Origin of the sequence: Arhodomonas sp. SL1 (assembly GCF_052060015.1) — a bacterium.
In the GTDB taxonomy this organism is placed as follows: domain Bacteria; phylum Pseudomonadota; class Gammaproteobacteria; order Nitrococcales; family Nitrococcaceae; genus Arhodomonas.
The window spans coordinates 1-54,645 of sequence record NZ_JBPODZ010000009.1; the positions used below are offsets into that span (position 1 = coordinate 1).

The following is a 54,645-nucleotide window of genomic DNA, read 5'->3' on the forward strand; positions in this document are numbered from 1 at the left end:
TGAAGCGGCGTTGTAGTGCAAATTCGGCTTCCCGGCAATCGCCCAATCAACTACTTATAGGCCTAACTGTCGAACTCCGGTGACCCCCAACGAGGTCGCCCGCCTCGATTTCCCCGGCGAAACGCCGGGGCCTCATTGAAGCCGCCATCCTTCTCAACTCTGTTCCAACCGAAGTCAAGATTTCCCCGGCGAAACGCCGGGGCCTCATTGAAGCCCAAGGCTGCCGCGTTGAACTCGATGCCGAGCTCCGCGATTTCCCCGGCGAAACGCCGGGGCCTCATTGAAGCCGGCCACCCCGAGACCCGCTCGCTGATCAGCGGGGGCGATTTCCCCGGCGAAACGCCGGGGCCTCATTGAAGCGCGCCGTGCAGCGCGAGCACGGCCGCGCCTACGTTCTGAGATTTCCCCGGCGAAACGTCGGGGCCTCATTGAGGTACGGTCATGGCGCGGCGGCCATTCTTGCGGCGATAGCAATTTCCCCACGAAAAGGAGGGTTCCCACAGCCTCGCCGCCGGGGGCGCGGATTTGAACGCCACAGCGCCGGTGGCGGGCGCATGCCGCTGGATGCCCCCTCATAGTTCATACGTCTGCCGCGGCCGGGATGACGAAGGGGTAGACAATGTCGTCCTCAGGGTGGAAGGCGCGTCAGGCCGTACCGCCCGCCCCCACAACGAGCACTGTGCGATGACCGTCCACGTCGACGGCCTTTTGGGGTGGAGCGCAAGACCACGAAACACAGGGGCAACGAATCCATGGGTGACCATCTGCAGCGAGTAAATGTGCCATACGAGGCTTGCCACGGACGCTACCGACTATTCACCCGCTCCAGGCACTCCGTCGGACCTAGGACCTCCAGCCCCGGCGTCTGCGGAAAGTGCCGGCGGTTTCCGGTAACGATCGGACACGCCGCCGCCAGGGCCACGGCGATGAATAGGGCGTCGTCGGGATCGGGCAGGTCGCGGGTGTCGATAGGAGCCGGGCGCAGGACCAGGGAGAGCGCAGTCATCTCCTCGATCAAGCTATTTACCGAGGAATGAGGAAAACCGAAACGGGGTCGGCTGAGCACCTCACGGTACTCGGCGAGGATCGCGTGCTCAACGACCGGCTCCAAGGTTTGGGTACGGATCTCATCCAGCAGCCGCGTTGGGGTCCCGGCGGGATTGATGAGGGCGGCAACCAGCACGTTCGTGTCAACGACCACCCGCATCGCCGTCCCGCCGTTCCCTGCGCGCCTGAGTGATTTCCGCGTCGACCTCTTCCATGGTCATCGCGTCCAAGCCCTGCTCCGCGGTGTGCTTCTGCATCTTGCGGACCGTCGCGGCGAAGCGCTCGGCCCGGACGGCACGAAGGGTCGCCTCCAATTCCTCCGGGGGCGTATTGATGAGCAGGGCGAAAGGATTGCCGTTTCGGGTGACGACGATCTCCTCGCCCTCCGCCAGCCTTTTCCAGATCTTGGCCGATTCGGCCCGCAGCTCTCGGGCGGTGACGAAGTCCATGAGCTCTCTCCGGTACACGTTTATGTACACATAGTAGTGCGAAGTATGGTGCCTCACAATCTGTCTGAAACGTTGACGACACAAACCGATATGGAGGGCCCAAGGATGATCGACCCGACCGGACACAATGCGTGCTGCCACGCCCGTTCCCCGAGCTCAACGCCGATCAGCGGCTCGTGCCCTCTCGCGCCTCGTCAACCTCGGCAAGCCCCCTTGTGGCAGGGATTGTCGCCCCCCACCCATCTCGTGCTATGAGAGACTGCAGGCACGGATCCCTCGAACTGTGGAGGCGGATATGCCGAAGCTCACCCTTCGCCTGACGCTGGCTGCCTTCCTTGTCACCTTCACCGTTACCGCGCCAGCGGCGGACTTCCGGGTAGAGACCGTCGCCGACGGGCTGGAACACCCCTGGGCCCTGACGTTCCTCCCGGATGGCGAAATGCTGGTCACCGAGCGGCCCGGCCGGCTCCTGCGCCTCGATCCGCAAACGGGGGAGCGGGAGCGGATCGGCGGTACGCCCGCGGTGGACGCCCGTGGCCAGGGGGGGTTACTGGACGTGGCACTGGACCCGGAGTTCACCGACAACCGCCTAGTCTACCTGAGCTGGGCCGGACGCTGTGGCTCGGGCAACGCCACCCACTTCGGGCGTGGCCGGCTGGAGGGCGACCGCCTGGACGGTTTCGAGACCCTGTTCGTTGCCACCCCCTGCGTTGCCAGCACCAAGCATTTCGGCTCCCGCATCGTCTTCGATGGCGACGGCCACGTGTTCATTACGGTCGGCGAACGCGGCGAGCGGGACCGCGCCCAGGACCTCATGGACCACAACGGCTCGGTGCTGCGACTGCATCCGGACGGCAGCATCCCGGAGGACAATCCCTTTGTGGGTCGGGAGGACGCGGAACCCGCGATCTACAGTTACGGCCACCGCAATCCCCAGGGCGCGGTGCTGCATCCGGAAACGGGGCGGCTGTGGATCCACGAGCACGGCCCCCGCGGGGGCGACGAGATCAACCTCCCGGAGCCCGGGGAGAACTTCGGCTGGCCGAAGACCACCTACGGCCGCGAGTACTGGGGGCCGGAGATCGGCCCCGACGAGCTACCCGGTACGGTGCAACCCATTCACCAATGGACGCCGTCGATCGCGCCATCGGGCATGGATTTCTACACCGCCGACCGCTCCCCGGACTGGGAGGGGAACCTCTTCGTCGGGGCCCTGGCGCTAACCCACCTGGCCCGCCTGGAGCTCGATGGTACGGAAGTGCTCAGCGAGCAGCGACTACTACAGGGGCAGGACTGGCGCATTCGCGCCGTCCGGCAGGGCCCGGACGGGCTGCTCTACGTGCTGACCGACCACGCCAACGGGCGGCTGATCCGGCTGGTGCCGGAAGGGTAACCCCCGGCGGGCTCACTCCTCGCCGGCAAGCCGGCCGATTCGGTAGTCCTCCAGCAACCCCCAGGCGTAGTCGCTGTGCTCACGGCCGACGCCCTTGGTCTCCATGCCCTCGGTGGCCTCGGTGCCGCACCAGGGGGCGAGGACCTCGCGATCGGTGGGATGGCGGGGGATGTATTCGGTGAGGTCATAGACTGCCCCGCGGATGACCATCCAGCAGCCCTCGATGCTGTCGTGCTCCGCTACCTCGGCGAGGGTATAGACGCCCGCGCCCTCGTCTTCGCCCTCGGCGGGGGCAGCGACCAGCGCCTGGACGATGAGCAGGGTCGCGATGCTGCTCCAGAAGGCGACGAAGGCGGTATAGATCACCCGGTTCATAGCAGATCGAACTCCTCGGTACGCCAGTGCCGAACCCCTTCACGTCGAAGCAGGCGCCAGCAGTGATCGTGCATACCCGCAGGGCCGCAGAAGATCACCTCCCGTTCCCGCCAGTCCGGGCAGACGCCGTCGAGAAAGACGGCGGTCAGCGGGCCTTCCTCCTCGAAGAGGTGGCCGCGGACATCGAAGCCCTTCACCGTCGCGGCGACGGCCGCGAGCTCCTCGAGATAGTAGGCACGTGCCGTATTCTCGGCACAGTAGACCAGCATCACCGGGGCCGCCACCACACCTGCCACGCGCAGGGATCGGGCCCGGGCCACGAACGGGGTGATCCCGATGCCGCCGGCGAGCCACAGCTGCGACCGGCCTTCCAGCGCCTCCGGGAAGAGATCGCCGTAGGGGCCCTCCACGGTCATGGGCGTACCGGGCGGGGTGTGGAGCAGCGCCGTGCTGAGATCCCCCAGGGCTTTGACGCCGATGCGCAGCACGTCCTCCTCCGGGGCGGAGCTCAGGGTGTACGGGTGTTGCTGGTTGTACCCTGCACCCAGTGTCGGGCTCTGGTGGGCGAGGTAGACGAATTGCCCGGCGCGGTAGCGCATGGGCCGGCCCTCCGGGGCCAAGGTCAGCTCCGCCACGTCCTCGGTGAGGGCGGTGACCTCCGTGACTCGATAGGGACGCCGGGCCACCCAGCGGGAGAGCACAGCCCGATAGAGAAACCCCGCCATCGCCAGCACGCCGAGGACACCCCAAATGGCAATCGCGGCCGGCTTCGGCAGGGCCCCCGCCAGACCAATGGCATGGGGCAGCGAACACACCACGGCCACCCCTGCGAGCAGGTGTAACGCCTTCCAGCGCTGGTAGTCCGGCCGGCCGAAGAAGGCGAAGGACGGCGCCAGGAACACCATCATGGCCAGCAACGCCGCCCAGCCGGCCCACAGCGCCCCGTTCGACCAGGCCGGAAAGAGCCGGTCCACCGCGGCGTCCACCGACACCGGCAGCGCCGCCCAGGCGAGCAGCAGCGGGTGGGCCAGCAGCAGGAGGAAGCTCGCCGCCCCCAGATAATGATGCCGCCGCCACATCCGCGTCAGGCCGCCGAACCAGCGATCCAGCCCCGGGATGCGGGCGCTCAGCGCGGTGTTCACCAGCAGCCCCGAGAGGCCGAGGATGCCGGCAAGCCGCCCACTCACTCGCAACCAGTCAGCGGCGCCCTCCGGCAGCCGAGACTCCAGTAGCACCGCTGCCACCCCCGGGGTCAGCCATACCGCCACCACCAGCGCCACCGCCACGGGGTATGCCTGCATTCCCGCCTCCTTCGCTATCAGAGCAATCCCTCGATGGGGAGCAAGGACAGCAGCCGGATCCCGAACCGCCTGCCGAGCCCCACGCGGGGTTCGGTTTCGTGGTAACGGGGCTCACCACGCACCCGCTCCAGCCAGACCACACGCCCCTTGCGGGAGAGCTGCACCTCGTAGGCGCTGCGTGGCACGACGTTAGTAAACGCCCGGTCAATCTGTCGCGCCAGCGCCGCACTGTCGATGACAAACCCCAACTCGGTGTTGTAGTTCGCCGAGCGGGCATCGAAGTTGAAGGAGCCGACGAACACACGCTCACCGTCCTGGGTAAAGGTCTTGGCGTGAAGGCTGGAGCCCGAGGTGCCTAAGGGGCCGGCCATCTCCTTCCAATCGCCCTTCGGCGAGAGCCGGCGCATCTCGTAGAGGCGCACGCCGGCACGCAACAGCTCCTTGCGTCGCTTCATGTAGCCGGCGTGGACCACGGCCACATCGGTGGCCTCCAGGGCATTGGTGAGCACGCGGGTGTCGACGCCCCCCTCCACCAATGACGAGAGGAGATCCGCGCCGTGGCGCGTGGGAACGAAGTAGGGGGAAACCAGCCGAAACGTGCGCCGGCTATCGGCGATGATCGCCTCCAGGCGCCGCGTGAGGAACTGCTCCGGGTCCGCGTCCCCCGCCCCCTTGGCCGGATCATCGCTGAGCATGCGGGTCTTCGCCCAGTGCATGTCCAACTCCCCGGTCTCGAGCTCCCGGATCAGTCCGCTCGCCTGCACCGCCTCCAGGTAGGTGCGCGCCACGGGGTTGGCCGCGACCATGGTCTCCGCGGCCTCCAGGTCCGCATCGGCCGAAGTGGGCCAGCCCACCAGGGCCTCCAGCGGACACGCGGACGCACTGGCCCAGTAGCGGTCGAAGTCCTCGGAGACATCCTGGGCCACCGGGCCGGCGGCAAGCACGTCGAGGTCCGCGAACATCTGCCCCTCGCCGGCGCCGAAGTATTCGTCGCCGATGTTGCGGCCGCCGATAATGGTGGCCTGGTTGTCCGCAGTGAAGGACTTGTTGTGCATGCGCCGATTCGCGCGCACGAAGTCGGTGAGATAGCCCACGGACTTCGGCCAGCGCAGGGTGAAGGGGTTGAACAACCGCACCTCGAGGTTCGGGTGGGCATTGGCGGCGGCGAGGATGCGATCCAGGCCGTCGATGCCGTTGTCGTCGAGGAGCAACCGCACGCGAACGCCCCGCTCCGCAGCGCGGAAGAGCGAGATCAGCATCAGCGTACCGGTGAGATCGCCCTGCCAGATGTAGTACTGCACATCCAGGGTCCGCTCGGCGGCCTCGCAGAGCAGTACCCGGGCCGCGAAGGCATTAAAGGGGTCCGGCAAGGGATGAATGCCGCTCTCGTCGGGGTGCTGGACCGAGCGCTCGGCGACGGCCCGACCCAGTCGGGTGAGCATCGCCTCATCTACGGGCAGGGAGGCGGAATCGGTCCGGTCCTCCACCGCCCGCCGGCGCCGACGCGGCAGCAGCAGCGGCGTGCGCAACCGGGTGCCACTCCCCCGGCGTCGGCTCCCTAGCGCCATGCGCGATGCTCCACGTGCCCTCCTTAACCGGCGCCCAGGCCATGGCCACAGGAAGAAGGGTAGCGCAGCCCCGACGCCGGCCGCGATGGGCGGCTTGCCTAGCCGTGCAAGCGCAACGCAACGGCACTGCTTGTCCACACCGCCGTGGAGGCCACGAGCTCCTCGCGGAGCCCCCGGAGTGGGTGGGCCAGCGGGCCTGGATCGCCTCCATCTGCTACAACACTGCCAAGGGCGAGCGCCTGATATGCCTCAACCGGCCTGACACCGGCATCGCTGGGGGGTTCGGCCGCTCCACGGCCTGCGCCATCGCCGAGGACCCCCTGGACGGACTCTTTTCGACCCCAACCCATGCTACGGAGGCAACATGAGTCAGATCGAAGCCGTGATACTGGACTGGGCGGGCACCGTGGTGGATCACGGTTGCCAGGCCCCCACCGAGGCCTTCACGGAGGTCCTCTCCCACTTCGGCGTGGACATCACCGCCACCGAGGCCCGCGCGCCCATGGGCCTACCCAAGTGGGATCACATCGAGGCTCTTCTGACCATGCCCCGGGTGGCGGAGGCCTGGCGTCATGCCCAGGGGAGCACGCCCGACGCGGCGGCCGTCCAGCAGGTCTACGAGGTCTTCGTCCCGGCCAACACGGAAGTGGCGGAACGCCATGCGGCGCTCATCCCCGGTGCCCTGGAGACGATCTCGGCACTGCGCTCCCGCGGCATCGCCATCGGCTCCACCACCGGCTACACCCGCGAGATCATGGAGCGGGTCACCGCCGCGGCGGCCCGCCAGGGCTATCAGCCCGACAGTGTCGTCTGCGCCGGCGAGGTGCCCCAGGGGCGTCCGACGCCGCTGATGGTCTACAAATCGCTGCTCGATCTGCAGCGCTGGCCGCTTTGGCGCTGCGTAAAGGTCGACGACACCGCCCCCGGCATCGCCGAAGGCCGGAATGCGGGTTGCTGGACCGTGGGCGTGAGCATGACCGGAAACGGCATGGCCCTGTCCCAGGAGGCCCTCGCGGCCCTTCCCGCCGCAGAGCGGGACCGCCGCAACGAGGCCGTGCGCGACGAGCTCCGGGAGGCGGGCGCGCACTTCGTCATCGACAGCGTCGCCGACCTGCTCCCCTGTCTCGACACCATCGAGGAGCGTATCGCCGATGGCATCCGGCCGGAGTGAGCCGCGAGCCGGGGAGGGCGACACCAATACCGGCCGGCGCCGCGCCCGCTACGCCTGCGAGCCCGCGGTCGACCTGGCCGAGGCATTGTCGGCGCGCCGATGGAGGATGCCCGGGCGTTGTTGACCCCCGGGCCGCTTCCGTCGGTTAGCACCGGGGAGCGGTCTACTTGGGGGTTTGGAAATCGGCAAGGGTCACGATATGGCACAACCCCTCGGCCATGGCGGTGATGCGGCCATCGGTGAGCTCCAAGCGGTCCAGCCCGGACGACAGGTAGAAAACAACGCTTACGCGTTGCCGAGAAGCCACGTAACGGAGACGGTCCGGAACTGCCCACGCATGCCCGAAGCTGCCCCTCTGGATCGGGCCTGCGGCAGGGTATCCTCACTTTCAGCGAGCAAGGTGGCCGCTCCACCGGTACATTCGACGGACCACCGGTCACCCACCGTCATCGTGGCCGTCGCATCTCCGTAGAGCACGACACCGCGCAGCCGTGCCCTGAGTAACCCTCGCACCACACTGTCATCTCCTCCGCCCGCGATAGACATGGGGCCAGGCGCCGGAAGACGCGCTGGCCAGAATAGCCACTGTGGCTCGACGGTGAGGACTGCAAGCATCAGCGCCTCGGGAGTCGGCTCCGCCACCAGATGATGGGTCGCAGGCCAGACGTCGAGGCGGCACCATGCCGCACTCCATGGCCGATAGGTCTGCGGACCGAGAGGACCGCTGCGCGCGCCGACCTCACCGACGATGGCGTAGTGTCGGGGATAATCGAAGAAACCGGGCTGTTTCGCTACTTCTCGGCGATAGAACCAGTGGGTCAGCAGTAGAATGGCACTGCCGGTCCCCGCGATGCCCGTGGCGCTATCCGGGCAAACGAATGCCACCCGGTCCTCGGCTCGCCATTGGCTGGTCAGCGCAGCGATGTCCGGGGCCCCGGCACCGCCGCCAGCGGCCACCGTGAAGTCGTCTGCATGCAGACGAAACCGACTGTGCATTGTTACCCCCAATGACCGCCCCGCTGGGCGCGGTCACTGCTCCTGAAGAATCAGCGCAGAATCGCTATCCCACTGGACACGCACTCGACTCCCGTCCACCAAGGTTCCCACCTCAGTGTCCGCGTACGCTCGCTGGAGCTGCAATTCAAGGCCGGTTTCTGTCTCCAGATAGAACGTGATCATCGAGCCGACGAATTCTTCCCCGATAACCCTGCACTCGAGTGTGTTAGCACAGTCGGCAGAGTCATCGCTGAAACGAATATGATCGGCGCCGATACAAATCGTCACCGGCTCTCCCACCGCGACGGACCGCGCCGATGAGCTCCGTGCCCGGAACCGACCGTGCTCCGACTCTGCGATGACCGCTCCTTCCGGCTCCACTGCAGTGACATGCCCGGGGACGATGTTCTTGCCACCGATGAACTCGGCGACGAACCGGTTCCGCGGGTTGCGATAGATCTCCTGGGGCGTGCCGATCTGCTCCACGTTGCCCCGGCTCATGATCACCACCCGGTCCGCCATCGCAAACGCCTCGGAGTGGCTGTGAGTGACATACACGAAGGTGATCCCGATCTCCTTCTGCAGATGGGTCAACACACTTTGCATACGGACCTTGAGGTTGGCATCCAGTGCGCTCAGGGGTTCGTCGAGCAACAGCATCGGCGGCTCAATGACCAGCGAACGGGCCAGCGCCACACGCTGACGTTGGCCGCCGGAGAGCTGACTGATGTTTCGCTCGGCGAACTCCTCGATGCCGAGGCGCTCCAACCACTTGTTTGCCCGGGCGCGCCGTTCCGCCGACGCGATGCCACGCATGCGCAGCCCGAACTCGACGTTTTCCCGGACGTTGAGAAACGGGAACAGCGCGAGGTTTTGCCAGACGAGGGGGGTATCCCGATCCCACGTACGTAGCTCATTGATGCGTTCACCGTTTAGACGGATTTCGCCTTCCGACGGGGCATCGAGCCCGGCGAGCATTCGCAACGTTGTGGTCTTGCCGCAGCCGCTGGAGCCCATGATCGCAAGGAACTCGCCCTCGCTGATGTCCAGGTCCATGCGCTCCACGGCCACGAAGTCGCCGAAGCGCTTGCTCACCCCGTCAATCTCGACCAATGGCTGAGTCACTGTACTACTCTCCCTCATCCGCAGTGTCCGCTGCGCGCTGCTTCCTCGACGAGCCCCGCCCGAGCAGAAGGACCTGCGCGACGATCACCAGGGTCATGGTGGTGGTAAACGCTATAGAACCGATGGCATTGATCTCCGGGCTCACCTGGCCCTGCAGCGTGTTGAGGATGCGCACCGGCACCGTCGGTTCGAGGCCCGTGACGAACCACGCCACGGCGAACTCGTCGAAGGAGACGGCCATGGTCACGAAAAGTGCCGCAACGATACTCGGCGCGGTAAACGGCAGGATGATGTAGCGCATCCCCCGCCACTGGCCGGCACCCAGATTCCACGCCGCCGCCTCCAGATCCGGGGGCATCTGGGCCAAGCGCATGCGGATCACGGCCATGGCGAATGGCGCGCACATGACGATGTGGCTGATCATCACTGAGTGGATCTGCCCGGACAGACCCACCCGGGAGAGGAACGCCAGCATCATCACCCCCATGATCACCACCGGTATGGTGGGCGGGAGCAACGCCATCGCCATGTACACCGGTTTGCCGAAGAACCGGTAGCGGTAATCGGTGTAGGCGGCGGTAAAGCCCAGCACCGTGGCTGCCGTGGAGGCGGTCAGGGCGACCTTGAGGCTGTTCTGGAATGCCTCCCAGACGTCAGGGTCGGTGACGATGGCCTGGTACCACCGCAGGCTGAAGCCGCCCAGCGGTAGCGATGGGAAGCGATCCGCGTTCAGGGAGAACACGAAGCTCGCCGCAATGGGCGCGAAGATGAAGGCGAACACCGCCACGATATACACGCGCAGCGCGGCGTTCACCCAGCGACTCTCGTTCATCGCGGCCTCCGGTAGGCGAACGCCACGGCGGCGAACGCGATCGCCAGCAGTGTCGCGATCATGGTCACGGCGACCACGGCGGCACGCGGCCATTGCTGGCCGGATTTGGTGGTGTCAATGATCAGCGTGCTGAGCATCGTCTGCTGGCCACCGCCCAGGTAGAGCGGGCTGACGAAGTCGCCGAAGGTCAGGATAAAACAGAACAGGGCGGCGACCACGATGCCGATGCGCGCCGAGGGGATCACCACCTTGAAGACGGTGCGTATACGTCCCGATCCCAGATTATGGGCGGCCTCCACGAGGTCGCGATCCACGTACATCAGGCTCAGCAACTGCAGCAGCGTCACCAGCGGCAGGCACAGCGTGGCGTAGCCGACCACCGTCCCGAACGACGTGTTGAGCATGTTCACCGGGCCGAGCCCGGTCATCCCCAGCACCGAATTGATGATGCCGGCGTCGGCCAGGAATACCTGCCAGGAATACACCCGCACCAGGTAGCTGGTGAAGAACGGCGTCACCAGCAGGAGAATGGCGAGGCGTTTCGCCGCGGGGCGCAGCTTGAAGGCGATGGCGTAGGCACAGGGAAAGGCCACCGCGCTGATGATCGCGGTGGCCGCAAGGGCAAGGCCGAATGTCCGGAGGTAGGCGTCATAGAAGTAGACGCGGGTATACATGTGCGCCCAGTTGGCGAACTCGAAATCCGGCATCAACCGGAAATTGCGCACCGTCCAGAAGGTGATGACCACCAGGAAGATCAGCGGCACGACGAAGAACGCGAGCTGCCAGACCACGATCGGCAGAGACACCGTAGCCGCATAAACGCGCTCCCAGAAGGCGCGCTGCGTAGCGCCCGCGCTCCCGGCCTGGCCTCCGCCCTGGTGGATGCCCACTGAGCGGTCGACGCGAGAATCCGTTCCATTCATAACGGGATGCCTCAGTGCTTTCGGGCCAATGCCCGGGATGCCGCCAGCACACGGCGGTGGCACCCCGGCGACCTCAGGGCCGAGGGGGCGGCCCCAGGATCCGGCGCGAGCCGCCGCAACCCCGGGGCCCGCCCCCAGCCGGACTCATCGCGGGTCACGCATTCTTGTACTCGGACCAGAAACCGTTCCAGTCCTCCAGGCTCTGCTGGACCGGGAGCTGGCGATACTGGATGAGCCCTTCCCGAATGAGGTCCATGGAGTTGCGCTCGCCGAACACCATGCCCTGGCGCTTCGCCTCCTGCGGGGCGACCTCATTGAGACGCTCCCAGCCCTTGCGGCTGGGGATCATGGCGGGGTAAGCCTGCATCTGCGCGGACTTCGCCTGGCCCTTCGGGGAGGTGATGTACTGGATGAACTTCTTCGCAAGCTCCGGGTTGCGCGCGCCCTTGCCGATACAGAACGCCTCGCTCCACATCAGCCCTCCTTCTTCGGGGATCACCGTGCGCACCGGTGTACCTTCTCGTTCCAGCACTCCGGTGATCCAGTCCCCGATCCCGCACATGGCCTGCACCTCGCCGGTCTTCAGCGACGAGAAGGTCCCGCCGTAGCCGAAGAAGCCGGCGACCTGCGAGCGCAGCGAGAGGGTGGTCTCCTGGACGGCGCGCCACTGCTCCTCGGTCAGGTCGTAGGCGGACTCGTTGCCGTTGAGCAGACTCATCTGGCCAAGGTTCGGGAGATGCCAGTCGAAGTGCGCCATCTTGCCCTTCAACTGTTCATCCCAAAACAGCCGGTAGGTCCGCGCCTGTTCCTCGGAGATGTGATCGGTGCGGTAGGACACCCCCAGGAAACCGAACCGGGCGAGCACCGAGTACAGCTCCCCGTTCTCCCAGTGGAACGGAAACTCCTGGAACTCGGGGAAATAGTCGTCGAAATTGTAGTCCCCCGGATCCAGACTCTGGATGTGACCGGCCGCACGGAGCTGCTGCACGTACTCGGAGTCCGAGAGGATCAGGTCATAGGTGCCGGGCGGCGACTGCGCGATTAGCGCCATCATATTGTCGCCGCCGGTGTAGTACTTGGCGCGGATGCGCACCCCGTGCTCGCGCTCGAACTCCCCGACGATGTCGGGCTCGGCATGGCCGTTCCAGGCCAACATGGTCAGCTCATCACGTCCCCGAGCCAGGGAAAACGGTGCCATGCTGGCGACGCCCGCAGCGCCCAGCACGCTGCCAGTGCCCTTGAGGAAACGACGCCGCGAAAGGCTCTCGATCTTGGACTGCTCACTCATTGCTCTCTCCTCCCCGTTAAATAGTCTGCCGGCGACGCCGGCCCGCCCTGGATGTTCATCATTGCCCGTCATTCGCCGCTGCACGCTCCTCCCGGGCGCCGCGCTCCCCGGGTGGCTCCCCACGACTCCCCCTTCAGCCGCCGAACTCCTCACCGAGCGCCTCGGAGATCCCCTTCACGCAGACGTCGAGGATGAGCTCCCCCTTGTCCTTGCTGGCGGTCTTCGCCGACGACAGCGTCCCCGGCGCGGGCGTCCGCTCCGGCACCACGGGGAACATGTCGTAGGGGGGAAAGGTGGCGGGCGGGTGGTCCACCACCGCATCCATGTCCACCAGCTCGGGATACAGCGCCAGCATCAGCGAGGTCTCGAACACCCCGCCATGCTCGATGTCCCAGCCGAGGAAGCCATCGGGGTAGAGCTGCTCGATGACTTGGGGGTCGTTGACGAAGTCCCAGTAGGACAAGGTCATGACACGGAAATCATCGATTCCCGCGTATCGCAATTCGCGAAGGGCCAGATCGATTCCCTCGACGAGGAACATGGAGTTCTCGAAGTGGCCGTTCAGGATCGCGAGCTTGCGCACCCCGTGGCGCGCGAGCTCCCGAATGATGTCCAGCACCGTATGGGTCAGCGTTGCCCCATCGAGGCTGGTGGTGCCGGGATAGTGGTTGCCGCCGCCCGATTTCTGTTGGGACTTGTAGCCATACTGGATGCCCGGGGCCACGAGCGCCCCGGTGCGCTCGGCGACCCGCTCGCATACCGCGGTGGGCAGCAGGACATCGACGTTCATGCTCATGTGGTGGCCGTGTTGTTCCAGCGCGCCCACCGGCAGCATGACCACCGCATTCTCCTCGCGGACGCGGCGCTCGTAATCCTTCCAAGTCAGATCACCAATGTGCACGCTTGCCTTCATCGTCCTTCCCCTCGCGAAATTGGCTTATCGCACCGGCCGATGCGGACGCTCCGCATCGGCCCCGTCGAGCTACCACCCGGATGTGGCCTCCGCGGCCTCGAGCCGAGTCTGGCTCTGATACTCCATTGCGGCACTGCGGACGATGGCGACGCACATCAGCACCAGGACCACCGAGAACGGCAGCGCGGCAATGATCGCCGCGGTCTGCAGCGTGGTCAGCGCGGCACTGCCGCCGACGGTGAGCAACACGGCCGCGATCACCCCCTCCAACACGCCCCAGGTGGTGCGGTGGCGATGCATCGGGTTCTGGTCGCCCTCGCTGAGGATCGTGGTCAGCACCAGCGTCCCGGAGTCGGAGGAGGTCACGAAGTAGGTGGTAACGAGAATGGTCCCGATGACACTCGCGGTGGTGCCGATCAGGCCCAGCTGCATGGAATCGAAGGTGGCATACAGCGCCATGGCCGTGTTCTCGCCCACCGCCTCGACGATGCCGCCGGCGCCGAAGAGCTCCGAGTGCAGGGCCGTGCCACCATACGCCGCGATCCACACGAAGGACAGCAGCGAGGACACGCCCACGACCCCAAAGACGAACTCCCGGATGGTCCGGCCACGGGAGACCCGTGCCACGAACACACCGACGAAGGGCGACCAGGAGATCCACCAGCCCCAGTAGAATACGGTCCACCAGCCCTGCCACATGTCACGCCAGCTCCCCTGCGCCGGGGCCGACTCGACGTAGAGATTGAGCGGCACCAGGCTCATCACGTAGCCGGCGGTAACGTCCACCAGCGAGCCAAGGAGGAACTGCGTCGGCCCCCAAATGAAGAAGAAGGCGAGCAACACGAAAGTCAGCCACATGTTGATCTGCGACAGGTACTTGATACCCCGGCCCAGCCCGGAGATCACGGACATAAGGGCGATGACGGTAATCGCGGCGATCAGCCCCAGCTGCACCGGTGCGGTCATGGGCACGCCCCAGATGGAATTGAGCCCGGAGTTGATCTGCTGCACACCGAGCCCCAGCGAGGTGGCGATACCGAACAGGGTTGCGAATACTGCGACAATATCGATCGTCGCGCCGATCCAACCCTCGACGCGCTTACCGAGGAGCGGATAAAGGGTATAGCGGATGCTGAGCGGCAGCTTCAGGCGGTAGGCAACGAACGCTAGGGACAGCGCCACCACCGAGTAGATCGCCCAGGCATTGAGCCCCCAGTGGAAAAAGGCGAGCTCCAGCGCGGTATGCGCCGCGGCGGGACTGAGCTTGTCGTCCCCGAACGGTGTGCCCCCCGAGTAGTGAAACGCCGGCTCCGCGATGGACCAGAAGATGATCCCGATCCCCTGGCCGGCGGCATAGACCATGGCGAACCAGGTGAAGTAGCTGAACTCCGGCTTCTCGTCCGGGTCCCCCAGGCGCAGGGACCCATAGCGGCTGACGGCGATCCCGACCAGGAAAACCAGGAACAGGCCCGCGAGGCCGATGTACCACCAGTTGGCATGGAAGGTGACGAAGGTCCTCGCCTGGTCGATCAGAGCCGCGGACTGCTCCGGAAACGCGAGGGTGGCCGAGACAAACGCAAAGACGATGGCACTGGATATAAGATACGTATAGGGATTGATGCCTCGAAAGAGGCCGGATTTTATAACCATGACTCCCCTCCCAGGGTAGTCGAGGGGTGCGACCACACCCCCCCCTACATTTCATCGGTCATTTCATTGTTTTTTAGGACTTGATGATGTTGTGCTCGGGGCCGTACGGGAATCCGGTGATGTTCTCCGCGCCGTCTTCGGTGACCACTAGGATGTCGTGTTCGCGATAGCCGCCGGCGCCCGGCTGGCCCTCGGGGATCATGATCATCGGCTCCATGGACACCACCATGCCCGGCTCGAGCACGGTCTTGATGTCCTCGCGCAGCTCCAAGCCCGCCTCGCGGCCGTAGTAATGGGAGAGCACGCCGAAGGAGTGGCCGTAGCCAAAGGTGCGGTACTTCAGCAGGTCGTGCTCGGCGTAGATCTCGTTGAGCGCTTGGGCGATGTCGCAGCAGCGCGCACCGGGACGGATCAGTTTCTGGCCCGCCTCGTGGACCTGGACGTTGACCTCCCACAGCCGCAGGTGCTCGTCCGAGCACTCCTCGGCGAACAGCGTGCGCTCCAGCGCCGTGTAGTAGCCCGCGGGCATGGGGAAGCAGTTGAGGCTGAGGATGTCGCCACGCTGGATCTTCCGGCTGGTGACGGGGTTGTGCGCGCCGTCGGTGTTGATCCCGGACTGGAACCAGGTCCAGGTGTCCATGAGCTCGGCGTGGGGGAAGGTGCGGGCGATCTCCCGGACCATCGCCTGGGTGGAGTGCAGCGCCACTTCGTGCTCCGGTACACCGACCCCGATCGCCTCCACGCAGGCGTGGCCGCCCACATCGGCGATCCGCGCGCTCTCCTTGATCTGGGCGATCTCCTCGTCGGATTTGATCATACGCAGCCGCATCGCCGGCTTACTGATGTCAACGATCTCGGCGGTGGGCAGCGCCCCCTGGAGCTTGCGCAGGTTCTCCAGGTTGATGTGGTCGAACTCGACGCCGACCCGCACCCCGTCGGGGATGAGATCCTTGACCGCGACGAAGAAGTTGTCCCGGTGCCAGTCGGTGTAGACGATGTTCTCGCCGAAGGTCCGCCGCCAGGGCTGGCCGCCGTCGATGTTGGCGGAGATGGAGGTGGAGCGCTCCGGGGTCACCACCAGCCCGTAGTTCCGGCCGAAGGCGCAGTAGAGGAAGTCGCTGTAGTAATTGATGTTGTGATAGGAGGTGAACAGCACGGCGTCGATGCCGCGCTCGCCCATCACCCGGCGCAGCCGGTCCAGGCGCGACTGCATCTCCGCATCGGAGAAGGTGCCAGTGACCTTCTCACCGTTGTCGATATGCAGGGTCTGCGGTAGATCCATGATCCCTCCTCTCATGGGTTTGTACTGATAGGCACAGCTTATGGGTTCACGGCGGAGGGCTTTCGATTGGGCACGAAGGGGAATAGCCTGTATCCGACATTGGCGTGGCGCCTCCCACCAAATCGCGCTACCTCCAGGACAGTGGAGGGCGCCAGGGGGAGGCCATGGACTCGTTCGCGGAGCAGATCATGCAGACCGGCCACATCCCGGAACACCTGGCCGGGAGCCCCCGGCCACTCAACGCCCTCGACAACGGCCACAATGCCGAACGTTTCGGCTTCCTGCTGGTACCGGGGTTCACCTACGTGGGCTTCGCCTGCGCCGTCGAGCCCCTGCGCCTGGCCAACATGGTGGCCGGCGAGGCGCGTTTCGAGGCGGTTACGGCGACACCGGACGGTGCCCCCGTCCGCGCCAGCAATGGTGTGCTCACCGCGCCGGACTTCTCGATCCGTGAGCTGCCCCCGCTGGACGCGCTGTTCGTCTGCGGCCCCAACCCCATCGCCTATCCCGACGAGCGCCGGCTGGTAGGGTGGTTGCGCATGCTCGCCGGCCGCCGCGTGGCCCTCGGCGGCATCGACACCGGCAGTTATCTGTTGGCCCGTGCCGGGCTACTGGACGGCTATCGCTGCACCATCCACTGGCAGGATCGCGAGGAGATGCTCTCGCGCTTCCCGGACATCGTGGTCTCCAACCACCTCTTCGAGCTCGACGGCGACCGTTACACCAGCAGTGGCGGTACCGCGGCCATGGATATGATGCTCCAGCTCATCGCCCGCCGGGATGACAGCGGCAGGCTGGCTGCGGCGGTGGCGGACCTACTGGTCCATGATCGCGTCCGCGACGACCGCGAGCCCCAGCGCGTACCGCTGCGCCAGCGCCTGGGCACCAGCCAGCCGCGGCTCCGCGAGGCGATCATGATCATGGAGGCGAACATCGAGGAGCCCCTGCGCCTCAATGAGCTTGCCGGGCATGTGGGGCTGTCGGAGCGACAGCTCGAGCGATTGTTCCGCCGCCACCTCGACTGCCCGCCCAGCCAGTACTATATGGAGCTGCGCCTGAACACCGCCCGCCAGCGGCTGCTATTCAGCGAGGAGTCCGTCACCGAGGTCGCCCGCAGCTGCGGCTTCCTGTCGGGCTCGCACTTCACCCGGCGCTACACCGCGCTGTTCGGCATCAGCCCCTCGGAGGAGCGCCGGCGCCACCCGTGAGCGGCGTCAGCGGAACACCACGGTCCGATCGCCGTTGAGGAAGACCCGGCGCTGGATGTGCAGCTTCACGGCCCGCGCCAACGCCAGGCACTCGCAGTCCCGGCCGGTGGCGGTCAACTCCGGGACCCGGTGGGTATGGTCCACCCGCTCCACCACCTGCTCGATGATCGGCCCCTCGTCCAGGTCCGGGGTGACGTAGTGGGCCGTGGCACCGATCAGCTTGACTCCGCGCTGGTAGGCCTGGCGGTACGGGCTCGCCCCCTTGAAGCCGGGCAGGAACGAATGGTGGATATTGATCGCGCGGCCGGCAAGCCGGCGGCAGAGGCCGTCGGAGAGGACCTGCATGTAGCGCGCGAGCACCACCAGCTCGGTGTCGGTCTCCTCGATGCGCGCCCAGAGCGCCGCCTCCTGCTCCGCCCGGTTCTCCGGGCCCACAGGCAGGTGGACGAAGGGCAGGTCGTGCGCCTCGGCGATGCCGCCGAGGTCCGGGTGATTGGAGACCACCGCGGTGACCTCCATCGCCAGTTCCCCGCGGGCCTGGCGGTGGAGCAGATCGCGCAGGCAGTGATCCAGCTTCGAGGCCATGATCAGCACCCGTGGACGCCGGGTGGTGTCGTGCACGGACCACTGCATGTCGAAGCGCCCCGCGACCTCGCCGAAGCCATGGGTCAGGGTCTCGATACCCGGCGAACGCCCGCGCTCGACACGAAACACCGTGCGGGCAAAGAAGCATCTCCGGTCCAGATCGTCGAACTGATCGAATTCCTCGACATAGCCCCCGTACCAATCCACATAGGCACTGATGCCGGCCACCTGCCCCCGGGCGCTGGGCCCGGAGGCGGTGAGCACGTAGCGCTCAAAGGCGTCGTCGTCCACGGTGGCGGTCATGACCGGCCCCCGCCGGCATGGCGACGCCACTCCTCCTCCATGGCACCGGCGTTGGTCTCCAGCGCCGGCTGGGGCGCGAGCACGGCCGGTTCATACTCGCCCGCGGCGTCCCGCAGCCACTGCCAGAGGTAATCGGCGAAGCTCCGGCGCACCACGACCTCGAAGGCCTCCCCGGGCCGGATCACCCGCAGGAACACCGAGGCCTTGGCGAGGACGGTCTGGGCGCAGGCGCCGGCGCCGAAGGCGCGGGGATGCACGTCCAGGGGCGTGCCCTTGGCCAGCACCTCCCGCGCATGGTCGCCATCCACGGCGATGACGGTCTGGCCGCTGGTGACGTCGGTGACCGCGTAATGCTCCCCCGCCAGGGCCTCGCGCAGGGCATCGCCCACTGGCCCCTGACGGTCCGGCGGCGTCATCACCAGCCATTCGTCGGGGCCGAGCCAGGCGACGACCACGTCCTCGCCCTCGCTGACCGTGTTCGCGACGGTGGGCGGGGCCACCCCCAGCACCTGCCGGCAGGCGTTGATAAAGGCCGGCGAGCCCGGGTCTCCGCGCAGGTTCAGATGGCCCAAGAAGGGGCGCTCGAACAGGGTCACCCCGGCATCTGCGGCACCGGCGCGATTGCCGGCGACCGCGTCCGTCTGGCCCACCAGCGGGCTCTCACGCTTGATCTCAGACATTCTGACGGGCTCCTTCCGGGTCGTAGAACACGGTGTCGGTGATCTCGGCGGCGACCACCCGGCCGTCGGGCTGGGGCGAATGCACCAGCTCGCCCTTGCGCTGATGGCCGCCCTTGACCACCGCCAGGGCGATGGAGCGACCGAGGTTGGCGCTGTAGTAGCTCGAGGTCACATGACCGACCATGGGCATCGGGATGGGCGCCTCCGGGTCATCCACCAGCTGAGCCCCCTCGGGCAGCACCGTGACCGGGTCCTGAGTGAGCAGGCCCACCAGCTGCTTGCGATCCGGCAGGACGATGTCGCTGCGATCCAGCGAGCGCTTGCCGAGGAAGTCCTTCTTCTTCTTGCCGATCGCCCAGTGCATGCCCAGATCCAGCGGCGTCACCGAGCCGTCGGTGTCCTGGCCGGCGATGATGAAGCCCTTCTCGGCACGGAGGATGTGCATGGTCTCGGTGCCGTAGGGGGTGATGCCGTAGGGCTCGCCGGCCGCCATCACCGCCTCCCAGACGTGGCGGCCATAGTGGGCGGGCACGTTGATCTCGAAGGCGAGCTCACCGGTGAAGCTGATCCGAAACACCCGCGCCGGCACCCCCGCCACCGTCCCTTCGCGGAAGGTCATGAAAGGGAACGCCTCCTGGGAGAGGTCGATGTCGTCGCACAGCGCCGCCACCACCTTGCGGCTGTCCGGCCCGTTGACCGCGACGGTGGCCCATTGGTCGGTCACCGAGGTCAGGTAGACCTGCATCTGCGGCCACTCGGTCTGCAGCCACTGCTCCATCCAGTGCAGCACGCCGGCGGCACCGCCGGTGGTGGTGGTCAGCAGGTAGTGGTTCTCGTCGAGCTTGGCGGTGACGCCGTCGTCGAAGACCATGCCGTCCTCATGGAGCATCAGCCCATAGCGGCACTGCCCGGTGGCCATCTTGCGGCGGCCGTTGGTGTAGATCAGGTCCAGGAAGACGTTGGCATCAAGGCCGCGGACGTCGATCTTGCCGAGCGTCGAGGCGTCCAGCACGCCCACGTGGCTGCGCACCGCCAGGCACTCCCGATCCAGGGCCTGCTGCATGCCCTCCCCGGCGCCCGGGTAGTACCAAGGGCGCTTCCACTGGCCGACGTTCTCGAACAGCGCGCCGTGGGCCACGTGCCACTCGTGCATGGCGGTCTTGCGCACCGGGTCCAGCAACTCGTCGCTCTCCCGCCCGGCGGCGGCGCCAAAGGTCACCGGTGTGTAGGCGGGGCGGAAGGTGGTGGTGCCGGTGCTGGGGATGTCCTGGCCCAGGGTCTCGGCCAGTATCCCCATGCCGTTGATGTTGCCGAGCCGGCCCTGGTCGGTTCCGAAACCGAGCGCCGTGTAGCGCTTGACATGCTCCACCGACTCATAGCCCTCCCGGGCGGCCAGGACGATGTCCGCGGCGCAGGTGTCGTTCTGGAAGTCGACGAACTGCTTGGATGCACGGCTCACCGGCTTGTCGGTGGGCACTCGCCACAGCGGCCGCAGCGGGGTTTCAGTCACCGCCTCGGCGTCGGGCAGGGACAAAAGATCACCGGTGGCGAAGCCCGCCCCGATCGCCGCCTCCCGTCCGGCCTCAGCCCCTGCGGCCAGACAGGCAGCGGTCTCCGCGGCGCCGGTGATTGCGCCGGCGAAGTGCTCGCCCTCCCGGGGGGCACCCGGCACGAAGGCGCTGAGATGGTCATCCCAGGCCGGGCGACCGCCGGCATGGCAGTGCAGGTGCACCACCGGCGACCAGCCACCGGAGACCGCCAGCAGGTCACAGTCGAGCCGCTGCGCGCCCCCGGCGAGCCGATCGCCGTCCAGGCCCCGGATGGTGACGCCGCGCAGGCGTTTGCCGCCGCGAGTATCGGTGATGACCGTGCCTTCGTGGATGGTGACGCCGCGGGCCCGCGCCCGCCCCGGCCAGGTGCCGTCAGCATCCCGGCGGGCGTCCACCACCGTCACCTCGGCACCGGCATCCCGGAGGTCCAGCGCGGTGCGGTAGGCGCTGTCGTTGTTGGTGAACACCACGGCCCGCTGGCCGGGGCGCACCGCGTAGCGGTGGATATAGGTGGACACCGCCGAGGCCAGCATCACCCCGGGGCGGTCGTTGTTGCCGAACACCAGGGGCCGCTCGATGGCACCCGTGGCGAGCACCACCTGTCCGGCACGCACGTGCCAGACCCGCTCGCGGACCTCGCCGGCCACATGGGCGCCCAGGTGATCGGTGCGCCGCTCGAGCAGCGCCAGGAAGTTGTGGTCGTAGTAGCCGAAGGCGGTGGTCCGGCGCATCACCCGCACCTCGGGCAACGCCTCCAGCTCGGCGACAGCGGCGCCCGCCCAGTCACTGCCGGGCGCACCATCCAGGCACTCGCGGCTGCCGAGCAGCGAACCGCCGAGCTCGGGGTTCTCGTCCACCAGCATCACCCGGGCGCCGCTGCGCCCCGCCTCCAGGGCGGCAGCCAGCCCGGCCGGGCCGGCACCGACCACCAGCACGTCGCAGTGGGCGTGCATATGGTCGTAGCGTGCGGGATCCGGTTCGGTGGGCGAGAGCCCCAACCCCGCCGCCTTGCGGATCTTCGCCTCGTAGCGCGGCCACATCCGCTCCGGCCACATGAAGGTCTTGTAGTAGAAGCCCGCGGGCATCAGCCGGGAGAGGAGGTTGTTCACCCCCATCAGGTCGTGCTCCAGGCTCGGGCTACCGTTGACCGTCCAGGCCTCCAGGCCGTCGTAGAGCTCCACCTGGGTGGCGCGCTGATCCGGCAGGGTGGTGGCGCCGCGGCCCACCTGAAGGATGGCATTGGGCTCCTCGGCGCCGGCACCCACGATGCCCCGGGGCCGGTGGTACTTGAAGCTCCGCCCCACCAGGGACACGCCATTGGCCAACAGCGCGGACGCCAGGGTATCGCCCTGGTAGGCACTGTAGTCCCGGCCATTGAAGCGGAAGGTCAGCGGGCGGTCGCGCTCCAGGCGGCCGCCCTCCGGGAGTCGGTTCGCCTGCGTCATGCCTGGCCTCCAGTGTCCGGGCCATCCATCGGGTAGACCGCCTCGATGCGATAGGTGGCGGTGTCACGGATGGCGTTGAAGAAGCGCCGGCAACCATGGGCGTGCATCCACTGCTCGTGGTGACGGCCCCGGGGGTTGCGGCGCATGAACAGGTACTCGGCCCACTGCTCGTCGCTGAGCACATCCGGGTCCGGCGGGCGGGTGACATGCGCCTCGCCGGCGTAGGAGAACTCCCGCTGATCCCGCGGGCCGCACCAGGGGCATTCAATCAGGAACATCTCGGTGACCTCCGCGTTAGTGGGCGACGCCGGCGGCGCCGTGCTCGTCGATGAGATAGCCGGTGGTGTAGCGCTCCAGCGAGAACGGCGCGTTCAGCGGGTGGGGCTCACCACGGGCCAGGGTGTGGGCGAACACCCAGCCCGAGCCCGGTGTGGCCTTGAATCCGCCGGTGCCCCAGCCGCAGTTGATGAAGAGGTTGTCCACCGGGGTCTTGCCGATGATCGGCGTGGCGTCCGGGCAGGTATCGACGGTGCCGCCCCAGTGCCGGAGCATGCGCATGCGGCTGAACACGGGGAAGAGCTCCTTCACCGCGGCGAGCGTCCCCTCGATGATGTTGAGGCTGCCCCGTTGGCCGTAGCCAATGTAGGAGTCGATGCCCGCGCCGATCACCAGCTCGCCCTTGTCGGACTGACTGACGTAGCCATGCACGGCGTTGGACATGATCACCGTGTCCAGGATGGGCTTGACCGGCTCGGAGACCAGCGCCTGCAGGGGGTGGCTCTCCACCGGCAGTCGGAAGCCCGCCATCTCGGCGAGCACGCCGGAGTTGCCGGCGACCACGATCCCCACCTTGCCGGCGCCGATCCGGCCACGGTTGGTCTCGACGCCGACCACCCGGCCGTTGTCCTGGTGGAAACCGGTGACCTCGCAGTTCTGGATGATGTCCACGCCGGCGGCGTCAGCGGCCCGGGCGAAGCCCCAGGCCACCGCGTCGTGGCGGGCCACGCCGGCGCGCTGCTGGAACGAGGCCCCGAGGATGGGATAGCGGGCGGCCGGCGAGGTGTTGAGGTAGGGCACGCGGCGGGCAAGCTCGTCGGCGTAGACCACCTCGCTGTCGATGCCGTTCAGGCGGTTGGCATTGACCCGGCGGTGGATGTCGCGCATGTCCTGGAGGTTGTGGCCCAGGTTATAGACCCCGCGCTGGCTGAACATGAGGTTGTAGTTCAGCTCCTGGCTGAGCCCCTCCCAGAGCTTCATGGACTTCTCGAAGAGGTGCGCCGCCTCGTCCCAGAGGTAGTTGGAGCGCACGATGGTGGTGTTGCGCGCGGTGTTGCCGCCGCCGAGCCAACCCTTCTCCAGCACCGCCACGTTGGTGATGCCGTGCTCCTTGGCTAGATAATAGGCCGTGGCCAGGCCGTGGCCGCCGGCACCGATGATCACCACGTCATAGGCGGGCTTGGGATCGGGGCTGCGCCAGGCGCGCTGCCAGTTCTCGTGATAGCTCAGTGCGTTGCGCACCAGGCTGAAGATGGAATAGCGACTCATGGTCTACTCCTGACTCAACATTCGATGACGTTCACGGCGAGCCCCCCGCGGGAGGTCTCCTTGTACTTGGTCTTCATGTCCGCCCCGGTCTGGCGCATGGTGCGGATCACCCGGTCCAGGGAGACGAAGTGCTGGCCGTCGCCGCGCAGCGCCATCCGCGCCGCGTGGATGGCCTTCACCGCACCCATGGCGTTGCGCTCGATGCACGGCACCTGCACCAGCCCCCCCACGGGGTCACAGGTCAGCCCCAGGTTGTGCTCCATGCCGATCTCCGCGGCGTTCTCCACCTGGGCGGGCGTGCCACCGAGGACCTCGGCCAGCGCCCCGGCGGCCATGGAGCAGGCCACCCCCACCTCCCCCTGGCAACCCACCTCGGCGCCGGAGATGGAGGCGTTCTCCTTGTAGAGCAGGCCGATGGCGGCGGCGGTGAGCAGGAAGCGCACCACCCCGTCCTCGTCGCCACCGCGGAAGCGGGTGAAGTAGTGCAGCACCGCCGGGATGATCCCGGCGGCACCGTTGGTGGGGGCGGTGACCACGCGGCCGCCGGAGGCGTTCTCCTCATTCACCGCCAGGGCGTAGAGGCTCACCCAGTCCATGACGTCCAGGGGATCGCCACGATCGGCCTGCTCGCGGAGCTTGCCGTACAGCGAAGCGGCGCGCCGGCGTACGTGCATGCCGCCCGGGAGCTCGCCCTCCCGGGCACAGCCATCGCGCACGCAGGCCTCCATCACCGACCAAATGCGCAGCAACCCCTCGCGAATGGCGGCCTCCTCGTGCCAGGCGCCCTCGTTGGCGAGCATCACCTCGCTGACCGCCAGGCCCTCCGCCTCGCAGTGGCCGAGAAGATCGGTGGCGGTGTGGAAGGGATAGGGCTGCGCCGTGGTGTCTTCCACGATGCGGGCCCGGCCCTCCTCATCGGGCTCCACCACGAAGCCGCCGCCCACGGAGTAGAAGGTGCGCTCGCTGAGCACGCCGCCCGCGGCGTCGTAGGCGAGGAAACGCATGCCGTTGGGATGGGCCGGCAGGCTCTTGCGCTTGTTCATCACCAACTGCCGGCGATGGTGAAAGGCCACCGGCTGGCGCCCGGCCAAGCTCAGCCGGCCCTGCTCGCGGATCGCGGCCACACGGGCGTCCACCCCTTCCACGTCCACGGTCTCCGGGTCCTCGCCCTCGAGGCCGAGCATCACCGCCGTATCCGAGCCGTGGCCCCGGCCGGTGGCCGCCAGCGAGCCATAGAGCTCGACGCGCACCCCCGCGACGCCGCTCAGGCCACCGTCGGCATCCAGCTCGCTGGCGAACCGCCGCGCGGCGCGCATCGGCCCCACGGTGTGCGAGCTCGACGGCCCGATGCCGATCTTGAAAAGCTCAAAGACGCTTACCGCCATGACGGCCTCCGCTATTGCCGGTACACCGGATGACGGGCGCACAGACCCAGGACCCGGCTGCGCACGGATTCGATCACCCCGTCGTCGTCCGGACGTTCCAGGACGTCGCACATCCAGCCCGCCAGCTGCCGGCACTCGTCCACGCCGAAGCCCCGGGTGGTCGCCGCGGCCGTGCCCACGCGGATGCCGGAGGTGACGAAGGGCGACTCCGGGTCATTGGGCACGGCGTTCTTGTTGACGGTGATATGGGCCCGGCCCAGGGCGGCCTCCGCCTGCTTGCCGTTGACGCCACGCCCCACCAGGCTGACCAGAAACAGGTGATCATCGGTGCCGCCGGAGACCACATCGAAGTCACGCTCCAAAAACACCTCGGCCATGGCCCGGGCGTTGTCGACAGTCTGGCGCTGAGCGGAACGGAACTCCGCGCTCATGGCCTCACGGAAGGCCACCGCCTTCCCGGCGATGACGTGCATCAACGGCCCGCCCTGGATACCGGGGAAGATCATGGCGTTGAGCTTCTTCTCCAGCTCCGGGTTCGAGCGGGCGAGGATCAGCCCGCCGCGGGGACCGCGCAGGGTCTTATGGGTGGTGGTGGTCACCACATGGGCGTGGGGCACCGGGTTCGGATAGGCCCCGGCGGCCACCAGGCCGGCCACGTGGGCCATGTCCACGAACAGCCACGCTCCCACCTCATCGGCGATGGCGCGGAAGCGCGCCCAGTCGAGCACGCGGGAATAGGCGGAGAAGCCCGCCACGATCATCCGCGGGCGGTGCTCGCGAGCCAGCCGGGCGACCGCCTCGTAGTCCACCTCCCCGGTGGTCTCGTCGATGCCGTATTGCACGGCGTTGAAGAGCTTGCCGGAGAAGTTCGGCTTGGCCCCGTGGGTGAGGTGACCGCCGTCCGCCAGGCTCATCCCGAGGATGGTGTCGCCGGGCTTCAACAGGGCGAAGTAGACGGCGGCGTTGGCCTGGGAGCCCGAGTGGGGCTGGACATTGGCGTAGTCCGCCTCGAAGAGCGCCTTGGCCCGGTCGACGGCCAGCTGCTCGGCGACGTCCACGTGCTCGCAGCCGCCATAGTAGCGCCGGCCCGGGTAGCCCTCGGCATACTTGTTGGTGAGCACACTCCCCTGGGCCTCCATCACCAGGGGACTGGTGTAGTTCTCCGAGGCGATGAGCTCGATATGGGATTCCTGGCGGCTCTCCTCGTCACGGATTGCCTGCCAGAGCTCGGGGTCGAAGTCACGGATGCGCTGTCCGGTATCGAACATGGGGCCCTCCTCCCGTCTGTGCCGCTAACGACACGCGTGCCTTGTACGGAGGGATTAGGCCCCTGCAAGCGGCAGGGCGGCTTGAAGATTTGCGGCATCCGGCGGGGGGAATCGGGGCAATGGCGCAGGCGTTTTAGTGGAGGTCGCAAACAGGCAAATGGCCGTACGACGTCAGCGGCGCCGTAGGCAGGCCCGCTATCGTCCTTGATGCTGTGCAGGCCGCACTACCGCTTGATGCGCTGAATATCCGAGTGCTCGACCACGTCCCACTCACCGGCATTTCGATATAGCCGCTTGTTCTGATTCGGATAGTCAGTGACGTCTTGTGTAAGGCGTTGCCCCATAACCAGACACACAAGGGGCTGGGTACCTGTGGCTTGCATCGAGTGTGCAACGCCATTTGCGGGACATCCGATGAAGTCGCCGGGACCGATCGAATGCACGTCTTCACCCAGGAATGCAGTCCCTTGCCCGGAAAGGACGTAGATGCACTCCTCCTCGAAGAGGTGGACGTGGTGCTCGGTGGAGTAGTCCCCAGGCAACACGGAGATTACATGAACGCCGATGTTCTTGAGGCCCACTGCATCGCCAAGAGATTTATTGGCCCGAACGGCGGATTCGTTGAGAAAATGAACCTTCTTTTGCCCTGTCATTTCCGCGATAGCCTGTGCCGATAGATACATCACTGCTCCTTTGCGGAGTCCGCATCGAGGTGACGGAAAGTGGCCATCTGGGTGGGTGGGCCAAGCTCGGGGTCCTGTTCGCCGATACCGCTGAAGCTCACCCGGTAGCCGTTGCGCCGGGCCACCCCACGGGCCCAGCGCCGGAAGCGGGTCCGGTCCCACTCGAAACAATGATCCGGCTCCCGGAACTCGCCGGGCCCCAGACCCAGCAGCGGGTTGTACTCACCGTTCGGCGTGGTCATGAACAGCCAACCGGGCCGGATGCGACCGAACACGCATTCTTCCACGCGGGAGAGATCCCCCGGATGGACGTGCTCGATGGTTTCCACCATGGCCGCGGCCTCATAGCCGGTAAGCGACGGTTGCGGCTCCGCGTAGGAGCCCCGGGCGAGACGGACACCGGTGGCGCCGTTGAGGAAGTCCGACAGCGCGGCCCGCGCCTGCGCCAGCGCCTGGCCGGACGCCTCGAGCCCCACGACCTCCTCGAACTGGCGGTCACGCGCCAACCGATGCATAAGGGCTCCCGAGCCGCATCCCAGGTCCAGCACACGGCGAGCACCGGTGGCCTTGATACAGCGGTGGACATGCTCAAGCCGGGTCTCGTGCAGCGGGGTCATCGGCGCTCCGTGGCGTGTTGGTGCAACGCGCGAGTCTACCTGCTCTGGCGGCCTGGTGCGCACCCCGGCATTCTCTGGGATGATCACCGTCATACTTCCCGATTCATTCTGCGCCATGAAGCACCAGGCCCCGGCAACCACTCCGTCCGCACCCCGCGTCCAGCTCTCCGTGGGTTTCGTGCTCCTGCCGCGGTTCACGCTGCTACCCTTCGCCGCCTTCGTGGACTGCCTGCGCCTGGCCGCCGACGAGGGCGACGCCAGCCGCCCTATCCGCTGCCGCTGGAGCTTCATGAGCCCCGATGGGGCGGACGTCGTCTCCAGCTGCGGCGCCCGCATCGGGCCGTGCGAACCCCTGGGGGAGCCCGAGCGCTTCGACTACGTGGTGGTGGTCGGCGGACTGCTGCCCGCCGGGCCACCGGCGGATAGCGCCACGGTGGCCTATCTACGGAGCGCGGCGGCACGGGGCATACCGCTGGTGGGGCTATGCACCGGTCCCTTCGCCATGATCCAGGCGGGGCTGATGCACGGGCGGCGCTGCTGCGTGAGCTGGTATCACTACCACGACCTCACCCAACGCATGCCGGATGTCGTCCCAGTGGCGGATCAGCTGTTCGTGGTCGACGGCGACCGCATCACCTGCGCCGGCGGCGCGGCGGCGGCGGACCTGGCGGCATGGCTGGTGGAGCGCCACCTCGGCCGGGCCTGGGCCCAGAAGAGCCTGCACATCATGCTCATCGACCATGCCCGCCGGGGCAGCACCTCCCAGCCCCAGCCGCCGCTGCACGAGGAGGTCGAGGACAACCGGGTGCGCCGCGCCATCCTGTTGATCGAGCAGCACCTGAGCCAACCGCTCAGCACCGAAGCCCTGGCCGCCCAGCTCAGCGTATCCCGGCGCCAGCTCGAGCGCAGCTTCCGCCGGGAGCTCGGCATGAGCCCGAGCCAGTTCTCCCGCAATCTCCGCCTGCGCTACGGGTTGTGGCTGCTGCAGCACACCGACCGCAGCATCACCGAGATCAGCGCCGAGTGCGGATTCGCTGATACCGCTCACTTCTCGCGTCAATTCCGGGCCCTGTTCGAGCACCCGCCCACCGCCTTCCGGCCGAGCGGCAAGGCGCCCCGCTCCGGCATTGCCCGCATCGGGCCCGAGGACCCGGCGGACGATCTGTTTGAACGGGCAGGCAGCCGACCACGTTCCTAGGCGGTGACGGTTTGCATCGGCGCCGGAAGCCCTCATAGTGTCGGTGGGAGACAGTCGCAACCAAACGGAGGGGTAGAAGCCATGGCGGAACAGGACGTCGAGAAACTGCGTAGCGAGATGAACCAGCTCCGCGAGGACCTGCGGGGGCTGACGGAAACGGTACGGGGGATCGCCTCCAGCCAGGGGGAGCAGGCCTACGAACGGGTCCGGGAGCGCGCCGCGGGGGCACGCCGGCGGGCCGAGGACATGGAGCAGCAGCTCGAACAGCAGATCGAGGAGCGGCCCCTGAGCAGCCTGCTGGTGGTGTTCGTCGGCGGGCTCATCGCCGGGCTCTTACTCCACAACCGCCGCTGAGCGGAGGCGCCGCGATGGGCGACGTACTTGCCCGGGCCTTGACCGCCCTCGCCGTGGCGACCCTCGCCGCCGTGGTGGGCATCGGCGGGCTGGGGTTCTTCGCCTACGCGGCGTATACCGCCCTGGCGCTGATCACTCCCCCCGCCGTGGCGGCGGCCCTGGTAGGGTTGCTCTGCCTGTTCGTCACAGCACTGCTGCTGCTAGTTGTCCGCAGCGTGGTGCATCCGCCGCCGCGGCGTCCATCGGCGAGCGCACCGGGGGCTGAGGGACGGCCGCAGGATACCGAGCTGGCCGCCCTCCTCGGCCGCCAGGCCGGCTCTTTCGTCCGCTCCAATTTCCGCGAGGCCGCCGGCGTCGCCTTCGTCAGTGGCCTAATCCTGGGGGTAAGCCCGCGGGCACGCCGGGCCCTGCGGGACCTGCTGCTCAACGACCGTTGAGCCTAAAGGCGCGGCTACGGGGGGCGGGCTCCCGCCAGTGGGCGGCCTGGATCGCCACGACCGTCCGCCGGCTGGCTGCCTTCGGCCGGCGGGTGCTGCGGGATTTCATGGCCAACCGCGGCATCCTGCTGGCCGGAGGGGTCGGCTACAACGTGCTGCTCTCGGTGGTGCCCTTCTTCGCCGTGTGCACCGCTGTGCTGTCGACCGTGGTGGACCAGGCCCGGCTGGTGACCACCGTCCGTACCCAGACCCAGTTCCTCGCCCCGGGGTACGCGGGCATCGTCGCCGACGCCGTGGAGGAGTTTCTCGAAACCCCCGCGGTGCTCGGCGTAATCAGTTTCCTGGTGCTCCTGTTCTTCAGCTCCCTGGCATTTCGCATGCTCGAGGACGCTATCGCCATCATCTTCCACCGTCACAAGCCATCTCAGCACCGCAGCCTCTGGTTCTCGGCCATCCTGCCCTACCTCTACGTGGTGGCCCTGAGCCTGGGCATCCTGACCCTGACGGTGGTGGGCGCCGTGGTGGACGCGCTCAGTGGCCGGCTGATATCGGTGCTCGGGATGGAGTGGACGCTGGAGCGGGCGCCGACGGCGGTGCTCTACGTCTTCGGTTTCCTCGGCATCGCACTGCTGTTCGCCTCCGTCTACAAGGTGCTCCCGGTGGTCAAGGTCTCGCTCCGGCGGGCCCTGGTCGGCGGTTTCGTCGCCGCGGCCCTTTGGGAGCTCACCCTGCAGGCGGTGATGTATTACTTCGACAACATCTCCCTGGTGAATGCCATCTACGGCTCCTTCGCCACAGTGATCGTGGTACTGCTGAGCCTGGAGCTCGGCGCGGTGATCCTACTGCTCGGCGCCCAGGTTATCGCCGAGCTCGAACGCAGTGCCGAGGCCGGGCTGCCGTGGTACCGGGCACCGGAGGATCGCCCACCGCCCCATGGGAGCCCATGACGGCGGGGCGGTAGTTCCCCAATTGGGGGGAACGCGCGGCTACCCGCCCTCCGGGACGAGGCGCTCGCAGCCTTCACCGGAGCCCATCATGTTGGGCGAGTCGATGGCTTCAATGGAGCGCTCCTGGATATAGTCCGCCGGGATCTCATCCCAGGCGACCGGCTCGCCACCGTGTAGCTCGATGAAGGCCTCGGCGGCCTCGCGCTGCGAGAACGGCACCGCCTCCAGGGCCCCCATGCCGCCGCGGCACTCGCTGTCGATGACGTAGACGGCCTCCTCCGCGGCGATCCACTGCTGGGGCTGGGCCCAGCCGTCGGCCCGGGCCATGTCCGTGACGTAGATCGCCGCGATGTCGCTGCTCTCCTCCGGGGACAGGGTGAAGGCCACGGCATCGCGTACCTGGGAGAACCACAGCGGCTCGTCGGCGCCACCGAGATGGATCTGCGCCTTGGGGCCGCGGTGATCCACCAGGATCATACGCCCGTAATAGGTGATGGCCTCGCGGGTGGGCTCCACCGCCGCCGGTGGCCTGCCGGACTCCTCCGGCTGGCAGCCGACAATCATCGCCGTCCCCAGGCCACACAGCAGTGCCGTTACCGCACCGCGGATCCGCGCCCATGCCATCACTGCTCAGAACTCCTTCTTCCGGAAGATAAGCCAGGACAGCCCCAGGGGTAGGACCACCCAGACCAACAGCGAGAGAAAGGGCTGCCAGGGCGGCACACCGCTGCCTGCGGCGCCGAGGCCGGAGAAGGCAGCCACTTCGGCCATACCGCTGAGGTTGAACAACCGGTAGGCGTCCGCCGGGTTGATCAGCAGCAGCGCCGGGACCACGCGGCCGATGAGCCCCTCTCCGCCGGTGGCCGTCAGCGCCGCCAGAAGCCCCATATCGTAGAGCACAACCAGCAGCAGCCATACCGCCACCGCCAGGCCGGCAGCGGTACTGCGCTCCGCGACCACGACGCTGAGCAGGTACCCGACACCCACGAACACCCAACCGAGCAACACCGAGGAGAGGATCAGTGCGCCGAAGGCCCGCAACCCCGTGGCGTCGACGCCACCGGTGAAGGCGATCACCATCGCCGCCAATCCAAAGCCGACGATGGTGGCGAAGGCGAGGATGGCCCCGTGGCCGACGAACTTGCCCGCCAGCACCTGCCAGCGAGAGAGGGGATAGGCGAGCAGGAGCAGCAGCGTGCCGTTTTCCACCTCACCCACCACGGCATCGTAGGTCAGCAACAGTGCGATCAGCGGCAACAGATAGATGGACAGTGACGACAGCGATACCACGTTCACGGTAAGGCTCGCCGCCCCCACCTCCCCGGTCGGCGTGCTGCCCAGGAAGGCCAGCACCAAGGCCAGCACCGCGAGCAGCCCGGTGGCGGCGATCACCCAGCGGTTGCGCAGGCCGGCACGGATCTCGCGGCCGGCGAGGATCAGCACCGGGCTCATCGCCGATCCCCCTCCGCGGCACCGTAATGGGCATAGACCTCGTCCAGGCTCGGCGGGAAGATCTCCAGGTCCCGCACCGCCTCGCTGTCCAGCTCGGTGAGCCGGCGGATGGCGGTCATCTTCTCCGCCGCCTCCACGGCGAGCTCGATGCGGCTGTCGGCCCGCTCCAGGACCGGGTAACCCAGGGCCTCCACGCCGTCGGCTCGCCCGTTGACATGGACACGCAAGCGAATCGGCAGGTCGGCCTCCCGGCACAGCCCATCCAGGGTGTTGCAGGCGGTGAGCCGCCCCTGATTCATGATGGCGATCCGGTCGGTGCGCATCTCGAGCTCCGTGAGCACGTGGGAGGAGATGAGGATCGTCGTGCCCTCCTTCTGCAGCTCGGCGAGGATCTCGTAGAAGGTCTGTCGCAGCATCGGGTCCAGGCCGCTGGTGGGCTCGTCGAGCAGCAGCAGACCCGGCGCCCCGATCAAGGCCTGGGCGAGGCCGAGGCGCTGACGCATGCCCTTGGAGTAAGTGCGAACGCGATTACCGGCGGCCTCCGCGAGACCGACCCGTTCCAGCAGCGCATCGGCACGGGTCACGGGCTGGCCCTTGAGGCGGGCGAAAACGTGCACCACCTCCCGACCGGTCATGCCGCCGGCGAAGACCACGTTCTCCGGGAGGAAGCCGATCCGCGCGCGCAGCGCCACGGACCCACCGCTACCCGGCTCCGTGCCCAGCACCCGAACACGCCCGGCGCTGATACCGGTGAGCCCGAGCAGGACCTTCATCAGCGTGGTCTTGCCCGCCCCGTTGTGACCGAGCAGCGCGAGGCGTTCGCCGCGGGGGACCTCCAGGTCCACCCCGTCGAGGGCCCGGAAGTGGCGATAGTTTTTCTCCAGGGCGCGGATCTCGACGGCGGGATCGCTCATCCACGCACCTCGGCGGCCACGGCATCGGGGAGCTCCGGCGGCGCCATCAGCGGCGCGGTGTCGACCACACCGCCGGGGCGAATGGATGGAAAGGCGGACTGGGCCCAGCGCAGCAGCTGCACCGCCGGGCTGGAGAGCAGCAGCTTGGCCTGGGGGACCCGCCACATGATCTGATCCACGATGCCATTGGGGCGGTAGGCCTGATCGGCGATGCCGTCCCCGTCCAGATCGAACGCGGGGTGATCACTCCAGTAATTGCCCCGTTCCTCATCCGCCCAGCGGAGGTTGCGGGTGCCCACGTACTTCACCTGGGTGCGATTGCCGATAAAGGCGTTCTCCACCAGGGTGTTCTGCTCCGAACCGGCGGTGAAGTGGACCCCGAGCTCGCAGCCCTGGAATCGATTACCGCGGAACTCGTTGTAATTGGCGTTGTAGATGAACACGCACTTCTCGCCGCCCTCGACCACCGCATTATCGGTGATCTGGCTGTAGTTGGCGAAGTTGAACATCAGCCCATGATCACGGTCGCCGCGGGAGACGTTGCCGCGGACCTCGATGCGATTGGAATACATGATCGCATAGCCGATGTGGTTGCCCACGGAGACATTGTCGCGGACAGTGCTGTCCTCCGTGTACATGTAATGCACCCCGTAGCGCAGGTCCTCGAAGCGGTTGCCGGCGAACAGGTTGCGCTTGCTGGTGGTGGTGAAGATGCCGTCGCGACCGTAGCGGACGCGGTTGCCGATGATCCGCGCATCCGGCGCGTTCCATAGGTATACCCCATTGCCGCGCTCGCTCATGCGCAGGTCCCGCCGGCCGATGATCACGTTGTCGGCCACCAGGCTCCGCTCCGCCCCTTCAACGTGGACGCCGAAGAGGTTGCCCTCGATACGGTTGTCCGTCACCACGGCACCGGTGGCCTGCTGGGTGAGCACCACGCCGGAATCCATCCGCTCCAGGCTCAGCCCGGATCCACGGATGGTGAGGCCACGCACCACCGCCTCCGGGGCGGTGACGGTGATGACACTGCTCTCGCCATCCCCCTCCACCACCGAGCCGGCCTCCCCTTCCAGGGTAATGGGCTTATCGATAATCACCGGCCCCCGGTGGACGCCCTGATCGAGGCGAAGGATGTCCCCATCGGAGGCAGCCTCGATTCGCTCGGCCAGGGTCTGCGCCCACGAGGGGGTGGCGGCCAGGATCAGGGGGAAGACCATCAGCGACCAGCGACCCCAGCGAAAAAGGGCGGGCCTTCCGGCCCGCCCCCTCCGCCCCGCGGCCGTGCCGGGGTTATCGTGCATCAGGCCTCCTTCGGCTCCACCAGCATCCGCCCGCGCATCTCCATGTGCAGGGCATGGCAGAACCACTGGCAGTAGTACCAGTACACGCCGGGGCGATCCGCCACGAAGGTGATCGACGAGGTCTGCTGGGGCGAGACCTCCATGGCCACACCGTAGTTCTCCATGGTGAAGCCGTGGCTGAGGTCCTCGATGGAGTCCATGTTGGTCACCACCACGGTGACCTCGTCGCCCTGCTTCACCCGGAACTCGTTCATGCTGAACTTCGGGGCGATGGAGAACATATACACCCGCACCTTGTTGCCGTCACGCACCACGGTGTTGGCGCCCATGAGATTGACCCCATCGGCCTCGGCCATCTTTACCGTGTCCGCGAACATGGGGTCGTCCCGCGTCCAGGTACGGCTCGGGTTCACGATGTCCGGCCGGACGATGATGATGTCGTGGGGCTCGGAGAAGGTGGGGCCGTCGTGGACCAGCTTCATCTCGTCGCCGGAGATATCGATGAGCTGGTCGTTCTCCGGCTTCAGCGGGCCCACGTTCAGGAACCGGTCCTTGGAGAACTTATTCAGCGAAACCAGCCACCGGCCGTCGGCCTCCTTGGTCTCGCCCATGGAGGTGTGGTTGTGGCCCGGCTGATAGTGCACATCCAGCTTCTGGGCGATGGGGTCCACGTCCTCGCCGTTGAAGGCCTGGATGGCCTTCTCCATGTCCCATTTTACGATCTGGCTGTCGATGAAGACCGTGGTATAGGCATTACCGCGGCCGTCGAAGGCCGTGTGCAGCGGCCCGAGCCCCAGCTCCGGCTCGGCGACGATGGCATCCCGGGGCTCGCCGTTGCCCTCGAAGATGGCATCGAGCTTGGTCACGTCCATCAGCGAGACCGTGGGCGAGAGCTTGCCGTTGATGGCCACATACTTGCCGTCCGGCGCCGTGTTGATGCCGTGGGGACTCTTGGAGATGGGGATATAGACGGTGTACGGGGAACCGTGGCGGCCGTCGACGACGGGGACGCCTTCCATCATCTCCGCGTCGCCGTTGGACACCGCCTCCTCGATGCGCGCGATGTTGAACACCACCACCCAGTCCTGCTCCTGGGCGGTCATCTCCTCAAGGGTGGTTCCGCCCTCGGAGTTGTAGCAGGTGGAAAACGTGTACTTGCCCTGGTAGTCGGAGTCGTTGTTGTCCAGGTTGCCGTCGACGATGACCTGCCAGGCCACCTCCATGGTGTCGCCGTCAACGGCAGAGAAGATCGCGTGGTACTTGCTGGGGTCGTCGAGGTCACGGCCATCGTTGGGCACCGGGATGCGATGCTCGCCGTTGACGAAGACGTAGCCGGTTTTTGATTTCTGCGGGCGCATGCCATGCATGGCCGTTGCGTTGGGGATCTCGGTGATCTTGTCGCACTTCATGACGTCGCAGCGGATGCGCGCCATACGGCGATTGGCCTTGTCCTGGATGAAGACATAGCGGCCGTCGTAGGTGCCGTCGGTGAACGACATGTGCGGATGGTGGGCATCGCCGTTGAGCCATACGCCCTTACGGCTCTCGCCATGGGCGTCGAGATAGGCCTTGGTGTCCTCGGTGAGCCCGTCACGGAGGACCTTCAGGCTCTCGTTGGTGCTTCCCCAACCCGTAGCGGAACAGCGGTTGAACACCGGGATGCGCACCAGCTCACGCATCGAGGGGATGCCATAGACGCGGACCTCGCCGGTCTGGCCGCTGGAGTAGAAGCCGTAGTAGTCGTCCAGCTGCCCCGGCGCTACCGAGGCGGAGCCTTCCGCCGCCTGGGCCGTGCGGGGCTGCAGCGCCCAGCCGGCACCGAGGCCGCCGGCTACGCCGGTAAGCCCCGCCATGGTGGCGAGCTTGGTGGAGCCACCGAGGAACTCCCGGCGGGTAACGCCTTCCTTTCGTTTTTCGTCCGTCATCATCCGTTCTCCTGTGTCGGATCGTCTTGTTTCGATGAGCGGGGCCCTTCCCCGCCCACCTTGTGCACAGCGGCCCCGCCGGACGAACCCTCTCCCCCGGTATCGGCCCCTGAATCTCCCTGCTTGCCCCGACGTCCGAGCGCCCTACGCCGCTCACGCTTGAGACGGCGGGTCACGTTGTGGGGGCAGCGGTGGTCGTCGAAGTACAGCTCCTGACAGTGCAGGCAGTAGATGCACTCGTTGACGTTGATGTGCCCCTCCGGGTGGATGGACTGCACCGGGCACTCCCGGGCGCAGCGATGGCACTGGGTGCCGCACTCCGGCCAGCGCTTGAGCCACTCGAAGGTGCGTAGCCGCGCGGGGATAGCCAGGGCGGCACCCAGCGGGCAGAGGTAGCGGCAGAAGAAGCGCTCGATGAACAGCCCGATGAACAGCAACACCAGCGCGTAGACCACGTACGGCCAGTCACGCACGAAATTGAGGATGATCGCCGTCTTGAACGGCTCCACCTCGGCGAATCGCTCCGCGAGCGCCAGGTCGTAGAGGGCGAGGCCGAACAGCAACAGGAAGAGGATGTACTTGATCGGCCACAGCCGCTCGTGGACCTCGAAGGGCACGCGGATCTGCTTGACGCCCAGGCGCTGGGCGATGTGGTTAGTCAGCTCCTGCAGCGCCCCGAACGGGCAGAGCCAGCCGCAGAACGCCCCCCGGGCCCAGAAGATCATCGCCGCCGCGGTGGCCGCCCAGAGGATGAACACCAGCGGGTCCATCAGGAAATACGACCAACTGAACCCGGTGAGCACCGAATTGGTCAGGGTGAAGATGTTCACCACCGAGAGCTGGGCATTGGACCACCAGCCGAGCCAGACCAGCACGAAGGCCAGCACGCCGTAGCGGGTCCATTTCAGCAACGTCGGCCGGCGCGCGAGCCAGGTCTGGAAAAAGAAGATCACCGTCACCACCGCCAACAACACGGCGAGGATGGCGATGGGCACGGTCTTGTTCTCCCAGGCCCGCTTCCACAGGCCCGCGGCGCGGTCCGGTGTGGCGCCACCACCCGCTGCGAGGCGCCGCTCCCCGTCCCCCGGGCCCGCTGCGGGGCCGGCGCCGCCCGCCTGCGCCTCGGGCTCGGGTTCCGGCGGCGGGTCGGTGAGGTAGTGCTCCGGCGGCTCATACGCGACCGTGAAACGGGTGAAGACCTTGGACAGCGCCCCGGTTTCCCGCTGCACCAGCAACGCCAGCTTCCAGGGCTGAACGGGGTCGAACTGGGCATCCGCCGGTACGGTGAACACGCTGACCTCGTCGAACTCCGGGGCCCCCTCGGCAGCCAACTGCCCGAGGCGGGTGTGGTGGTAGTCGTGGAAGCGCGTGGTGCCGCCGGAATGGCTCATCTCAATGCGGTCGAAGATCCCGCCGCGCACATAGCCGGAGCCCTTGAACGAGTAGCGCCCGCGTCCGGCGACGAAGATCGCCTCCTCGCCCTCCTCCAGCTGCTCCTGCAGGTTCGCCCAGCGGCGCTCACCGAGCAGCGAGCGACCCACGCTCGGGATGCTCACCAGCCCGGTGTGCAGCTCGATGAACGTATCCTCCGGGGGCCCCGACTCGGGGCGCTCCGCGGCCTCCGGGTGGTCCTCCATCGCCTCGAAGGCCTCGTTGACCTCGGCGACCGTGATCTCCCGGGAGGCGATGGCCCCTTCCTCTTGTAGCGTCGCCCAGTCCTTGACCTCCACTGGCTGATCCCGGTCGATGTCGCGGCTGGGCCCGGTATCGGCCGGACCCGCGGCCTCGAGCCCGCCCAGACCCAGCCGCCGGGCCACCTGGTTGGCGGCCCAGAGCACGCTGTCCTCCATGACCAGCACCGTCACCGTCGCGCCGGAGACGATGTCCACCGACTGCTCGGTCTCCGTACCTTGGGTCGCATCGAAGCCGTTGAACTGGTCCAGGAAGTCCCGGATCTTCTGCTCGGGGATGCCGATCAGCACGATGGGCTCATCGTGCTGCACCAGCTTGCTGCCGCGAATGATGCCCTCCTCATCCACGCCGACGAGGATATGCAGCGGTTTGCTGGAATAGCCGATGGCGCGACTGTAGTCGGTGTTCAGCACCGCGTAGCCCACCCGATCATCGCCCTCATAGACCGCCGCCCCCGGGGGATCCTCCTGCACCGCGCCGAAGCGGTCGGCCCCGGGGATCAGCTCCGAGGGCTCCGCCTCCTCAAGGAATCCCTGCAACGACTGCGCCGCCGCCAGCCCCGGGAACAGCAGGAGCAGGCAAACGAACATCAGGATGACGGTACGGATCTGGCGCAGGGGCAGGGGGGCGTGGCGGCGGGCGTACTCGCACATGAACGCGTATCCTTGTGACGGCGCCAACGGCGTCGGGAAGGCGCACGAAGCGGCGATTTGATGTAACGAGGATGCTACGCAGGGAGAATCGCGGACATCTTGATCGCGGTCAACAGATACCGCTGCCTGGCGTTTGAACCTACAGGACCGTTACTGGTTTTGCAGCGCAGCAAGGGAGGAACCGCCATGACCGAAGGGCAGACCCACGGCTTCGACGCGCTGCCGCCGATTGACAACGTCAACGACCTCTTCCGCGTGGCCGTGGCCATGGAAGAGGAGGCCGCCCGGCGCTACGACGACCTCGCCCAACGCATGGAGTCGGCGGGGCAACCCGAGCTCGCCACGCTGTTCCGCGAGCTGGAGGCCCAGGAGCGCGAACACGAGACCGGCATCGAGGGCTGGGCGCGGAGCCAGGGCATCGACGCCACGGAACGACCGACGTTCCAGTGGCAATCCCCCGAGAGCCTCACCGAAGAAGAGATTGCCGAGGCCGGCGGCGAGGCCGTGATGACGCCGGAGGGAGCCCTCAACCTGGCCGTCCACAACGAGGAACGGGCCTTCTCCTTCTACGTGCGTATCGCCACCGAGGCGGAGGACCGGGAGGTACGCGAATACGCCGAGCGTATGGCCGGTGAGGAGATCAATCACGTGGCCCTGCTGCGCCTGGAACGCCGACGCGCGGCGCGCCGGCGCATGCAGGCCGAGCAGGGCCCACGCGCCTTCGACGATGAGGACACGCTCCGTCAGTGGCTCGACGAGCGTGAGCGCGAGCAGTACGGGCGGCTCGCCGCGATCGCCGAAAGCTGTCGGCGCTTGGGACTCGGCGATGCCTGCGCCGGTCTTGCCGACGAGGCCACCCACCCGCAAGGCCGTGTGCCGGCGGACCGTGATGCCCTGCTCGCCGAGGTCCGCGATGCCCTGCGCGAAACAGAAGGTACCTACGAAACCCTGCTTCGTACCAGCGAAGAAGCCGAATCCGAGCAGCTGGTCACGCTGGCACAGTTGGCCGCGGAGCGTGTCCTCGAGCGCTTGGCCCGGCTGAGTGATCTACGCGCCACCATCGCCGACGGGGGCGCGACCGGGACCTGACCGCGGCCGTCCCTGGCCGCCGCGGATCAAGCCGGGTGGGGGGGGGGTGGGCGCGCTACTCCGCGCCCCCCGGGGGCAGCGAGGCGTAGTAGGCGGCCAGGTCGAGGATATCCTGCTCGGACAGGCCGCTGACCATGGGATACATGACCGCGCTCTGCCCCCCCTCGCGCTGCTGATTCTTGTAGGCCTTGATGGAGGTCACCAGGTACTGCTCCTTCTGCCCGGCGAGATTCGGGTAGATGGGGGCCGTGGAGATCCCGTCCTGGCCATGGCAGCTGGCGCAGACAGTGGACTTCCCCTTACCGGCCTCCGGATCCCCCTCCTGTCCCTGGGCGAGCGGCGTAAACGCCAGAGCGGCTGCGAACACCATCCACTTTCTCATTTTGAGCTCCACCGGTTTGCTGACGATGCGATATGCAGCAGTCAGTTTACTTGAAATGAAGGCCCCGACAAGGCCGGAGACGTGACCCTTACTGCCGGCGGCCCCGTGTTGCGGCGCGACGGCTGCGTTATACTCGGGCGTTTGTTGGCCACCCCAGTCGATATCGGGATTCCGCACCCATGGAGAAGAGCTACGACCCGCGCACCATCGAGCCCCGCTGGTACGAGACCTGGGAGCGCGAGGGCTACTTCCGGCCCTCCGGCCGTGGCGACCCGTATTGCATCATGATCCCGCCACCCAACGTGACGGGCACCCTGCACATGGGTCACGCGTTCCAGGACACCATCATGGACACGCTGATCCGTTTCCAGCGCATGCGCGGGCGCAACACCCTCTGGCAGCCGGGGACCGACCACGCCGGCATCGCCACCCAGATGGTGGTGGAGCGGCAACTCGGCGAAGAGGGCCGGGGCCGCCATGACCTCGGTCGCGAGGCCTTCGTGGAGCGCATCTGGCAATGGCGGGAGCAATCCGGCGGCACCATCCAGAACCAGCTCCGGCGGATGGGGGCCTCGGTGGACTGGTCTCGGGAGCGCTTCACCATGGACGAGGGGCTGTCCGCGGCGGTGCGCGAGACCTTCGTGCGCCTCTATCGGGAGGGCCTGATCTATCGCGGCGAGCGGCTGGTCAACTGGGATCCGGTCCTGCACACGGCGGTCTCGGACCTGGAGGTGGAGTCGAAGGAGGAGCAGGGCCACATCTGGCACATGCGCTACCCGCTCACCGACGGCAGCGGCCACGTGACCGTGGCCACCACCCGCCCGGAGACCATGCTCGGTGACACCGCCGTGGCGGTCCACCCCGACGACGAGCGCTACCAGCACCTCATCGGCAGGGACATCCGCCTACCCTTGGTCGAGCGGGAGATCCCGGTGATCGCCGACGAGTATGTAGACCCCGAGTTCGGCTCCGGCTGCGTGAAGATCACGCCGGCCCACGACTTCAACGACCACCAAGTGGGCCTGCGCCACGACCTGGAGGTGATCAACGTCCTCACCCCCTCGGCGGCGATCAACGATAACGCCCCGGAGAGGTACCGGGGCCTGGACCGCTACGAGGCACGCAAGCGCATCGTCGCCGACCTGGAGTCCCGAGGTCTGCTCGAGGCGGTGGAAGAGCACACCATGACCGTGCCCCGCGGCGACCGCAGCGGCGCCGCCATCGAGCCCTATCTCACCAACCAGTGGTTCGTCGACCTGACACGGGAGGAGCAGCCCGATGGCCGCGCCGGCGGATGGAACGCCATCACCAGGCCCGCCATCGACGCCGTGGCCAACGGCGACATCCGCTTCATCCCCGGCAACTGGGACCGCACCTACTTCAACTGGCTGGAGGACATCCAGGATTGGTGCATCTCCCGTCAGATCTGGTGGGGCCACCGCATACCGGCCTGGTACGACGACGAGGGCAATGTCTACGTCGGCCACGACGAGGCCGGGACCCGCAACCACTACGGGCTCGCCGACGACATCCCACTGACCCGGGATGAGGACGTCCTCGACACCTGGTTCTCCTCGGCCCTGTGGCCGTTCTCCACCCTGGGGTGGCCGGAGCGGACCGCGGAGCTCGCGACCTTCTACCCCACCTCGGTGCTGGTCACCGGCTTCGACATCATCTTCTTCTGGGTCGCCCGGATGATCATGATGGGGCTGAAGTTCATGGGCGACGTGCCGTTCCGTGAGGTCTACATCCACGGGTTGGTACGCGATGCCGACGGCAACAAGATGTCCAAATCCAAGGGCAACGTCCTCGACCCCATCGACATCATCGACGGCATCGACCTGGAGTCCCTGGTCGAGAAGCGCACCAGCGGACTGATGCAGCCCCACCTGGCGCCGAAGATCGAGAAGCAGACCCGCAAGCACTTCCCTGACGGGATCGCTGCCCACGGCACCGACGCCCTGCGCTTCACCTTCGCCAGCCTCGCCACCACCGGCCGGGACGTGGTCTTCGACATGGGCCGGGTGGAGGGCTACCGCAACTTCTGCAACAAGCTCTGGAACGCCGCCCGCTACGTGCTGATGAACACCGAGGGCGAAGATACCGGCCTCAGGGGCGGGGAGGTACGATTGTCCACCGCTGACCGCTGGATCATCTCGCGGCTGCAGCGCGCCGAGACCGCCGTCCACGAGGCCCTGGCGGCCTACCGCCTCGACATGGCCGCCCAGGCGATCTACGAGTTCATCTGGGACGAGTACTGCGACTGGTACCTGGAGCTCTCCAAGCCGGCGCTTCAGACCGGCGACGAGGCCGCCCGACGCGGCACCCGCCGGACGCTGGTGCGGGTGCTGGAGGCGGTGCTCCGGCTTGCCCACCCGTTCATGCCCTTCATCACCGAGGAGATCTGGCAACGCGTCGCCCCCCTCGCCGGCGCCGAGGGCGAGACGGTCATGCACCAGCCCTACCCGGAGCCGGATCCCGAACGCGACGACCCCACCGCCGAGGCGGAGATCGCCTGGCTACAGGCGCTCATCCTGGGCGTGCGCCGGATCCGCGGGGAGATGAACATCTCCCCCAACAAGGCGCTGCCCGTGCTATTGGCCAATGCCGCGGATGCCGATAGGCGGCGTGTCGAGCGCCACCGGGACTACCTCACCACCCTGGCCCGCCTGGAGTCCATCGACTACGTGGAACGGGACCAGGCGCCGGAGTCCGCCATCGCCCTGGTGGGGGACATGGAGCTTCTGGTACCCATGGCGGGCCTCATCGACCGGGACGCCGAGCTCGCCCGGCTGGACAAGGAGCGCGGCAAGCTCGCGAAGGATCTGGAGCGGGTCACCGCGAAGCTCGCCAACGAGAACTTCGTCAGCAAGGCGCCGGGTGAGGTGGTGGCCAAGGAGCGCGAGCGCCAGCAGGGCCTGGAGTCCGCCCTCGAGCGGCTCGACGAGCAATACCGCAGGGTGGAGCGGCTGGCGCAGTAAGCGGCGGGGTCACACCCCCGCCGAGCTCAGCACCAGATTCACGATCACCACCAGCACGATGACGAAGGCCGCGGTGAAGATGATGCCCGCGATGATGAACGGGCCAGCGCGTCCGTGGCTGAAGTCCCGCTGCCGGGCCTCCTCGCTCTGCACCCCGAAGGCCGCCGCCGCCACGCTCTTCATTACCTGAAGGAACGAGGGCGGCCGCTCGCCCTCGCCGCGCTGTCTGTCCTGCTGTCGGGCGTCATCGCGCTCCATGTCTACCTCCGTTGGCGAGTTGGCGGATCATTATAACGCCATGTTTGCCCGCCTCTGATGAACGTGGGGGCGCATACTGAAACGGACCGGACGAAACCGCAGGGGACAAGGCCTCGACAGCGCTTTGCCCTGGAACGGGTTCATTTCCGTGCATCGGGGTTCATCCGTGGCTCATCCTGCTCGCCGCGGAAGGCGGACTCGGGGACCCGCCCCAGCAGCCAGGCCCCGGCGGCAAACAATCCGATCAGCGCCAACATGGAGTAGCGCACGTCCCCCAAGGCGGTGCCGAACAACCCGAACAGCACCGGTCCCACCAGGGCGGCGAACTTGCCGAGCAGGTTATAGAAGCCGAAGAACTCGCCAGCCCGGCCGGCGGGGATGAGCCGGGCGTATAGCGAGCGGCTCAGCGCCTGCACGCCCCCCTGGACCAGCCCCACCAACACAGCAATGGCGTAGAACTCCCAGGGCGAGCGGATGAACACCCCCCAAATGCAGACCCCGGCATACACCAACAGCCCGAGGTATACCGCCCGCCGCGGCCCCCAGCGCTCCCCGAGCCGGCCGTAGGCGATCGCGGCCGGGAAGCCGACGAACTGCACCACCAGCAATGCGATGATGAGATCGCCCTGCTCGAAGCCCAGGGAGCGGCCGTAGGCCACGGCCATGCGGATCACGGTGTGCACGGCGTCTATGTAGAGCCAGTAGGCCACCAGGAAAATCACCACCGGCCGCAGGCGACCCAAGTGGCGCAGGGTCTCGCGCAACTGCCGCCAGCCGGAGCGCCAGGCCGTCGCGCCGGCCGGCGCCGGCCGCTCGGGGACCGCCAGGGCCAGGGGCAGGGAGAACACCGCCCACCAGAGTGCCGTCGCCACAAAGCCGGCCCGCGCCGCCGCACCGGCATCCGGGAAACCGAAGGCCGCCGGGTTGAGGGCGGCGATCACACAGCCCAGATAGAGTAGCCCACCACCCAGATAGCCAAGCCCGAAACCCAGCCCGGAGACGGCATGCCAGCGCGATTCCGGCGCCACCTCCGTGAGCAGGGCGTCGTAGAACACGTTCGCGCCCATGAAGCCCACCGAGGCGCAGATGAACAGCGCCGCGGCGGCGGGCCACGCCCCACCCGGCACCCAGGCCAGGGCGGCGGTGGCCAACATGCCGGGGATCGCGAATCGGAACAGGAAGCGCTTGCGCGCCCCGAGGTGGTCGGCCACGGCACCGAGCAGCGGTGCGAGGGCGATAAGGATCAGGCTGGCGACGGCGTTGGCCAGGCCGAGGCGGAGGTTGCTCCCGGCGGCGTCGATATCCGCGCTCCAGTAGTCCTGGAACAGCAGGGGGAAGAAACCGGCGATGACCACGGCGGCGAAGGCCGAGTTGGCCCAGTCGTACATCGCCCAGGCCAGCACCGGCCGGCGTTTCACCGCCCTCGCCGCTCCAGCCTGCGCCGCAGCACCAGGGCGTCCTCGCGGCCGTCGGCGGTGGGGTAGTAGTCCCGGCGCCGGCCCACCCGGCGAAACCCCTCGGCGAGGTAGAGCCGCAGCGCCGCGGTGTTCGAGGGGCGGACCTCCAGGAACAGCGTATCGGCACCCAGCTCGCGGGCCCGTTCCAGGCCGCGCCGGAGCAGGCGGCGGGCGAAGCCCTCGCGGCGGCGCTCCGGATCCACCGCAAGGTTGAGGATGTGGGCCTCGCCGGCGGCCGCGGACAGGAGCATATAGCCCACCACCTCACCGCCGGAGCGCTGCACGACGCAGTCATAGCCCATACGCAGGCAGTCCCGGAAGATGCCCGCGGTCCAGGGAAAGTCATAGGCGGCCTGCTCGATGCGCATCACCGCCGGGATGTCGGCTTCACGCATCGGTCGAATGACCGCCAGCTCCGAGGGCTCGGCACTCATTCACCCTCCCCCTGCACGCGGGCCTGCACGCGCTTAAGGTCCGCCCAGGCCTTGCGCTTCTCCACCGGCCTGCGCAGCAGATAGGCCGGATGATAGGTCACCCAAAGGGGCGTGGCCGCCGGCCCGTAGGCGTGCCAACGCCCCCGCAGTCGCCCCAGCGGTTGGTCGGTATCGAGCAGGTACTGGGCCGAGACCCGCCCCACCGCCAGGATCACCCGCGGCGAGACCAACGCCAGCTGGCGGCGCAGGAATTGCTCACAGGCGGCGATCTCGGCGGGCTGTGGATCGCGGTTGTTGGGCGGCCGGCACTTGAGGATGTTGGTGATGTAGACCTGAGTACGGGCCAGGCCGATGGCACGGAGCATCTCGTCGAGCAGCCGCCCCGCCCGGCCGACGAAGGGCTCGCCGAGCCGGTCCTCGTCGGCGCCCGGCGCCTCGCCGACGATCATCAGCGACGCCGCCCGCGCCCCCACCCCGCAGACCGCCTGGGTGCGCGTGGCGTGCAGCGCACAGGCGGTGCACTCCGCGACCTCCGCCTCGAGCGCCTGCCACAGGCCTTCCCGGTCCTCCCCGCCGCGCTCCGGCGCCGGCGAATCGACCACGGGGCTCGCGGCCGAGTCATCATGGGGAACGGGCCGCGCACCCTGCGCGCTCACCGCGTCTGCCGCAGGGGCCGAGGCAGTCTCCCGCCGCAGCCACAGCGGGATGCCCATCCGTTTGAGATACTCCCGGCGGCGCGCCTCGTCCATCGGGACACTCACGAGGGATGGTGGTGGTGATGGCGGGCCCGGAGACGCCGGCGCCGCAGGATCATCGTCAGCACCGGCCCGGAGGCCATGTAGGTAAGCGCCACCAGGAACAGGAAGGTCGGGGGGTGCACCGAGGACAACGCCACCACCATGACCAGCAGGACGATGGCGATGAACGGCACCCGGTAGCGGAAGTCCACCTCCTTGAAGCTGTAGTACCGGATGTTGCTGACCATGAGCACGCCGGCGACCACGGTCAGTGCCAGCGCCGGGACCCCGGCGCCCCAGCCACCGAACTCCAGGCGGTTGCCGGCCCAGACCATCCCCGCCAACGTAGCGGCGGCGGCCGGGCTGGGCAGCCCCTGGAAGAAGCGCTTGTCCGCCACCCCGACCTGGGTATTGAACCGCGCCAGGCGCAGACCGGCGCAGGCGGTGTAGACGAAGGCGCCGAGCCAGCCGAGCTTGGCCCAGGTGTCGCCGAGCTGGGAGAGATCCCGCAGCGCCCACTGGTAGACCACCAGCGACGGCGCGACACCGAAGGAGACCATGTCGGCGATGCTGTCGTACTGGACGCCGAAATCGCTTTGGGTGTTGGTCAGCCGGGCTACCCGCCCGTCCATGCCATCCATCACCATGGCCACGAAGATGGCGATTGCAGCGAGCTGGTAGGACTCGTTATTCGCCGCCACCACCGCGTAGAAGCCGAAGAACAGCGCGATGGTGGTCAGCAGATTGGGCAGCAGGTAGATCCCGCGCCGGCGCGGACGGGTGGTGTCGTCGTCCATGGCCCTCTCGGGTGAGCGGAATGACACCCGCCCAGCCTACCGGGCGGGTACCTGGCTTGCCAGCGCCGGGCGCCGGCCATGAACGCCGGTGGTTAGTTGCGCTCCTTATCCACCAGCTGCTTGGCACGGATCCAGGGCATCATCTCGCGCAGCCGCCCGCCGACTTCCTCGATGGGGTGCTCGGCGGCCTTGCGGCGCATGGCCTTCAAGCGCGGCGCGTTGGCCTGGTTCTCGAGGACGAACTCCTTGGCGAACTCGCCGTTCTGGATCTCCTCGAGGATCTCACCCATCGCCCGGCGGGACTGTTCGTTGATCACCCGACGCCCGCGGGTGAAGTCGCCGTACTCGGCGGTGTTGGAGATGGAGTAGCGCATGTTGGCGATACCGCCCTCGTAGAGCAGGTCCACGATGAGCTTGGTCTCGTGCAGGCACTCGAAATAGGCCATCTCCGGGGAATAGCCCGCCTCCACCAGGGTCTCGAAGCCGGCGGTGATCAGCTCGGTCATGCCGCCGCAGAGCACCACCTGCTCGCCGAAGAGATCGGTCTCGGTCTCCTCGCGGAAACTGGTCTCGATGACCCCGGAACGGCCCGCACCGATGGCCACCGAATAGGACAGGGCCACGTCCCGGGCCCGCCCGGAGGCGTCCTGGTGGATGGCGATGAGCGAGGGCACGCCGCCGCCCTCCACGTAGGTGGAGCGCACCAGATGACCGGGGCCCTTGGGGGCAACCATGAGCACATCCAGGTCCGGCCTTGGCTCGATCTGGCCGTAGTGGATATTGAACCCGTGGGCGAAGGCGATGGCCGCCCCCTCCTTGAGGTTGGGCTCGATCTTGTCGCGATAGATGGACGCCTGGTGCTCGTCCGGGGTAAGGATCATCACCAGGTCCGCGCGGGCCACCGCGTCCTCGATACTGGCCGTCTCCAGCCCGGCCTGCTCCACCTTGCGGGCGGAGGCGGAGCCTTGGCGCAGGCCCACCACCACCGGCACCCCGGACTCCTTGAGGTTGTTGGCGTGGGCGTGGCCCTGGGAGCCGTAGCCCACCACCGCGACCTTCATGCCCTGGATGATGGAAAGATCGGCGTCCTTATCGTAGAAAACCTTCATTGCTTTCACCGCTTCTCTGTGTGTGGGTGCTGCGGGAGGCGACCGTGGAGACGGCTCAGACGCGCATCTGACGGTCACCCCGGGCGATGCCGATCACCCCGGAACGCACGACCTCCACGGGCGTTTTGCGCCCGATGACCTCGAGGAAGGCATCCAGCTTGCTGCTGGTGCCGGTGAGCTCGATGGTATAGGTCTTCTCGGTCACGTTGAGCACACGCCCGCGGAAGATATCCGCCAGGCGCTTGAACTCCTCGCGGGCGTCACTGGTGGCCGCCTGGACCTTCACCAGCATCATCTCCCGCTCGATGTGCTCGGCCTCGGTGATGTCCAGGACCTTGACCACATCCAGCAGCTTGTTGAGCTGCTTGATGATCTGCTCGATGATCTGGTCGTCGCCGATGGTTACCAGCGTCATGCGCGAGACGGTGGCGTCATCGGTGGGGGCGACGCTGAGCGACTCGATGTTGTAGCCGCGCGCGGTGAACAGCCCGGCGATGCGCCCGAGGGCGCCGAACTCGTTCACCACGAGGATGGAGATGATGTGCCGCATGATGCCTACCCGAAAAGAATGCCGCCGGATCCGCTCAGGGACCGGACCCACGTTCTCGCGCATGGGGAAACCCGGAAAACCTACTTGCCGGCGGTTGGGGCGTCAAGCCCGGCCTGCCGGCGGGGCCGGCCATGCTTGAGCGAAGCGCCCGCGCGCGGATAATGGCGTGACAGGGTCGCCGTGAGCCCCTAGGCTTTGCGCCGGCGAGACAATCCGAACAGCCTCCGGAGGCATCAGCCCGTCATGCGAGCCAGCCGTTTTCCCCTGTTCACCTCCAAGGAAACCCCCGCGGACGCGGAGATCGCCAGCCACCGGCTGATGCTGCGCGCCGGCATGATCGGCCGCCTCGGCGCCGGCCTGTACACCTGGCAGCCACTGGGGCTGCGGGTGCTCCAGCGCGTCGAGCGGATCGTGCGCGAGGAGATGGACGGTATCGGCGGCATGGAGCTGCTGATGCCGGCGGTCCAGCCCGCTGAGCTCTGGCAGGAATCCGGGCGCTGGGATCTCTACGGCCCGGAACTGCTGCGAATCACCGATCGTCACGGCCGCGAGTTCTGCTTCGGCCCCACCCACGAGGAGGTGATCACCGATCTGCTACGGCGCGAGCTGCGCAGCTACCGCCAGCTGCCGCTGACCTACTACCAAATACAGACCAAGTTCCGCGACGAGATTCGGCCGCGCTTCGGCGTGATGCGCGCCCGCGAGTTCCTGATGAAGGATGCCTATTCCTTCCACCTGGACGAGGCCTCCCTGGAGGCCACCTATCAGGACATGCGCGGCGCCTATAGCCGGATCTTCCAGCGCCTGGGCCTCGACTTCCGCCCGGTGAAGGCGGACTCCGGCGCCATCGGCGGCAGCGTCTCCGAGGAATTCCACGTCCTAGCCGAGTCCGGCGAGGACGAGATCGCCGCCTGCGAGCGTTGCGACTACACGGCGAACACCGAGCTGGCGGCCAGCCGCCCGCCGTTGCCCGAGCCGCAAGCGCCGCGTCCCGCCGAGGAGAAGCCCACCCCCGGCATCGAGACCGTGGCCGAGCAGGCGGAGATGCTGGGTATCACCGCGGCACAGGTGGTGAAGAGCGTGGTGGTCATGGCCGACGACGAGCCCGTGGTCCTGTTCGTCGCCGGCGACGACGAGCTCAACGAGGTCAAGGCGGCCCACGCCCTGGGCGCGGAGACGGTGCGCCTCGCCGAGCCGGAGGAGGCCTTCGACGCCACCGGCGTGCCCCGGGGCTTCATCGGCCCGGTAGGGCTGCCACAGGGGCTGCGAACGCTAGTGGACCACCGGGCCGCGGCGGCCACCAACTTCTCCTCCGGCGCCAACCGCGCGGACTGGCACTGGGTGAACCTCAACTGGGGCCGCGATACGCCGGCGCCGCAGACCGCCGAGCTGCGCACGGTCCGGGCCGGTGAGGGCTGCCCGCGCTGCGAGGGCACCCTGCACATCACCCGGGGCATCGAAGTGGGCCACATCTTCCAGCTCGGCACCAAGTACAGCGAGTCCATGGGGGCGACCGTGCTCGACGAGCATGGCCGCGACGCCTTCCTGCACATGGGCTGCTACGGCATCGGCGTCTCCCGGGTGGTGGCGGCGGCCATCGAGCAGAACCACGACGAACACGGCATCATCTGGCCCGACCCCATGGCACCGTTCCAGCTGGCCATCGTCTCCATCAATGCCCACAAGTCGCCCCGGGTGGCGGAGACCGCGGAGCGCCTGTACCGGGCGCTGCAGGCGGCGGGCGTGGAGTGCCTTTGGGATGACCGGGAGGCCCGGCCCGGGGTGAAGTTCGCCGACATGGAGCTCATCGGCATCCCCCGCCGCATCGTCATCGGCGAGCGCGGCCTCGACGAGGGGACCATCGAGTACCGGCATCGCCGGGCCGCCGAGAGCGAGAACCTGCCGCTGGAGGGCGCGGTGGAAGCGCTGACCCAGCGCTGCGCGGAGACCGGGTAAGGCGCCATGCGACCCCCCGGCTGGTGGCTCGCCATGCTGCTCCTGACCGTGGCCGCGGTGGCGCCGGCGTCCCAGGGGCAACGCCCCGACCCGGCCCTACGTGACGCCCTGGAGCGGGCCCTGTCCGCGAGCGACAGCTTCGAGAACCGCTTCGATGCCGAGGTCTGGCTCATGGACATGGCCACCCGGCTACGCGAGCGGATGCCGGACCCCCAGCGGCGCATGGAGTTCCTGCGCCTGGTCCACTACGAGGCCCGCCGTGCGGACCTGGAACCGGAGTGGGTGCTGGCACTGATCCAGGTCGAGAGCAACTTCCAGCGCTTCGCCATCTCCAGCGCCGGGGCCCGGGGCTACATGCAGGTCATGCCGTTCTGGCTCGAGGAGCTCGAGCGCCCAAACGACAATCTCTTCCGCCCGGAGACCAATCTACGCATGGGCTGCACCATCCTCCGGCATTACCTGGACATCGAGGACGGTAACCTCACCCGGGCGCTGGCCCGCTACAACGGCAGCCTCGGCGAAACCTGGTATCCCAATCGGGTGTTCAACGCCCTGCGGGCACGCTGGCACCCCCAGTGAATCGCGGCCTCAGCCCGGCGCGGCGATGATATCGCCGTCCTCATCGATCTCCGGATAATCGCGCCCCTGCTGCCGGCAGTGCCGGGCGATGCGCGGATGCAGCCACTCGAACAGCCGGCGTCGGTAGGTCTGCGGGTCCAGGCGCGGATGGTCATAGAGGCCGGCGTCGGCACGCTGGCGCTGGGCCTCGAACAGTATCACGGCAGCGGCCACCGAGACGTTCAGCGACTCGCACAGCCCTGCCATGGGAATGACCACGTGGGCGTCGGCGAGCTCCGCCGCCTCGGCACTGACCCCGTGGAGCTCGGCACCCATGAGCACGGCGCAGGGGCGGGTGTAGTCCACCGAGCGAAAGTCCATCGCCCGCTCCGAGTGATGCGCCGCGAGGATCCGCACGCCTTCACCCCGGAGGGCGCCAACGGCGGCCTGCAGACTGTCATGGCGGCGCAGCCCCACCCACTGTCCGGCACCTGAGGAGGCGTGCCGGCGAACCCCCACCTCACCACCAGGGGCGGGCACGGCATGGGCGATGGCCACCCCCACCGCATCGCAGGTCCGCAGGATGGCCGAGAGGTTATGCGGCTTGTGGACCCCGTCGAGCAGCACGCGCAAGTCCGGCTGGCGCCGGTCCAGGGCGGCGCGCATGCGCGCGAGTCGTTGGGCGGACATGGACTCTCCCCGAATGCGTGTCACACAATGGTCGGTCGGAACGAAACCGCGAGGCAATCATGGCCCATCCCTACCGCGAGGTGCTGATCGCCGGATGCGGGCGCATCGGCCAGAGGCTCGGCCGGGCCCTCGCCGGTCCCAATGTCCGGGTCTGGGGCTTACGCCGCAGCGCGAACCCCCTCCCGGCACCAATCACCCCGTTGCAGGCGGATCTCTGCGACCCGGAAACCCTGACGGCCGCCCTGGCCGACTGCCGTCCGGAGGCGGTGTTCTACATCGTGACCCCTACCGAATACACGGATGACGGCTATCGCGATGCCTTCGTCCTTGGCCAGCGCAACCTCATCGAGGCGCTGCAGGCCAACGGTGCGGTGCCGGCATGGCACTGCTTCGTCTCCAGCACCGGCGTCTACGGCCAGCAGGACGGGCGCTGGGTGGACGAGGACAGCCCCGCGGAGCCGACTCGCTTCTCCGGCCGCCGACTACGGGACGCCGAGGCGGTGGCCCACGGCGCCCCCTGGCCGGCGACCGTGGTGCGCTTCGCCGGGATCTACGGTCAAGGCCGGGACCGGCTCCTGCGCCGGGTCCGTGAGGGGGCCCCCTGTCAGGGGGCACCGCCCCGCTGGACCAACCGCATCCACGAGGACGACTGCGTCGGATTCCTCGCCCACCTCGCGGGGCTCACGGAGCCGGAGCGCCTGTACCTGGGCGTGGACGACGAGCCGGCCACCGAATGCGCGGTCATGGAATGGCTCGCCGGGCAAATGGGCTGCCCGACACCGCCACGGCACTCCCCGGAAGGCGCCACCGCCAACCGGCGCTATGATAACGGGCGGCTCCGCGCCAGCGGCTACCGTTTGCGCTACCCCGGATTCCGGGATGGCTACACCGCGCTCCTCGCCGGGGATGCCGCCTAGGGTACGACCTCGGCGATGAGGTCGGCGAGGCGGTTCTGGGCACCGAGATAGCGCTCCAGGCGGATTCGGGCCTGCGGGTGGCGTTCCCGCGCCGCCTCGATCAGGCCGGGGATATCCTCGCTGACATGGCGCCCGGCCGAAAGGAAGTACGGCAGGCAGATCACCTCGTCGCAGCCCGCGGCCACCTCCCGGTCAATGGCCTCCCCGATCGACGGCTCGGCGAGCTCCAGGAAGGCGCAGGCGACACGGTCGTAGCGACCATCCATGCGGGCCGCCACTGCCGTGGCCAGTCCGCGCACCTCATCGTTGGAGGCGTCCCGGCGGCTCCCGTGGGCCAGCAGCAGTAGCGATCGCATAGGACTCCCTCCGCGGCTCAGCGCGAGACGGTGCTCAGCTCGCCGTCCAGCGTGGAGAAGTAGGTAGCCAGGTCTGCCATGTCCCGGTCGGAGAGGCCGCTCACCTGACCGCTCATCACCGGATCCTGGCGGTCACCGCTGGCATAGGCGCGCAGGGAGTAGTACAGATAGCCGGCGTGCTGGCCGGAGATCCGCGGGAAGGCGGGGTTGTCGAGGCCGGGCGCATGGCAGGCCATGCAGGGCTCGGCCTTGGACTCGCCAGCCTCCGCGTCCCCCGGCGGGATGGCCGCGGCCTGGGTGCTCAAGCCGAGCGACGCGCCGAGCACGAGCATGCAAAGCAGTGTCCTCATCGTCCTCTCCCCTTACTCCCCGCCGACCTGGGCGAAGTAGGCCGCGATGTCCTGGATGTCCTGCTCGGTCAGCGACATCGCCTGGGCCTGCATGGTCATGTGCTGCCGCGCCCCGTTTTTGTAGGCCTTCAACGCAGACTCCAGGTACTGCGCATGCTGGCCACCGAGCTTCGGCACCCGGTAGCTCGGGTAGGCATTGCGATAGCCGGCCACGCCGTGGCAGCCGAGACAGGTCTGCGCCTTGTCGGCGCCGGCGGCCGGGTCGCCCTGGGCCTGGACCGGGCCCGTAAGCGCCAGCGCCACGCCGGCAGCGAGTATCAGCTTCGTTCTCATCGTTCCCCTCTCGAGACAGTTTCGGCCGAAAACACCCGACGGGCGCGCGGCCTGCGGATCGGTCCCTTCGCCGGCGCGTTATGTTTCCACGTCTCGCCACCGGCGTAAAGCAACGCACCGGGGGCCGCGGCTCAACGCGTTTCGAAACCCGCCCCCACCGGGCCCGGGATCTCCACGCGCTGCACCGCCGTCACCCTCGCCTGGGGCGGGCCATCGGCGAGCCAGTCCTCGAGCGCATCGAGCGCGGCGGTATCGCCGGCGGCGACCACCTCAACGCTGCCCTCGGGGAGATTCCTGGCATACCCGGACACCCCCAGGTTCCGCGCCTGCTCCTGGGTTGCCGCGCGGAAAAACACCCCTTGGACACGGCCGTGTACGTGCCAGGCACGTTGCTCCATATCCGCCTCCTGGAAGCTGGTGACGCAATCGCTAGGGAATCGGGTTGGCGAACTCGCGCGCGGCCCGGGCGGCCCGACGGGCACCGTCATACTCGCCGGCATCCAGCCGCTGGCGGGCCCGCTCTAGCCACGCCTGCGCCCGTTCCACGCGCACCGGCGCCACCGCCTCGGCTCGCCGAGCGGCCTCGAGGGCCTGTCTGGCGTCGCTCATCTCCTGCACCGGTGCACCCCCCGGACCGCCGGCGCAACCCCCGGCGCTGGCGAGCACCGTGGCCACGGCCAGCCGTGTCAGCCACCTCAGGCCATCCACGTTGCCTTCCCGAATATACCCCGCCAATATGCGACCCATTGTAGCCGAGAGGAGCTCCACCATGCAGGTGCGCATCTACCACAACCCCCGCTGCAGCAAATCCCGGCAGACGCTTGCCCTGCTCCGCGAGCAGGGTATCGAGCCGCAGATCGTGGAGTATCTCAAGGAGCCGCCCGATGCAGACACCCTGGCGGAAATCACCGCCATGCTCGGCATCGGCGCCCGCGAGTTGATGCGGCACAAGGAGAAGGAATATCGCGAGCTCGGCCTCGACGAGCCGGAGCTGGACGAGCGTACGCTGCTCAAGGCCCTCTCCGCCCATCCCCGGCTCATCGAGCGCCCCATCGTGGTCTGCAACGGCCGCGCCGCCCTCGGGCGGCCGCCCGAGCAGGTGCTGGAGATCCTGCCGCAATGACCGAGATCCTGATCCTCTACTACAGCCGTTTCGAGGCCACCGCCGCGATGGCCGAGCTCATCGCCCATGGCGTGGAATCGGTGGAGGGGGCATCGGCGCGGCTACGCACAGTG

Annotated in this window: 56 protein-coding genes and 1 CRISPR repeat array (1 of these 57 only partly in view); of the genes, 14 read left to right on the forward strand and 42 right to left on the reverse strand. The window is 67.7% G+C overall.

Features of this window, described 5'->3' with window-relative positions:
- The first annotated feature begins 106 nt into the window (after window positions 1-106).
- Window positions 107-436: a CRISPR direct-repeat array (repeat unit 37 nt; unit sequence GATTTCCCCGGCGAAACGCCGGGGCCTCATTGAAGCC).
- Between the two features lie 369 nt (window positions 437-805).
- Window positions 806-1,201 (reverse strand): putative toxin-antitoxin system toxin component, PIN family, encoded by a 396-nt coding sequence (locus ACQ754_RS12680; protein WP_440997398.1) that lies wholly within the window; start codon window positions 1,199-1,201, stop codon window positions 806-808.
- Complete coding sequence (locus ACQ754_RS12685) at window positions 1,191-1,496, reverse strand: type II toxin-antitoxin system Phd/YefM family antitoxin (RefSeq protein ID WP_440997399.1); 306 nt, start codon at window positions 1,494-1,496, stop codon at window positions 1,191-1,193. The genes ACQ754_RS12680 and ACQ754_RS12685 overlap by 11 nt, the downstream gene beginning before the upstream one ends.
- Window positions 1,497-1,791: 295 nt before the next feature.
- Between ACQ754_RS12685 and ACQ754_RS12690 the strand changes: the two genes are divergently transcribed.
- A complete protein-coding gene (locus ACQ754_RS12690) occupies window positions 1,792-2,889 on the forward strand; it encodes a PQQ-dependent sugar dehydrogenase (RefSeq protein ID WP_440997400.1) in 1,098 nt (365 codons plus the stop codon).
- Window positions 2,890-2,901: 12 nt separating this feature from the next.
- On the opposite strand, the gene ACQ754_RS12695 is transcribed toward ACQ754_RS12690, so the two are convergent.
- Genes ACQ754_RS12695 through ACQ754_RS12705 form a run of 3 tightly spaced genes read right to left on the reverse strand, consistent with a single transcriptional unit; the run spans window position 2,902 to window position 6,133 of the window.
- A complete protein-coding gene (locus tag ACQ754_RS12695; protein WP_440997401.1) occupies window positions 2,902-3,264 on the reverse strand; it encodes a cytochrome b5 domain-containing protein in 363 nt (120 codons plus the stop codon).
- A complete protein-coding gene (locus ACQ754_RS12700; RefSeq protein WP_440997402.1) occupies window positions 3,261-4,565 on the reverse strand; it encodes a ferredoxin reductase family protein in 1,305 nt (434 codons plus the stop codon). Before ACQ754_RS12700 ends, ACQ754_RS12695 begins: the two co-directional genes overlap by 4 nt.
- A 17-nt stretch (window positions 4,566-4,582) precedes the next feature.
- Complete coding sequence (locus ACQ754_RS12705; protein WP_440997403.1) at window positions 4,583-6,133, reverse strand: phospholipase D family protein; 1,551 nt, start codon at window positions 6,131-6,133, stop codon at window positions 4,583-4,585.
- Between the two features lie 364 nt (window positions 6,134-6,497).
- Here ACQ754_RS12705 and phnX point away from each other — a divergent pair, with 364 nt between their 5' ends.
- Entirely contained in the window at window positions 6,498-7,304 is an 807-nt protein-coding gene (gene phnX, locus ACQ754_RS12710; protein ID WP_440997404.1) for a phosphonoacetaldehyde hydrolase, read from the forward strand.
- A gap of 285 nt (window positions 7,305-7,589) precedes the next feature.
- Here phnX and ACQ754_RS12715 read toward each other — a convergent pair whose 3' ends face one another.
- From ACQ754_RS12715 to ACQ754_RS12750, 8 genes are all read right to left on the reverse strand, one after another.
- Window positions 7,590-8,300: a hypothetical protein gene (locus ACQ754_RS12715; RefSeq protein ID WP_440997405.1), complete on the reverse strand. Its 711-nt coding sequence runs from the start codon at window positions 8,298-8,300 to the stop codon at window positions 7,590-7,592.
- A 33-nt stretch (window positions 8,301-8,333) separates the two neighbouring features.
- Window positions 8,334-9,425, reverse strand: a complete 1,092-nt coding sequence (locus ACQ754_RS12720) for an ABC transporter ATP-binding protein (protein WP_440997406.1) — start codon at window positions 9,423-9,425, stop codon at window positions 8,334-8,336.
- 4 nt (window positions 9,426-9,429) lie between these two features.
- The gene (locus tag ACQ754_RS12725) at window positions 9,430-10,257 is read right to left on the reverse strand and encodes an ABC transporter permease (protein ID WP_440997407.1); all 828 of its coding nucleotides are present in this window, start codon (window positions 10,255-10,257) and stop codon (window positions 9,430-9,432) included.
- Window positions 10,254-11,180: an ABC transporter permease gene (locus tag ACQ754_RS12730; protein ID WP_440997408.1), complete on the reverse strand. Its 927-nt coding sequence runs from the start codon at window positions 11,178-11,180 to the stop codon at window positions 10,254-10,256. Before ACQ754_RS12730 ends, ACQ754_RS12725 begins: the two co-directional genes overlap by 4 nt.
- 154 nt (window positions 11,181-11,334) lie before the next feature.
- The gene (locus ACQ754_RS12735) at window positions 11,335-12,468 is read right to left on the reverse strand and encodes an extracellular solute-binding protein (protein ID WP_440997409.1); all 1,134 of its coding nucleotides are present in this window, start codon (window positions 12,466-12,468) and stop codon (window positions 11,335-11,337) included.
- Window positions 12,469-12,601: 133 nt separating this feature from the next.
- Window positions 12,602-13,381 (reverse strand): creatininase, encoded by a 780-nt coding sequence (locus ACQ754_RS12740; protein WP_440997410.1) that lies wholly within the window; start codon window positions 13,379-13,381, stop codon window positions 12,602-12,604.
- 69 nt (window positions 13,382-13,450) lie between these two features.
- Window positions 13,451-15,031, reverse strand: coding sequence for a BCCT family transporter (locus ACQ754_RS12745; protein ID WP_440997411.1), 1,581 nt, complete (start codon window positions 15,029-15,031; stop codon window positions 13,451-13,453).
- Window positions 15,032-15,104: 73 nt separating this feature from the next.
- Window positions 15,105-16,313, reverse strand: coding sequence for a M24 family metallopeptidase (locus tag ACQ754_RS12750; RefSeq protein WP_440997412.1), 1,209 nt, complete (start codon window positions 16,311-16,313; stop codon window positions 15,105-15,107).
- A 164-nt stretch (window positions 16,314-16,477) separates the two neighbouring features.
- On the opposite strand from ACQ754_RS12750, the gene ACQ754_RS12755 reads away from it, so the two are divergent.
- Window positions 16,478-17,521 carry a GlxA family transcriptional regulator gene (locus tag ACQ754_RS12755; RefSeq protein ID WP_440997413.1) on the forward strand — a complete coding sequence of 348 codons (1,044 nt, stop codon included), beginning with the start codon at window positions 16,478-16,480 and terminating at the stop codon, window positions 17,519-17,521.
- Window positions 17,522-17,527: 6 nt separating this feature from the next.
- Here the strand turns inward: ACQ754_RS12755 and purU are convergent, their stop codons facing one another.
- The 9 genes from purU to ACQ754_RS12800 form a co-directional block, all read right to left on the reverse strand.
- On the reverse strand, window positions 17,528-18,409 hold the full coding sequence (gene purU / locus ACQ754_RS12760; protein WP_440997414.1) for a formyltetrahydrofolate deformylase: 882 nt from the start codon (window positions 18,407-18,409) through the stop codon (window positions 17,528-17,530).
- Window positions 18,406-19,089 carry a sarcosine oxidase subunit gamma gene (locus tag ACQ754_RS12765; RefSeq protein ID WP_440997415.1) on the reverse strand — a complete coding sequence of 228 codons (684 nt, stop codon included), beginning with the start codon at window positions 19,087-19,089 and terminating at the stop codon, window positions 18,406-18,408. The genes purU and ACQ754_RS12765 overlap by 4 nt, the downstream gene beginning before the upstream one ends.
- Window positions 19,082-22,084, reverse strand: a complete 3,003-nt coding sequence (locus tag ACQ754_RS12770) for a sarcosine oxidase subunit alpha family protein (RefSeq protein WP_440997416.1) — start codon at window positions 22,082-22,084, stop codon at window positions 19,082-19,084. Before ACQ754_RS12770 ends, ACQ754_RS12765 begins: the two co-directional genes overlap by 8 nt.
- Complete coding sequence (locus tag ACQ754_RS12775) at window positions 22,081-22,362, reverse strand: sarcosine oxidase subunit delta (protein ID WP_440997417.1); 282 nt, start codon at window positions 22,360-22,362, stop codon at window positions 22,081-22,083. Before ACQ754_RS12775 ends, ACQ754_RS12770 begins: the two co-directional genes overlap by 4 nt.
- 16 nt (window positions 22,363-22,378) lie before the next feature.
- Window positions 22,379-23,629 (reverse strand): sarcosine oxidase subunit beta family protein, encoded by a 1,251-nt coding sequence (locus tag ACQ754_RS12780; protein ID WP_440997418.1) that lies wholly within the window; start codon window positions 23,627-23,629, stop codon window positions 22,379-22,381.
- A gap of 14 nt (window positions 23,630-23,643) precedes the next feature.
- Window positions 23,644-25,014, reverse strand: a complete 1,371-nt coding sequence (locus ACQ754_RS12785; RefSeq protein WP_440997419.1) for an L-serine ammonia-lyase — start codon at window positions 25,012-25,014, stop codon at window positions 23,644-23,646.
- Window positions 25,015-25,025: 11 nt separating this feature from the next.
- Window positions 25,026-26,282 carry a serine hydroxymethyltransferase gene (gene glyA, locus ACQ754_RS12790; RefSeq protein ID WP_440997420.1) on the reverse strand — a complete coding sequence of 419 codons (1,257 nt, stop codon included), beginning with the start codon at window positions 26,280-26,282 and terminating at the stop codon, window positions 25,026-25,028.
- 224 nt (window positions 26,283-26,506) lie between these two features.
- Window positions 26,507-26,965 (reverse strand): cupin domain-containing protein, encoded by a 459-nt coding sequence (locus tag ACQ754_RS12795; protein ID WP_440997421.1) that lies wholly within the window; start codon window positions 26,963-26,965, stop codon window positions 26,507-26,509.
- Window positions 26,965-27,582 (reverse strand): methyltransferase domain-containing protein, encoded by a 618-nt coding sequence (locus tag ACQ754_RS12800; RefSeq protein WP_440997422.1) that lies wholly within the window; start codon window positions 27,580-27,582, stop codon window positions 26,965-26,967. The genes ACQ754_RS12795 and ACQ754_RS12800 overlap by 1 nt, the downstream gene beginning before the upstream one ends.
- A 79-nt stretch (window positions 27,583-27,661) precedes the next feature.
- Between ACQ754_RS12800 and ACQ754_RS12805 the strand changes: the two genes are divergently transcribed.
- The 4 genes from ACQ754_RS12805 to ACQ754_RS12820 all read left to right on the forward strand — a co-directional run bounded on the left by ACQ754_RS12805 (window position 27,662) and on the right by ACQ754_RS12820 (window position 30,518).
- Window positions 27,662-28,780 (forward strand): GlxA family transcriptional regulator, encoded by a 1,119-nt coding sequence (locus ACQ754_RS12805; RefSeq protein ID WP_440997423.1) that lies wholly within the window; start codon window positions 27,662-27,664, stop codon window positions 28,778-28,780.
- Between the two features lie 81 nt (window positions 28,781-28,861).
- Window positions 28,862-29,134 carry a hypothetical protein gene (locus ACQ754_RS12810; protein ID WP_440997424.1) on the forward strand — a complete coding sequence of 91 codons (273 nt, stop codon included), beginning with the start codon at window positions 28,862-28,864 and terminating at the stop codon, window positions 29,132-29,134.
- Window positions 29,135-29,148: 14 nt separating this feature from the next.
- Window positions 29,149-29,571 carry a hypothetical protein gene (locus ACQ754_RS12815; protein ID WP_440997425.1) on the forward strand — a complete coding sequence of 141 codons (423 nt, stop codon included), beginning with the start codon at window positions 29,149-29,151 and terminating at the stop codon, window positions 29,569-29,571.
- Window positions 29,568-30,518 carry a YihY/virulence factor BrkB family protein gene (locus ACQ754_RS12820; RefSeq protein WP_440997426.1) on the forward strand — a complete coding sequence of 317 codons (951 nt, stop codon included), beginning with the start codon at window positions 29,568-29,570 and terminating at the stop codon, window positions 30,516-30,518. Before ACQ754_RS12815 ends, ACQ754_RS12820 begins: the two co-directional genes overlap by 4 nt.
- A 39-nt stretch (window positions 30,519-30,557) precedes the next feature.
- Here ACQ754_RS12820 and ACQ754_RS12825 read toward each other — a convergent pair whose 3' ends face one another.
- Genes ACQ754_RS12825 through ACQ754_RS12850 form a run of 6 tightly spaced genes read right to left on the reverse strand, consistent with a single transcriptional unit; the run spans window position 30,558 to window position 38,455 of the window.
- Window positions 30,558-31,142, reverse strand: a complete 585-nt coding sequence (locus ACQ754_RS12825) for a nitrous oxide reductase accessory protein NosL (RefSeq protein WP_440997427.1) — start codon at window positions 31,140-31,142, stop codon at window positions 30,558-30,560.
- A 6-nt stretch (window positions 31,143-31,148) separates the two neighbouring features.
- A complete protein-coding gene (locus ACQ754_RS12830; protein WP_440997428.1) occupies window positions 31,149-31,970 on the reverse strand; it encodes an ABC transporter permease subunit in 822 nt (273 codons plus the stop codon).
- Window positions 31,967-32,884 carry an ABC transporter ATP-binding protein gene (locus ACQ754_RS12835; RefSeq protein ID WP_440997429.1) on the reverse strand — a complete coding sequence of 306 codons (918 nt, stop codon included), beginning with the start codon at window positions 32,882-32,884 and terminating at the stop codon, window positions 31,967-31,969. Before ACQ754_RS12835 ends, ACQ754_RS12830 begins: the two co-directional genes overlap by 4 nt.
- Entirely contained in the window at window positions 32,881-34,185 is a 1,305-nt protein-coding gene (locus tag ACQ754_RS12840; RefSeq protein WP_440997430.1) for a nitrous oxide reductase family maturation protein NosD, read from the reverse strand. The genes ACQ754_RS12835 and ACQ754_RS12840 overlap by 4 nt, the downstream gene beginning before the upstream one ends.
- Window positions 34,185-36,113 (reverse strand): TAT-dependent nitrous-oxide reductase, encoded by a 1,929-nt coding sequence (nosZ, locus tag ACQ754_RS12845; protein ID WP_440997431.1) that lies wholly within the window; start codon window positions 36,111-36,113, stop codon window positions 34,185-34,187. The genes ACQ754_RS12840 and nosZ overlap by 1 nt, the downstream gene beginning before the upstream one ends.
- Window positions 36,110-38,455, reverse strand: coding sequence for a 4Fe-4S binding protein (locus ACQ754_RS12850; RefSeq protein ID WP_440997432.1), 2,346 nt, complete (start codon window positions 38,453-38,455; stop codon window positions 36,110-36,112). The genes nosZ and ACQ754_RS12850 overlap by 4 nt, the downstream gene beginning before the upstream one ends.
- A gap of 186 nt (window positions 38,456-38,641) precedes the next feature.
- On the opposite strand from ACQ754_RS12850, the gene ACQ754_RS12855 reads away from it, so the two are divergent.
- On the forward strand, window positions 38,642-39,544 hold the full coding sequence (locus tag ACQ754_RS12855; protein ID WP_440997433.1) for a ferritin-like domain-containing protein: 903 nt from the start codon (window positions 38,642-38,644) through the stop codon (window positions 39,542-39,544).
- 55 nt (window positions 39,545-39,599) lie between these two features.
- On the opposite strand, the gene ACQ754_RS12860 is transcribed toward ACQ754_RS12855, so the two are convergent.
- Window positions 39,600-39,926, reverse strand: coding sequence for a c-type cytochrome (locus ACQ754_RS12860; protein ID WP_440997434.1), 327 nt, complete (start codon window positions 39,924-39,926; stop codon window positions 39,600-39,602).
- Window positions 39,927-40,105: 179 nt separating this feature from the next.
- Between ACQ754_RS12860 and ACQ754_RS12865 the strand changes: the two genes are divergently transcribed.
- The gene (locus ACQ754_RS12865) at window positions 40,106-42,907 is read left to right on the forward strand and encodes a valine--tRNA ligase (protein WP_440997435.1); all 2,802 of its coding nucleotides are present in this window, start codon (window positions 40,106-40,108) and stop codon (window positions 42,905-42,907) included.
- Between the two features lie 9 nt (window positions 42,908-42,916).
- Here the strand turns inward: ACQ754_RS12865 and ACQ754_RS12870 are convergent, their stop codons facing one another.
- The 7 genes from ACQ754_RS12870 to ilvN form a co-directional block, all read right to left on the reverse strand.
- Window positions 42,917-43,165: a DUF2970 domain-containing protein gene (locus ACQ754_RS12870; RefSeq protein WP_440997436.1), complete on the reverse strand. Its 249-nt coding sequence runs from the start codon at window positions 43,163-43,165 to the stop codon at window positions 42,917-42,919.
- 140 nt (window positions 43,166-43,305) lie between these two features.
- Window positions 43,306-44,583 carry an MFS transporter gene (locus tag ACQ754_RS12875; protein ID WP_440997437.1) on the reverse strand — a complete coding sequence of 426 codons (1,278 nt, stop codon included), beginning with the start codon at window positions 44,581-44,583 and terminating at the stop codon, window positions 43,306-43,308.
- Entirely contained in the window at window positions 44,580-45,056 is a 477-nt protein-coding gene (rimI, locus tag ACQ754_RS12880) for a ribosomal protein S18-alanine N-acetyltransferase (RefSeq protein ID WP_440997438.1), read from the reverse strand. The genes ACQ754_RS12875 and rimI overlap by 4 nt, the downstream gene beginning before the upstream one ends.
- On the reverse strand, window positions 45,053-45,805 hold the full coding sequence (locus ACQ754_RS12885; RefSeq protein WP_440997439.1) for a uracil-DNA glycosylase: 753 nt from the start codon (window positions 45,803-45,805) through the stop codon (window positions 45,053-45,055). Before ACQ754_RS12885 ends, rimI begins: the two co-directional genes overlap by 4 nt.
- A gap of 8 nt (window positions 45,806-45,813) precedes the next feature.
- Window positions 45,814-46,590, reverse strand: a complete 777-nt coding sequence (gene pssA / locus ACQ754_RS12890; protein ID WP_440997440.1) for a CDP-diacylglycerol--serine O-phosphatidyltransferase — start codon at window positions 46,588-46,590, stop codon at window positions 45,814-45,816.
- Between the two features lie 92 nt (window positions 46,591-46,682).
- The gene (gene ilvC, locus ACQ754_RS12895; protein WP_440997441.1) at window positions 46,683-47,699 is read right to left on the reverse strand and encodes a ketol-acid reductoisomerase; all 1,017 of its coding nucleotides are present in this window, start codon (window positions 47,697-47,699) and stop codon (window positions 46,683-46,685) included.
- Between the two features lie 55 nt (window positions 47,700-47,754).
- Window positions 47,755-48,249 (reverse strand): acetolactate synthase small subunit, encoded by a 495-nt coding sequence (gene ilvN / locus ACQ754_RS12900; RefSeq protein WP_440997442.1) that lies wholly within the window; start codon window positions 48,247-48,249, stop codon window positions 47,755-47,757.
- Between the two features lie 243 nt (window positions 48,250-48,492).
- On the opposite strand from ilvN, the gene ACQ754_RS12905 reads away from it, so the two are divergent.
- The gene (locus ACQ754_RS12905) at window positions 48,493-50,205 is read left to right on the forward strand and encodes a proline--tRNA ligase (RefSeq protein WP_440997443.1); all 1,713 of its coding nucleotides are present in this window, start codon (window positions 48,493-48,495) and stop codon (window positions 50,203-50,205) included.
- A 6-nt stretch (window positions 50,206-50,211) separates the two neighbouring features.
- Complete coding sequence (locus ACQ754_RS12910) at window positions 50,212-50,784, forward strand: lytic transglycosylase domain-containing protein (RefSeq protein ID WP_440997444.1); 573 nt, start codon at window positions 50,212-50,214, stop codon at window positions 50,782-50,784.
- A 9-nt stretch (window positions 50,785-50,793) separates the two neighbouring features.
- Here ACQ754_RS12910 and trmH read toward each other — a convergent pair whose 3' ends face one another.
- Window positions 50,794-51,453, reverse strand: a complete 660-nt coding sequence (trmH, locus tag ACQ754_RS12915; RefSeq protein ID WP_440997445.1) for a tRNA (guanosine(18)-2'-O)-methyltransferase TrmH — start codon at window positions 51,451-51,453, stop codon at window positions 50,794-50,796.
- 59 nt (window positions 51,454-51,512) lie between these two features.
- Here trmH and ACQ754_RS12920 point away from each other — a divergent pair, with 59 nt between their 5' ends.
- Entirely contained in the window at window positions 51,513-52,370 is an 858-nt protein-coding gene (locus ACQ754_RS12920; protein ID WP_440997446.1) for an SDR family oxidoreductase, read from the forward strand.
- Here the strand turns inward: ACQ754_RS12920 and ACQ754_RS12925 are convergent.
- The 5 genes from ACQ754_RS12925 to ACQ754_RS12945 form a co-directional block, all read right to left on the reverse strand.
- Window positions 52,367-52,726, reverse strand: coding sequence for a sirohydrochlorin chelatase (locus ACQ754_RS12925; protein WP_440997447.1), 360 nt, complete (start codon window positions 52,724-52,726; stop codon window positions 52,367-52,369). The two genes, ACQ754_RS12920 and ACQ754_RS12925, sit on opposite strands and share 4 nt — an antisense overlap.
- 17 nt (window positions 52,727-52,743) lie before the next feature.
- Window positions 52,744-53,076, reverse strand: coding sequence for a c-type cytochrome (locus ACQ754_RS12930; RefSeq protein ID WP_440997448.1), 333 nt, complete (start codon window positions 53,074-53,076; stop codon window positions 52,744-52,746).
- 12 nt (window positions 53,077-53,088) lie between these two features.
- The gene (locus ACQ754_RS12935) at window positions 53,089-53,409 is read right to left on the reverse strand and encodes a c-type cytochrome (RefSeq protein WP_440997449.1); all 321 of its coding nucleotides are present in this window, start codon (window positions 53,407-53,409) and stop codon (window positions 53,089-53,091) included.
- A 131-nt stretch (window positions 53,410-53,540) separates the two neighbouring features.
- Window positions 53,541-53,807, reverse strand: coding sequence for an acylphosphatase (locus ACQ754_RS12940; RefSeq protein ID WP_440997450.1), 267 nt, complete (start codon window positions 53,805-53,807; stop codon window positions 53,541-53,543).
- A gap of 31 nt (window positions 53,808-53,838) precedes the next feature.
- On the reverse strand, window positions 53,839-54,117 hold the full coding sequence (locus ACQ754_RS12945) for a DUF4398 domain-containing protein (protein WP_440997451.1): 279 nt from the start codon (window positions 54,115-54,117) through the stop codon (window positions 53,839-53,841).
- A gap of 61 nt (window positions 54,118-54,178) precedes the next feature.
- Between ACQ754_RS12945 and arsC the strand changes: the two genes are divergently transcribed.
- A complete protein-coding gene (gene arsC / locus ACQ754_RS12950) occupies window positions 54,179-54,532 on the forward strand; it encodes an arsenate reductase (glutaredoxin) (protein ID WP_440997452.1) in 354 nt (117 codons plus the stop codon).
- Window positions 54,529-54,645, forward strand: the beginning of a protein-coding gene (gene wrbA / locus ACQ754_RS12955) for an NAD(P)H:quinone oxidoreductase (RefSeq protein WP_440997453.1). Its footprint extends 486 nt past the window's final position; only the first 117 of its 603 coding nucleotides appear in the window; the start codon lies at window positions 54,529-54,531; its stop codon lies beyond the right edge, outside the window. The genes arsC and wrbA overlap by 4 nt, the downstream gene beginning before the upstream one ends.

Excerpts from the sequence above, each read along its gene's own strand:
- pssA (WP_440997440.1), bottom strand. The coding sequence starts at position 46,590 with ATGGACGACGACACCACCCGTCCGCGCCGGCGCGGGATCTACCTGCTG.
- ACQ754_RS12755 (WP_440997413.1), top strand. The coding sequence starts at position 16,478 with ATGGACTCGTTCGCGGAGCAGATCATGCAGACCGGCCACATCCCGGAA.
- ACQ754_RS12860 (WP_440997434.1), bottom strand. The coding sequence starts at position 39,926 with ATGAGAAAGTGGATGGTGTTCGCAGCCGCTCTGGCGTTTACGCCGCTC.
- ACQ754_RS12835 (WP_440997429.1), bottom strand. The coding sequence starts at position 32,884 with ATGAGCGATCCCGCCGTCGAGATCCGCGCCCTGGAGAAAAACTATCGC.
- ACQ754_RS12715 (WP_440997405.1), bottom strand. The coding sequence starts at position 8,300 with ATGCACAGTCGGTTTCGTCTGCATGCAGACGACTTCACGGTGGCCGCT.
- ACQ754_RS12735 (WP_440997409.1), bottom strand. The coding sequence starts at position 12,468 with ATGAGTGAGCAGTCCAAGATCGAGAGCCTTTCGCGGCGTCGTTTCCTC.
- ACQ754_RS12700 (WP_440997402.1), bottom strand. The coding sequence starts at position 4,565 with ATGCAGGCATACCCCGTGGCGGTGGCGCTGGTGGTGGCGGTATGGCTG.
- ACQ754_RS12865 (WP_440997435.1), top strand. The coding sequence starts at position 40,106 with ATGGAGAAGAGCTACGACCCGCGCACCATCGAGCCCCGCTGGTACGAG.
- ACQ754_RS12925 (WP_440997447.1), bottom strand. The coding sequence starts at position 52,726 with ATGCGATCGCTACTGCTGCTGGCCCACGGGAGCCGCCGGGACGCCTCC.
- phnX (WP_440997404.1), top strand. The coding sequence starts at position 6,498 with ATGAGTCAGATCGAAGCCGTGATACTGGACTGGGCGGGCACCGTGGTG.
- ACQ754_RS12935 (WP_440997449.1), bottom strand. The coding sequence starts at position 53,409 with ATGAGAACGAAGCTGATACTCGCTGCCGGCGTGGCGCTGGCGCTTACG.
- ACQ754_RS12830 (WP_440997428.1), bottom strand. The coding sequence starts at position 31,970 with ATGAGCCCGGTGCTGATCCTCGCCGGCCGCGAGATCCGTGCCGGCCTG.
- ACQ754_RS12785 (WP_440997419.1), bottom strand. The coding sequence starts at position 25,014 with ATGGCGGTAAGCGTCTTTGAGCTTTTCAAGATCGGCATCGGGCCGTCG.
- ACQ754_RS12940 (WP_440997450.1), bottom strand. The coding sequence starts at position 53,807 with ATGGAGCAACGTGCCTGGCACGTACACGGCCGTGTCCAAGGGGTGTTT.
- rimI (WP_440997438.1), bottom strand. The coding sequence starts at position 45,056 with ATGAGTGCCGAGCCCTCGGAGCTGGCGGTCATTCGACCGATGCGTGAA.
- ilvN (WP_440997442.1), bottom strand. The coding sequence starts at position 48,249 with ATGCGGCACATCATCTCCATCCTCGTGGTGAACGAGTTCGGCGCCCTC.
- ACQ754_RS12840 (WP_440997430.1), bottom strand. The coding sequence starts at position 34,185 with ATGCACGATAACCCCGGCACGGCCGCGGGGCGGAGGGGGCGGGCCGGA.
- ACQ754_RS12930 (WP_440997448.1), bottom strand. The coding sequence starts at position 53,076 with ATGAGGACACTGCTTTGCATGCTCGTGCTCGGCGCGTCGCTCGGCTTG.
- ACQ754_RS12855 (WP_440997433.1), top strand. The coding sequence starts at position 38,642 with ATGACCGAAGGGCAGACCCACGGCTTCGACGCGCTGCCGCCGATTGAC.
- ACQ754_RS12775 (WP_440997417.1), bottom strand. The coding sequence starts at position 22,362 with ATGTTCCTGATTGAATGCCCCTGGTGCGGCCCGCGGGATCAGCGGGAG.
- ACQ754_RS12770 (WP_440997416.1), bottom strand. The coding sequence starts at position 22,084 with ATGACGCAGGCGAACCGACTCCCGGAGGGCGGCCGCCTGGAGCGCGAC.
- ACQ754_RS12905 (WP_440997443.1), top strand. The coding sequence starts at position 48,493 with ATGCGAGCCAGCCGTTTTCCCCTGTTCACCTCCAAGGAAACCCCCGCG.
- ACQ754_RS12695 (WP_440997401.1), bottom strand. The coding sequence starts at position 3,264 with ATGAACCGGGTGATCTATACCGCCTTCGTCGCCTTCTGGAGCAGCATC.
- purU (WP_440997414.1), bottom strand. The coding sequence starts at position 18,409 with ATGACCGCCACCGTGGACGACGACGCCTTTGAGCGCTACGTGCTCACC.
- ACQ754_RS12685 (WP_440997399.1), bottom strand. The coding sequence starts at position 1,496 with ATGGACTTCGTCACCGCCCGAGAGCTGCGGGCCGAATCGGCCAAGATC.
- ACQ754_RS12795 (WP_440997421.1), bottom strand. The coding sequence starts at position 26,965 with ATGTATCTATCGGCACAGGCTATCGCGGAAATGACAGGGCAAAAGAAG.
- ACQ754_RS12825 (WP_440997427.1), bottom strand. The coding sequence starts at position 31,142 with ATGGCATGGGCGCGGATCCGCGGTGCGGTAACGGCACTGCTGTGTGGC.
- glyA (WP_440997420.1), bottom strand. The coding sequence starts at position 26,282 with ATGTTCGATACCGGACAGCGCATCCGTGACTTCGACCCCGAGCTCTGG.
- ACQ754_RS12810 (WP_440997424.1), top strand. The coding sequence starts at position 28,862 with ATGGCGGAACAGGACGTCGAGAAACTGCGTAGCGAGATGAACCAGCTC.
- ACQ754_RS12870 (WP_440997436.1), bottom strand. The coding sequence starts at position 43,165 with ATGGAGCGCGATGACGCCCGACAGCAGGACAGACAGCGCGGCGAGGGC.
- ACQ754_RS12850 (WP_440997432.1), bottom strand. The coding sequence starts at position 38,455 with ATGTGCGAGTACGCCCGCCGCCACGCCCCCCTGCCCCTGCGCCAGATC.
- arsC (WP_440997452.1), top strand. The coding sequence starts at position 54,179 with ATGCAGGTGCGCATCTACCACAACCCCCGCTGCAGCAAATCCCGGCAG.
- ACQ754_RS12920 (WP_440997446.1), top strand. The coding sequence starts at position 51,513 with ATGGCCCATCCCTACCGCGAGGTGCTGATCGCCGGATGCGGGCGCATC.
- ACQ754_RS12805 (WP_440997423.1), top strand. The coding sequence starts at position 27,662 with ATGATCACCGTCATACTTCCCGATTCATTCTGCGCCATGAAGCACCAG.
- ACQ754_RS12800 (WP_440997422.1), bottom strand. The coding sequence starts at position 27,582 with ATGACCCCGCTGCACGAGACCCGGCTTGAGCATGTCCACCGCTGTATC.
- ACQ754_RS12815 (WP_440997425.1), top strand. The coding sequence starts at position 29,149 with ATGGGCGACGTACTTGCCCGGGCCTTGACCGCCCTCGCCGTGGCGACC.
- ACQ754_RS12740 (WP_440997410.1), bottom strand. The coding sequence starts at position 13,381 with ATGAAGGCAAGCGTGCACATTGGTGATCTGACTTGGAAGGATTACGAG.
- nosZ (WP_440997431.1), bottom strand. The coding sequence starts at position 36,113 with ATGATGACGGACGAAAAACGAAAGGAAGGCGTTACCCGCCGGGAGTTC.
- ACQ754_RS12745 (WP_440997411.1), bottom strand. The coding sequence starts at position 15,031 with ATGGTTATAAAATCCGGCCTCTTTCGAGGCATCAATCCCTATACGTAT.
- ACQ754_RS12690 (WP_440997400.1), top strand. The coding sequence starts at position 1,792 with ATGCCGAAGCTCACCCTTCGCCTGACGCTGGCTGCCTTCCTTGTCACC.
- ACQ754_RS12750 (WP_440997412.1), bottom strand. The coding sequence starts at position 16,313 with ATGGATCTACCGCAGACCCTGCATATCGACAACGGTGAGAAGGTCACT.
- ACQ754_RS12765 (WP_440997415.1), bottom strand. The coding sequence starts at position 19,089 with ATGTCTGAGATCAAGCGTGAGAGCCCGCTGGTGGGCCAGACGGACGCG.
- ACQ754_RS12910 (WP_440997444.1), top strand. The coding sequence starts at position 50,212 with ATGCGACCCCCCGGCTGGTGGCTCGCCATGCTGCTCCTGACCGTGGCC.
- ACQ754_RS12780 (WP_440997418.1), bottom strand. The coding sequence starts at position 23,629 with ATGAGTCGCTATTCCATCTTCAGCCTGGTGCGCAACGCACTGAGCTAT.
- ACQ754_RS12885 (WP_440997439.1), bottom strand. The coding sequence starts at position 45,805 with ATGGACGAGGCGCGCCGCCGGGAGTATCTCAAACGGATGGGCATCCCG.
- ilvC (WP_440997441.1), bottom strand. The coding sequence starts at position 47,699 with ATGAAGGTTTTCTACGATAAGGACGCCGATCTTTCCATCATCCAGGGC.
- trmH (WP_440997445.1), bottom strand. The coding sequence starts at position 51,453 with ATGTCCGCCCAACGACTCGCGCGCATGCGCGCCGCCCTGGACCGGCGC.
- ACQ754_RS12730 (WP_440997408.1), bottom strand. The coding sequence starts at position 11,180 with ATGAATGGAACGGATTCTCGCGTCGACCGCTCAGTGGGCATCCACCAG.
- ACQ754_RS12705 (WP_440997403.1), bottom strand. The coding sequence starts at position 6,133 with ATGGCGCTAGGGAGCCGACGCCGGGGGAGTGGCACCCGGTTGCGCACG.
- ACQ754_RS12725 (WP_440997407.1), bottom strand. The coding sequence starts at position 10,257 with ATGAACGAGAGTCGCTGGGTGAACGCCGCGCTGCGCGTGTATATCGTG.